This window comes from Moraxella sp. CTOTU47618, from assembly GCF_032017425.1.
Lineage (GTDB): Bacteria > Pseudomonadota > Gammaproteobacteria > Pseudomonadales > Moraxellaceae > Faucicola > Faucicola tetraodonis.
Genome location: NZ_DALZPW010000009.1, coordinates 1 through 57,671, shown reverse-complemented (window position 1 = coordinate 57,671; position 57,671 = coordinate 1). Strand labels below are relative to the sequence as shown.

At 44.8% G+C, this 57,671-nt stretch carries 48 protein-coding genes; 16 read left to right on the top strand and 32 right to left on the bottom strand.

Annotated features, from left to right (window positions below; genetic code table 11):
• Positions 1 to 32: 32 nt before the first annotated feature.
• From RTS09_RS08225 to murG, 3 genes are all read right to left on the bottom strand, one after another.
• Complete coding sequence (locus tag RTS09_RS08225) at positions 33 to 956, bottom strand: D-alanine--D-alanine ligase (protein ID WP_095356141.1); 924 nt, start codon at positions 954 to 956, stop codon at positions 33 to 35.
• Positions 957 to 1,192: 236 nt separating this feature from the next.
• Entirely contained in the window at positions 1,193 to 2,602 is a 1,410-nt protein-coding gene (gene murC / locus RTS09_RS08220) for a UDP-N-acetylmuramate--L-alanine ligase (protein WP_312383975.1), read from the bottom strand.
• Between the two features lie 156 nt (positions 2,603 to 2,758).
• A complete protein-coding gene (gene murG / locus RTS09_RS08215; protein WP_312522344.1) occupies positions 2,759 to 3,877 on the bottom strand; it encodes an undecaprenyldiphospho-muramoylpentapeptide beta-N-acetylglucosaminyltransferase in 1,119 nt (372 codons plus the stop codon).
• 346 nt (positions 3,878 to 4,223) lie between these two features.
• Between murG and RTS09_RS08210 the strand changes: the two genes are divergently transcribed.
• Entirely contained in the window at positions 4,224 to 6,197 is a 1,974-nt protein-coding gene (locus RTS09_RS08210; RefSeq protein WP_312535990.1) for a PhoX family protein, read from the top strand.
• Positions 6,198 to 6,270: 73 nt separating this feature from the next.
• On the opposite strand, the gene gshB is transcribed toward RTS09_RS08210, so the two are convergent.
• The 8 genes from gshB to RTS09_RS08170 form a co-directional block, all read right to left on the bottom strand.
• On the bottom strand, positions 6,271 to 7,233 hold the full coding sequence (gene gshB / locus RTS09_RS08205; protein ID WP_312535987.1) for a glutathione synthase: 963 nt from the start codon (positions 7,231 to 7,233) through the stop codon (positions 6,271 to 6,273).
• 54 nt (positions 7,234 to 7,287) lie between these two features.
• Positions 7,288 to 7,869, bottom strand: a complete 582-nt coding sequence (locus RTS09_RS08200; protein ID WP_312535984.1) for a hypothetical protein — start codon at positions 7,867 to 7,869, stop codon at positions 7,288 to 7,290.
• A 66-nt stretch (positions 7,870 to 7,935) separates the two neighbouring features.
• Positions 7,936 to 8,673: an orotate phosphoribosyltransferase gene (gene pyrE, locus RTS09_RS08195; RefSeq protein WP_312535981.1), complete on the bottom strand. Its 738-nt coding sequence runs from the start codon at positions 8,671 to 8,673 to the stop codon at positions 7,936 to 7,938.
• 36 nt (positions 8,674 to 8,709) lie between these two features.
• Positions 8,710 to 9,645 (bottom strand): hypothetical protein, encoded by a 936-nt coding sequence (locus RTS09_RS08190; RefSeq protein WP_312535979.1) that lies wholly within the window; start codon positions 9,643 to 9,645, stop codon positions 8,710 to 8,712.
• A 70-nt stretch (positions 9,646 to 9,715) separates the two neighbouring features.
• A complete protein-coding gene (locus tag RTS09_RS08185; protein WP_312535976.1) occupies positions 9,716 to 10,627 on the bottom strand; it encodes an NAD-dependent epimerase/dehydratase family protein in 912 nt (303 codons plus the stop codon).
• A gap of 66 nt (positions 10,628 to 10,693) precedes the next feature.
• Positions 10,694 to 11,587, bottom strand: a complete 894-nt coding sequence (gene nadC / locus RTS09_RS08180) for a carboxylating nicotinate-nucleotide diphosphorylase (RefSeq protein WP_239741468.1) — start codon at positions 11,585 to 11,587, stop codon at positions 10,694 to 10,696.
• Between the two features lie 62 nt (positions 11,588 to 11,649).
• Positions 11,650 to 13,326, bottom strand: a complete 1,677-nt coding sequence (locus RTS09_RS08175) for a DUF3999 family protein (protein WP_312535972.1) — start codon at positions 13,324 to 13,326, stop codon at positions 11,650 to 11,652.
• A 564-nt stretch (positions 13,327 to 13,890) separates the two neighbouring features.
• A complete protein-coding gene (locus RTS09_RS08170; RefSeq protein WP_312535969.1) occupies positions 13,891 to 17,001 on the bottom strand; it encodes a DUF2339 domain-containing protein in 3,111 nt (1,036 codons plus the stop codon).
• Positions 17,002 to 17,181: 180 nt separating this feature from the next.
• Here RTS09_RS08170 and ampD point away from each other — a divergent pair, with 180 nt between their 5' ends.
• Positions 17,182 to 17,787: a 1,6-anhydro-N-acetylmuramyl-L-alanine amidase AmpD gene (gene ampD, locus RTS09_RS08165; protein WP_409418384.1), complete on the top strand. Its 606-nt coding sequence runs from the start codon at positions 17,182 to 17,184 to the stop codon at positions 17,785 to 17,787.
• A gap of 161 nt (positions 17,788 to 17,948) precedes the next feature.
• The gene (gene murJ, locus RTS09_RS08160) at positions 17,949 to 19,535 is read left to right on the top strand and encodes a murein biosynthesis integral membrane protein MurJ (protein WP_312535963.1); all 1,587 of its coding nucleotides are present in this window, start codon (positions 17,949 to 17,951) and stop codon (positions 19,533 to 19,535) included.
• Between the two features lie 139 nt (positions 19,536 to 19,674).
• On the opposite strand, the gene fur is transcribed toward murJ, so the two are convergent.
• A complete protein-coding gene (gene fur, locus RTS09_RS08155; RefSeq protein WP_076775118.1) occupies positions 19,675 to 20,112 on the bottom strand; it encodes a ferric iron uptake transcriptional regulator in 438 nt (145 codons plus the stop codon).
• A 321-nt stretch (positions 20,113 to 20,433) separates the two neighbouring features.
• Here fur and RTS09_RS08150 point away from each other — a divergent pair, with 321 nt between their 5' ends.
• Positions 20,434 to 20,817 carry an outer membrane protein assembly factor BamE gene (locus RTS09_RS08150; protein WP_007115778.1) on the top strand — a complete coding sequence of 128 codons (384 nt, stop codon included), beginning with the start codon at positions 20,434 to 20,436 and terminating at the stop codon, positions 20,815 to 20,817.
• Between the two features lie 87 nt (positions 20,818 to 20,904).
• On the opposite strand, the gene RTS09_RS08145 is transcribed toward RTS09_RS08150, so the two are convergent.
• From RTS09_RS08145 to RTS09_RS08120, 6 genes are all read right to left on the bottom strand, one after another.
• On the bottom strand, positions 20,905 to 21,180 hold the full coding sequence (locus RTS09_RS08145) for an RnfH family protein (protein ID WP_065262955.1): 276 nt from the start codon (positions 21,178 to 21,180) through the stop codon (positions 20,905 to 20,907).
• Complete coding sequence (locus RTS09_RS08140; protein WP_312535960.1) at positions 21,177 to 22,268, bottom strand: hypothetical protein; 1,092 nt, start codon at positions 22,266 to 22,268, stop codon at positions 21,177 to 21,179. The genes RTS09_RS08145 and RTS09_RS08140 overlap by 4 nt, the downstream gene beginning before the upstream one ends.
• A gap of 277 nt (positions 22,269 to 22,545) precedes the next feature.
• Positions 22,546 to 23,154 (bottom strand): TerD family protein, encoded by a 609-nt coding sequence (locus RTS09_RS08135; protein ID WP_312535958.1) that lies wholly within the window; start codon positions 23,152 to 23,154, stop codon positions 22,546 to 22,548.
• A gap of 82 nt (positions 23,155 to 23,236) precedes the next feature.
• Positions 23,237 to 23,989 carry a TIGR00266 family protein gene (locus RTS09_RS08130; protein ID WP_060995590.1) on the bottom strand — a complete coding sequence of 251 codons (753 nt, stop codon included), beginning with the start codon at positions 23,987 to 23,989 and terminating at the stop codon, positions 23,237 to 23,239.
• Between the two features lie 192 nt (positions 23,990 to 24,181).
• Positions 24,182 to 24,757, bottom strand: a complete 576-nt coding sequence (locus RTS09_RS08125; protein ID WP_065254149.1) for a TerD family protein — start codon at positions 24,755 to 24,757, stop codon at positions 24,182 to 24,184.
• 354 nt (positions 24,758 to 25,111) lie between these two features.
• Complete coding sequence (locus RTS09_RS08120) at positions 25,112 to 26,185, bottom strand: DUF475 domain-containing protein (protein WP_282841821.1); 1,074 nt, start codon at positions 26,183 to 26,185, stop codon at positions 25,112 to 25,114.
• A gap of 273 nt (positions 26,186 to 26,458) precedes the next feature.
• Between RTS09_RS08120 and RTS09_RS08115 the strand changes: the two genes are divergently transcribed.
• Positions 26,459 to 27,370 carry a LysO family transporter gene (locus RTS09_RS08115; RefSeq protein ID WP_312536093.1) on the top strand — a complete coding sequence of 304 codons (912 nt, stop codon included), beginning with the start codon at positions 26,459 to 26,461 and terminating at the stop codon, positions 27,368 to 27,370.
• 26 nt (positions 27,371 to 27,396) lie between these two features.
• Here RTS09_RS08115 and RTS09_RS08110 read toward each other — a convergent pair whose 3' ends face one another.
• Positions 27,397 to 27,768, bottom strand: a complete 372-nt coding sequence (locus RTS09_RS08110; RefSeq protein WP_312535955.1) for a hypothetical protein — start codon at positions 27,766 to 27,768, stop codon at positions 27,397 to 27,399.
• A gap of 209 nt (positions 27,769 to 27,977) precedes the next feature.
• Complete coding sequence (gene nemA, locus RTS09_RS08105; RefSeq protein WP_312535953.1) at positions 27,978 to 29,102, bottom strand: N-ethylmaleimide reductase; 1,125 nt, start codon at positions 29,100 to 29,102, stop codon at positions 27,978 to 27,980.
• A 408-nt stretch (positions 29,103 to 29,510) separates the two neighbouring features.
• Here nemA and RTS09_RS08100 point away from each other — a divergent pair, with 408 nt between their 5' ends.
• A complete protein-coding gene (locus RTS09_RS08100) occupies positions 29,511 to 30,689 on the top strand; it encodes an iron-containing alcohol dehydrogenase (RefSeq protein WP_050325430.1) in 1,179 nt (392 codons plus the stop codon).
• A 62-nt stretch (positions 30,690 to 30,751) separates the two neighbouring features.
• Here the strand turns inward: RTS09_RS08100 and RTS09_RS08095 are convergent, their stop codons facing one another.
• The 7 genes from RTS09_RS08095 to RTS09_RS08065 all read right to left on the bottom strand — a co-directional run bounded on the left by RTS09_RS08095 (position 30,752) and on the right by RTS09_RS08065 (position 38,439).
• On the bottom strand, positions 30,752 to 32,260 hold the full coding sequence (locus RTS09_RS08095; RefSeq protein WP_312535950.1) for a cation:proton antiporter: 1,509 nt from the start codon (positions 32,258 to 32,260) through the stop codon (positions 30,752 to 30,754).
• A gap of 170 nt (positions 32,261 to 32,430) precedes the next feature.
• Positions 32,431 to 34,098, bottom strand: a complete 1,668-nt coding sequence (locus RTS09_RS08090) for a GAF domain-containing hybrid sensor histidine kinase/response regulator (RefSeq protein WP_312535948.1) — start codon at positions 34,096 to 34,098, stop codon at positions 32,431 to 32,433.
• A gap of 45 nt (positions 34,099 to 34,143) precedes the next feature.
• On the bottom strand, positions 34,144 to 34,944 hold the full coding sequence (locus RTS09_RS08085) for a tRNA threonylcarbamoyladenosine dehydratase (RefSeq protein ID WP_472776884.1): 801 nt from the start codon (positions 34,942 to 34,944) through the stop codon (positions 34,144 to 34,146).
• Positions 34,945 to 34,952: 8 nt separating this feature from the next.
• A complete protein-coding gene (locus RTS09_RS08080; protein WP_312535946.1) occupies positions 34,953 to 35,873 on the bottom strand; it encodes a TatD family hydrolase in 921 nt (306 codons plus the stop codon).
• Between the two features lie 136 nt (positions 35,874 to 36,009).
• Positions 36,010 to 36,195 carry a hypothetical protein gene (locus RTS09_RS08075; protein WP_312535944.1) on the bottom strand — a complete coding sequence of 62 codons (186 nt, stop codon included), beginning with the start codon at positions 36,193 to 36,195 and terminating at the stop codon, positions 36,010 to 36,012.
• A 169-nt stretch (positions 36,196 to 36,364) separates the two neighbouring features.
• Entirely contained in the window at positions 36,365 to 36,616 is a 252-nt protein-coding gene (locus tag RTS09_RS08070) for a hypothetical protein (RefSeq protein WP_284034548.1), read from the bottom strand.
• A 242-nt stretch (positions 36,617 to 36,858) separates the two neighbouring features.
• On the bottom strand, positions 36,859 to 38,439 hold the full coding sequence (locus RTS09_RS08065) for a peptide chain release factor 3 (protein ID WP_007115798.1): 1,581 nt from the start codon (positions 38,437 to 38,439) through the stop codon (positions 36,859 to 36,861).
• Positions 38,440 to 38,726: 287 nt separating this feature from the next.
• Here RTS09_RS08065 and RTS09_RS08060 point away from each other — a divergent pair, with 287 nt between their 5' ends.
• The 3 genes from RTS09_RS08060 (at position 38,727) to RTS09_RS08050 (ending at position 41,170) form a co-directional block, all read left to right on the top strand.
• Complete coding sequence (locus RTS09_RS08060; RefSeq protein ID WP_227522668.1) at positions 38,727 to 39,809, top strand: AI-2E family transporter; 1,083 nt, start codon at positions 38,727 to 38,729, stop codon at positions 39,807 to 39,809.
• A 347-nt stretch (positions 39,810 to 40,156) separates the two neighbouring features.
• Entirely contained in the window at positions 40,157 to 40,645 is a 489-nt protein-coding gene (locus RTS09_RS08055; protein WP_312535937.1) for an FKBP-type peptidyl-prolyl cis-trans isomerase, read from the top strand.
• 315 nt (positions 40,646 to 40,960) lie between these two features.
• Positions 40,961 to 41,170 (top strand): CsbD family protein, encoded by a 210-nt coding sequence (locus RTS09_RS08050; RefSeq protein ID WP_099833435.1) that lies wholly within the window; start codon positions 40,961 to 40,963, stop codon positions 41,168 to 41,170.
• A gap of 333 nt (positions 41,171 to 41,503) precedes the next feature.
• On the opposite strand, the gene RTS09_RS08045 is transcribed toward RTS09_RS08050, so the two are convergent.
• The gene (locus tag RTS09_RS08045) at positions 41,504 to 43,687 is read right to left on the bottom strand and encodes a carboxy terminal-processing peptidase (RefSeq protein WP_312535934.1); all 2,184 of its coding nucleotides are present in this window, start codon (positions 43,685 to 43,687) and stop codon (positions 41,504 to 41,506) included.
• 151 nt (positions 43,688 to 43,838) lie between these two features.
• Positions 43,839 to 45,611 (bottom strand): proline--tRNA ligase, encoded by a 1,773-nt coding sequence (locus RTS09_RS08040; protein ID WP_312535932.1) that lies wholly within the window; start codon positions 45,609 to 45,611, stop codon positions 43,839 to 43,841.
• A gap of 296 nt (positions 45,612 to 45,907) precedes the next feature.
• Here RTS09_RS08040 and RTS09_RS08035 point away from each other — a divergent pair, with 296 nt between their 5' ends.
• The 4 genes from RTS09_RS08035 to RTS09_RS08020 all read left to right on the top strand — a co-directional run bounded on the left by RTS09_RS08035 (position 45,908) and on the right by RTS09_RS08020 (position 51,757).
• On the top strand, positions 45,908 to 46,612 hold the full coding sequence (locus RTS09_RS08035) for a DUF4230 domain-containing protein (RefSeq protein ID WP_312535930.1): 705 nt from the start codon (positions 45,908 to 45,910) through the stop codon (positions 46,610 to 46,612).
• Between the two features lie 326 nt (positions 46,613 to 46,938).
• Positions 46,939 to 47,409, top strand: coding sequence for a hypothetical protein (locus RTS09_RS08030; RefSeq protein ID WP_007115428.1), 471 nt, complete (start codon positions 46,939 to 46,941; stop codon positions 47,407 to 47,409).
• A gap of 873 nt (positions 47,410 to 48,282) precedes the next feature.
• Positions 48,283 to 50,688: a sensor histidine kinase gene (locus RTS09_RS08025; RefSeq protein WP_312535928.1), complete on the top strand. Its 2,406-nt coding sequence runs from the start codon at positions 48,283 to 48,285 to the stop codon at positions 50,686 to 50,688.
• 139 nt (positions 50,689 to 50,827) lie between these two features.
• Positions 50,828 to 51,757, top strand: coding sequence for a response regulator (locus tag RTS09_RS08020; protein WP_312535925.1), 930 nt, complete (start codon positions 50,828 to 50,830; stop codon positions 51,755 to 51,757).
• A gap of 136 nt (positions 51,758 to 51,893) precedes the next feature.
• On the opposite strand, the gene glyA is transcribed toward RTS09_RS08020, so the two are convergent.
• From glyA to RTS09_RS08005, 3 genes are all read right to left on the bottom strand, one after another.
• Positions 51,894 to 53,153 carry a serine hydroxymethyltransferase gene (gene glyA, locus RTS09_RS08015; protein WP_065254133.1) on the bottom strand — a complete coding sequence of 420 codons (1,260 nt, stop codon included), beginning with the start codon at positions 53,151 to 53,153 and terminating at the stop codon, positions 51,894 to 51,896.
• A gap of 279 nt (positions 53,154 to 53,432) precedes the next feature.
• A complete protein-coding gene (locus RTS09_RS08010; RefSeq protein WP_312535920.1) occupies positions 53,433 to 54,008 on the bottom strand; it encodes a chorismate--pyruvate lyase family protein in 576 nt (191 codons plus the stop codon).
• On the bottom strand, positions 54,008 to 55,246 hold the full coding sequence (locus RTS09_RS08005) for a GNAT family N-acetyltransferase (RefSeq protein ID WP_312535918.1): 1,239 nt from the start codon (positions 55,244 to 55,246) through the stop codon (positions 54,008 to 54,010). The genes RTS09_RS08010 and RTS09_RS08005 overlap by 1 nt, the downstream gene beginning before the upstream one ends.
• Before the next feature lie 256 nt (positions 55,247 to 55,502).
• On the opposite strand from RTS09_RS08005, the gene RTS09_RS08000 reads away from it, so the two are divergent.
• The 3 genes from RTS09_RS08000 (at position 55,503) to RTS09_RS07990 (ending at position 57,620) form a co-directional block, all read left to right on the top strand.
• Entirely contained in the window at positions 55,503 to 56,210 is a 708-nt protein-coding gene (locus tag RTS09_RS08000; protein ID WP_312535916.1) for a pseudouridine synthase, read from the top strand.
• Positions 56,211 to 56,220: 10 nt separating this feature from the next.
• Positions 56,221 to 56,928 carry a DUF1345 domain-containing protein gene (locus RTS09_RS07995; RefSeq protein ID WP_312535914.1) on the top strand — a complete coding sequence of 236 codons (708 nt, stop codon included), beginning with the start codon at positions 56,221 to 56,223 and terminating at the stop codon, positions 56,926 to 56,928.
• Positions 56,929 to 57,119: 191 nt separating this feature from the next.
• Entirely contained in the window at positions 57,120 to 57,620 is a 501-nt protein-coding gene (locus RTS09_RS07990; protein ID WP_312535911.1) for a YfbM family protein, read from the top strand.
• The last annotated feature ends 51 nt before the right edge of the window (positions 57,621 to 57,671 follow it).

Below are 57,671 nucleotides of genomic sequence, written 5' to 3'. Positions count from 1 at the left end.
TTTTTTTGTAAACAAATATAAACGAAAACGACTTATTCGCTCAACGTTTGTTCTAAGATACGCACGCATAGCGTCGCAAAATCCATGCCACGTGCTTTGGCTGCCATCGGCACCAGACTATGACTGGTCATACCGGGCACCGTATTGAGTTCAAGCAGATATAGCGTGCCTTCGTCATCTCGTAAAAAATCCACGCGTGACCAACCTTTACCCCCAATGGCGGCAAACGCTTTTCTTGCGATTTGTTGCATGGTTTGTTCTTGCGCCTCGCTCAAATCTGATGGGCATTGGTAGACGGTATCATCACGATTGTATTTGGCTTCGTAGTCATAAAACTCAGTCGTTGGGATGATGCGAATACTGGGCAACACCTCATCACCGAGGATTGAGCAAGCATACTCACCGCCTGTAATGGCTTTTTCTGCCAAAATAGCGCCGTGGTATTGTTTGAGCTGTGGGTAGGTCTTGGCAAGCTCGCCCGCTTCTTTAATTTTAAAGACGCCAACACTACTGCCTTCAGCGGCGGGTTTGACAAACAGCGGCAAACCTAGCTGCTGTTCGATAGCAGTAAAATCAGTATTGTCGTCAAGCACGACATAGGGTACGTTTGGTAAATCTAACGCTTGCCAAACTAAGCGGTTGCGAAACTTATCCATGGCAATCGCAGAGGCTAACACGCCACAACCGGTATACGGAATATTAAAACCGTCTAGCACCCCTTGCAGGCTGCCATCTTCGCCAAAAGTGCCATGCAGCACATTAAATACGCGGTCATAGTCGCGCAGTTTTGAGATATCTGTTTCTTTGGGGTCAAAGTGATGGGCATCCACGCCTTTAGCGAGTAGCGCATCAAGCACAGCTTGACCACTCGTGAGTGACACTTCACGCTCGGCACTCCAGCCCCCACAGACAACCGCCACTTTACCAAATTGTTTGACATCGATAAGCTCTGACATATTGATTCCTAATTTTTTGTTAACCGAATTCATTGCTATAATTATTTCACACAAATTTTTAAACTATCGCTTGGCTATGACTTAGCTATGGTTTAGGTATGGCTTGCAATTTTAGCTCACTCATAAAATAATCGCCTGCTGGCAGTATGGGCAAGCTACAACAGCTTTTCAATACCTTAAGTTTCATAACCGCTTGCCGCGTGGTTTTTCAATCAAGCGGTTGTTCAATCAAGCCGTTATTTTTCAGTTAAAAATAAATTGTTTTTTGCCAAATCTAGACAGAGTTGACCCACGTTACCCGCCCCTTGGGTAATCAGCAAATCATTGCCTTTTAACATACTACCTAGCACCTGACGGATTTGATCCATGTCATTGATGTTTAGCATAATTGGCTCAACTTGTCCGCGGGTGCGGATGGTACGGGCAAGGCTGCGACTATCTGCGCCTTCAATCACCGCTTCACCTGCGCTATACACATCGAGTAGCATCAACACATCGACTTGTGACAATACGTCCACAAAATCATCGAAGCAATCACGGGTACGGGTAAAACGGTGAGGCTGGAAAATCATCACCAAGCGGCGATCGGGATAGCTTTGGCGAGCCGCTTTGATAGTCATTGCCACTTCGGTTGGGTGGTGACCATAGTCGTCAATCAATAGCACATCGCCTGCGCCATCTTTTACAGGGTAGTTACCATTGTTTTCAAAACGTCTGCCCACGCCAGCAAATTTTTTGACCGCTTGGCAAATGGCTTCATCACTGACACCTTCATCGGTGGAGATGGTAATAGCCGCTAAGGCGTTATAGACATTATGAATACCAGGAATGTTCAAAGTAATCGGCAGGGGCTCACGGTCTTTACGCAGTACGGTAAAATGGGTTTTGGTGCCGTCTGCCACCACGTCAATCGCTTGCACATCGTTATGTTTTTCTAACCCATAAGTCAACACAGGGCGCGCGATTTTATCAATCAGTCCGTACAACTCTTTGTCATCACCGCACAATACTGCTAACCCATAAAACGGCATATTTTGTAAAAACTGCACATACGCCGCTTTTAGTTTGTCAAAACTGCCGCCATAGGTTTCCATATGGTCTTGGTCAATATTGGTGACAATCGCTGCCATCGGGCGCAGCGATAAAAACGACGCATCGGACTCATCCGCTTCCGCCACCAAATAACGGCTTTGACCCAATGACGCGTTTTTGCCTGACGCGTTAAGTTTACCACCAATCACATAAGTAGGATCCAAACCCGCTTCGGTTAAAATCATGGTAAGCAGGCTAGTGGTGGTAGTTTTGCCATGCGCACCCGCTACCGCAATACCATGACGGTAACGCATCAGCTCACCTAACATATCGGCGCGGCGCACCACAGGAATACGTCCTGACAAGGCAGCTTGGATTTCTGGGTTGGTACGATCAATCGCTGATGACACCACGACCACATCGGCTTCACTGATGTTTTTGGAATCATGCCCGATAAACACTTGAATGCCCATTTGGGTCAAACGGTCGGTCACTGGGCTTTGTTTGATGTCTGAACCGCTAACCATATAGCCATGATTATGGACGACTTCGGCAATACCGCACATCCCTGCCCCACCAATACCGACAAAATGCACGTGGCGTATACGGCGCATCTCTGGGATTTCGACCACGCGCTTGGCAATTTTTTTGGTGACACGGTTGGTTTTTTCAGGTTTTTCAGGTTTTTCAGTAGATTGGGCAGTGGCAGTTTTGGCTGATTTTGACATAGACAGGCTCAATGATAAATGACTTATAAGTTGTAAAAATAATTAAGGTTTTAACTGGGATAAAATGGCATCGGCAGCCAGCTGTGTGGCATTGGGTTTGGCAAATTCACGTGCTTTTTCTGCCATCGCTAAAATTTGATGACGGTCGAGCTTGGCTAAAATGGCACTTAAACTCTCTGCCGTTAATTCTTTTTGCGGCATTAAAAACGCGGCGCCATGTTCTGATAGGGTTTTGGCATTGGCCGTTTGGTGATCATCGACTGCATGGGGCAGCGGCACAAACACCGCAGGCAATCCAACCGTGGCAACTTCTGTGACCGTCAGCGCCCCAGCACGGCAGACAATCACATCTGCCCAGCTGTATGCTTCTGCCATATCTTTGACAAATGGCAAAATCTCATACTGGGTTGATTGGAGTTGTGCTTCGCTATATACCGCTTGGGTAGCCTCTTGGTTGTTTTTACCACATTGATGCCGCACTTGCCATGGCTTGGCGTCTGGCAGACTTTCTAATTTTTTTAGCGTGGGCGCGATATGATTATTTAGTGCCTGAGCACCCAGAGAACCGCCAATGACCAATAGCTTTAAAGGGCTGGTATCATTGACATCGATACGGGCTTTTGGTGGCGGTACTTGTACGATAGCCTCACGTACGGGGTTGCCAACTGTCATCACTTTATTAGAAGGTAGTTCGGTGAAGGTATTTGGGAAGGCTTCTAACACTTGATTAGCAAGCTTAGATAGATAGTTATTACTCATGCCTGCGATGGCATTTTGTTCATGAATCAAAATGGGTATTTTACAAAATTTGGCAGCCAATCCGCCGGGTGCGGTCACATAACCACCAAACCCTACCACGATGCCGATTTTATTGGTTTTGATGATTTTGATAGCGGCTAATGTTGCTTTGAGTAAGGTTGACGGGGCTTTAAATAAGCGTTTGATACCGTTCCCGCGTAACCCCTGCATATTGATGGCATGGTAGGTAAAGTCGTAATGTTGTAGCAACTCATTTTCCATACCGACTAGGGTGCCGAGCCAATGCACTTGGGCACCTGATTGTTGTAACGCTTGAGCCACTGCAATCGCTGGAAACACATGCCCACCCGTGCCTGCTGCCATCATCAGCACGCGCGGTTTTTGCATCGTTGGCTCACTCATCTTATTATCCTTGACCAATCCAATCTAGGTGAGGTGGGGATTAAAAAACCCCGTATGACTGACCGTTTATCGGGAAAAACAATCACCATAAAAATGGCAAAATCATAGCATTATTTCACCCAATAATAAAGTAAATCACTTGAATTGCTAAGTAGCGCCAAGATTTTGCAACCATCGTATCGCTTTATATTCAAAGCGGCTGATTAGTTGTAACCGTTCTGTCATGAATCAGTCAAGCCACTGTCACATATCCCCTTTACCATACTCAGCATAATTGTTTCTGCATTATTTCAAAAAAATTTATTTCGTAGCCAACTGCTAACTGCTATCAGCAAGGAATTCACTCATGACTGAAGTTAACCAATTAAACCAAACCATTAGCCGCCGTAATGTCATTCGTTTTTTGGCAGGGGTGCCTGCGTTGCCACTTGCCACAGGCTCTGTTGCCACCTTATTAACAGGTTGTGATAGTGATAGTGATAGTAATAGCACAGCAGGCATACTCAATAATACACGAAAAACCATCAAATCCACTGAGTTTGTTGGTATGGCTGCACCAAATTTATCAAATCCCGCCAATATGGCAACGGTGTATGTCGATTCAAAGCTAAAAGCAACCTTTGATGACAATACCACGACTGAATATAAGCTACAGTATCAACCGTTTTTTAAAACAGGCGATAAATTAAAAGACTTAAAGGGTAACGACATCATTGCAGGCGGCTATTTTGATATCTATAACAAGCCTATCATGGATAGCTCAGTGCTAGCCTCTACGCGCCAGTTTTTCTCTGATTGCCCAGATGGCTCTTCATTATTGACAGTTAAAGGCGCACGTGTTGCGGGTGTAACAGGTAATACCGTATTTGCGGTGGTGCAATTTGAATATACCAGTAAAGACCAAGCCGGCAGCAATACTTACGGTACACTACCTTCACCCATTGCGGTAGTGACACTTGACCAAAACCCACAAACAGGCGAACTCAAAGTCGTCAAATACCACAATGTGGATATGTCAAAAGTGTATGGGTTATGGATTACTTGTGGTGCATCTCTCTCACCGTGGAATACGCATTTGTCATCAGAAGAGTATGAACCAGACGCTTTCATGGCTAAAAATAGCGCCCAATTTAAAGCATTTAGTAAAAACTTATACGGTGATGAAACCAAAGCAAACCCATACCATTATGGTCATTTACCAGAAATCGTAGTCAATGCGGATGGGTCTGGTATCGCGAAAAAACATTTCAATCTAGGTCGTATCTCTCACGAACTGATTCAAGTGATGCCTGACCAACGTACTGCGTTGATGGGCGATGACTTCACTAACAGTGGTTTATTTATGTTTGTTGCCGATAAAGCAGCTGACCTATCTGCAGGTAACCTCTATGTTGCCAAAATCAGCCAAACGTCAGCCAAAGGTGGCCCTGCGGCTGCCAGTGATTTTAGCATCAAATGGATTCATCTAGGACATGCGACCAGCGCTGAAATCGAAGCCTTAGCCAATACGGTAGTACCAACCGATATCATGGATGTCAAATACACTGATCCCAATGATGCCTCTTACAAAAAAATCGGCTATGACGGGGCAAGTAACTGGGTAAAACTTGCACCAAATAGCAAATTACCGGCAGACAAACTCGCCCAAGCGGCGGCATTTTTAGAGACCCACCGCTATGCAGCGCTGCAAGGTGCGTCAATGGCGTTTACCAAAATGGAAGGCACCACGGTCAATATCAAAGATAAAATCGCTTACTCTGCCATGTCGCGCATTGAAAAATCCATGACCACGGACGAGTACGATGTCAAAGTGGCTCAGTTAAAATCAGGCGCCGTGTATGCCCATGAGCTTAAAGGCGGTCAGGTTGATAACAATGGTAAAGCGATTAACTCTGAATGGGTCTCTACCCGTATGTATGTACCTGAAGGCTTAGCAGGGGAAGACATTACCAAAGATGCGCTCGGCAACACGTCACACATTGACAAAATCTCTTGCCCGGACAACCTAAAATTCTCTGAAAAAATGCGTACCTTATTTATCGGTGAAGACTCTGGCTACCATGTTAACAACTATCTTTGGGCATACAATGTTGATACCAAAAAATTAGCGCGCATCCTGTCAACACCAGCGGGCGCTGAGTCAACGGGTCTACACGCGGTCGATGAAGTCAATGGCTATACCTATATCATGTCAAACTTCCAACACCCAGGTGATATGACATTTGTCCCCGCCGTTGAGACAGCAGTTCGCCCGCTCATTAACCAAAACTTCAAAGATGGCTACAGTGCTGCGGTGGGTTATTTGGCGTTTAAAGCTTAATACCCTGCCAAGCGATAATATAAAAAACCCAGTCAATGACTGGGTTTTTTATATTATCGCTTGGCAATGACAGCTAGCGAATTTGCGTTTCAATATGCGATTCAATAAACGCAATAAAATCCTCTGCGATATGCGTGCCGCATTGGTCGTCAATCTCACGCACGCAGGTGGGACTAGTCACGTTAATCTCTGTCACTTTGCCACCAATCACATCAAGTCCGACAAAGTACAAGCCTTTTTGTAGTAGCACAGGCGCCACTTGCTCAGCAACTTGGCGCTCTTGCGCTGACAGTGGCATGGCGACCCCACGACCACCTGCGGCTAGATTACCGCGCGTTTCGCCTTGGCTTGGGATACGCGCCAAGCAATAATCCACGGGCTTACCACCGACAATTAAAATGCGTTTATCGCCGTCCTTGATTTCGGGCAAGTATTTTTGCGCCATCACAGGCAAGCTTTCAAGCTGGGTTAGCATCTCAAGGGTTGAGCCGATATTAGGGCTATCGGCAGTCAGACGAAAAATACCCATTCCCCCCATACCATCAAGTGGTTTGACGATGACATCTTGGTGGGTTTTGATAAAATCACGGATATGGGTTTGTTTGTTGGTCACAATCGTCGGTGTCATCAGCTCAGGAAATTGCGTCGCAAACAGTTTTTCGTTACAGTCACGTACGCTTTCTGGGTTGTTGACCACCAATACACCTGCTCGCTGAGCGTATTCTAGCAAGTACAGGCTATACAAAAACTGCATGTCAAACGGCGGGTCTTTACGCATCAAGATGACGTCAAACGCCGTAGCAGGCTGCGTGGTTTTTTCACCCAGCTCATAAAAATGTGCAGGGTCTTTAAACGTTTTGAGCGATTGGCTATCAATTTGCAGTGCGCCATTATTCAGCCACAAATCGTGAATTTGGCAATAATACGCCGTGTGACCACGATCTGCAATCGCCCACAGCATCGCAAGCGTGGTATCTTTTTTGTAGTTGATGGTGTGGATATCGTCCATGACGATCAGAAAATTCAATGGTTTCATTTAGTATCCTTGTTAGTATGCTTGTTCAATTTTTATCAATTGTTCATTTTGCTATTAAAACATCGATTCGACCGCATTGCCATTACTATCGTAGCGCATACCGCTGGTCGGTTGTTCATTGGTAAACCAAAAATGGTATTCAGGATTTCCCGCTTGGTTGTAAACAATCGCTTCTTGTACCCCACCCTGACGGAACAACACTTTTTGTTTGATACGGCTATCGGACAATCGATACGTCACCCAACCATCATATAAACCGTTAACCAAATCGGTGCGAAGCTGGGTCACAAAGTTTGGGTAGTAGACCACCAAAAATTCATCAAAATAACCATTTTTCACAAAGGTGGTAAATTGCTCCCCTTCTGGCATCACGCCATTATAAGGACCATCGGCAATGCCTTGTGGCGCAGCTTGCGGTGATTTTGGCGGCAAGATAAGGCTATTTAACGCATCATAAAACGGCTGTTGGTCAGTTGCCACATTGACAATCGCAGGCGGTTTGCTACCCTCCGCCATCATTTCATTGATACTACTACAACCTGCAAGCGCAAATAATATTGCCGATAAGGTAAGTGCAGTGCCAACACGTAAAAGGTGTGCCGTTATTAGTGTGGTGGGCAAGGCTTTTGTCAACATAGCCGTCCTCTTCAATGGTTAATTAAAAACAATCTATCGTTAGCGGGGTTGGGTGATAGCAGCCGCTTATTGAACGCCGTATTGCTCGCGGTAAGCTTGCATTTTGGCAAGTTCCTCCTGCGTGCCATTTTTGGCGACATACTCAGTAATGTCATCCATCGTGACCAAGGCAAGTACCGGTACATTGAGGCTTTGCGCCAATTCTTGAATGGCAGATTGTTCGCTTTGACCTTTTTCTTTACGATCCAGCGCAACGATAATCCCTGCGACTTTGGCCTCTGATTTTTCTAGGAGTGCAACGACTTCGCGCATCGCCGTACCTGCGGTCATCACATCATCAATCACCCAAACTGATTTGCCTTTGAGATCGGCGCCAACCAGCATACCGCCTTCCCCGTGGTCTTTGGCTTCTTTACGGTTGTAGCCCCAATCGGCATTGATTTGGTGATTGTTCCACAGTGCTTGCGCGGTCGCCGCCACAAACGGAATACCCTTGTATGCTGCCCCAAAAATTACCAAATCCTTACTGTCGCTAGATTGTAGCTGCTTGGCAAGGGCATCAGCATACCCATTTGCTAACACCGACAATAGCTCACCTGTTGATAACAAACCTGCATTAAAAAAATACGGACTTATACGACCTGATTTTAGGGTAAATTCGCCAAATTTTAATACGTTGTTTTTGAGTGCCACTTCAATAAAATGCTGAGGAATAAACTGCGGTGCGTGAGCGGCTTGGGTTTGAGAGGATGGGGTTTGAGATGATTGGGTTTGAGATGCTTGGGTTTGAGATAATTGCGACATACGCGACTCCAAAAAAGAACAAGTTAAAAAATACCGTTAGCCGCCTGTTATGGGGTTTTGCGAGCTAATGGTGACAGTACGTTTGCTGATGGCTGTTTGCTTACCCACTTGCCAATCCATGGCAAGCGCAGCGAGTGCAACATGCGTCGGCTCGATATATAAATCGTTATGCCGGGTCAAAAAATGCAACTGGGTGCGATGCGCCTCGATGTATTGATTGATAGCATCAGCCAAGTCTTGCAAGGTGATTTGTGGGTTGAGTGATTTGCGTGATTTGCATTGGCATAGCAAAAACACACAAAGCATAATATGGTACATTTGTCCCATCAGATACAGTTTGGTTTCGATATTGAGTAGCGCTTGGTTATAGGTGGCGTCAGACTGTGTGCTGGGGGCATCGTTGGCTTGATGTGCGCAGGAATTTTGCAATGTCTGCTGTGACAAGGATGTGGTAAGCGTATTCATAATCGCTAAATGCGGGTATTGACCCATCACCTCTTTCATCAGTGAAATACTGCTGTCATTGACGAGCTGCGGCAACAACGACAGCGGTAAATGCAACGACGGGTGTTTGCTTTGGCTGCTATTGGCCTGCTGTTGTTGCTGCTTGATAAAGTGCCGCATCTCAATGCTTTGCTCAGATAGTAACTGCTCTAGCATGTCAGATTGATGACTTTGCGGATTTTTTTTAGCGATTTTTGTTGTGTTATCCCTCATTGGGTATGGTTTGGCAACGTCTTTTACACTAGCGGTGAGGTTGTTGTTAGTATCCGCCACTGGCAATGAAAGCGGTTTTTGCATATAGACGTCAATGGTATGACGCGCGGGTACGACGCGCTTATCAATCGGGCGACAAGGATCGGGCAAAGCCAATCTTTCTGCCTCAGTCATCACATTGGGATGGCGTAGCTGGTCTCTGTCTTTAACCACTTGGCTTTTTGCGGCTTGGCGCTCGGTGTTGGAATACGTCATGGCATACACGGCTATAAAATCACTGATAGATAAATGATTAAAAATTTTTGTTGAAACCCACCACCCATCACTAATCGCCTAAACTCGACAAAATATGCTGATAACCTGACTGCCAATCTGGGTAGTTGAACCAAGTAGCTGGCAAGTTAGTGATAATGCGTTTGCCCGTTGTTGGCTCCATACAGGGCAGCGATAAGTTCAAGCCCTGTGCAGTCGCCAAATAGTTTAGCACAGTATAGAGCGGGACTGGCGCGTTATCTGTCGCCAAGTAAACTGGCACGGTTTCACCTGCATTGATGACAGTGACAATGATGCTGACTAAATCTGTATCCATAATACGATTAGTCCATGTGTTACTCGGATAATCACTCGCCATATTTGTCGACTGCGCTGCTAACTGTCTTGCCATGGTCAGTAGACGTAGCCGTGACTGCCCATAAATCCCACTTGGGCGAATGATGACGCTCTTATCTTCAAAGTGCTGCTGCAACAACTGCTCAGTTTGCAAAATCACTTGAGAAGTGGCGCTCGCTGGCGCGAACACAGGGGTATCGATATCAATAACTTCGCCCGCGTTTTGTCCGTAAACGCCTGTCGAAGAAATAAATACCACACGTTTGAGGTTTGGCAGATGGTCACCCAATCGCACCACATGCTCGGCAATCGCATAATAACTGTCACGGTAGCCTTGTAGCGACAGGGTATCTGGACTGACAATGATACAGATTTGGCTAATTTGGCTGGTCCATTGACTTAGCTGCGCAACGTCTAACGTGCGCGCATCACTGGCAACAAAATGTAGATTTTCCTGATATAGATGGTCATTATCGGGCGGTAGCTTGGGTGTTCTGGGGCTGCAGAAAACCAAATCTGTCGGCGTGGAGCGGCTAACACCAATCACGCAATGCCCCTGCAGCGCTAATTGCTTAGCAACTGGTAAACCAATTTTGCCCAGTCCAATCATTAAAATGGTTTGCATCATGCTATGACCTATCGAGAATGGCATTAAAAAAGCCGACTATTTTTAATCGATGTATTTTTAACCGATTTATTGTTGAAAACGCATCGATAAATCAATGGCTTTGATATGCTTCGTCAACGCACCCATTGAGATAAAATCCACCCCTGTTTCTGCCACTTGGCGTAGATTGGTAAGGCTAATATCACCTGAAGCTTCAAGCTGGCAAGGCTTGCCAAGACTAGCAACCAGCTCGACCGCTTTTTGGGTATCTTCAATGGTAAAATTATCGAGCATCACGATATCAGCATTGGCAGCGATGGCTTGATGCAACTCATCAAAATTTTCCACTTCAACTTCCACTGGCTTATTGGCAATCTGACGCGCCTGACTGACTGCTTGGGCGATACCGCCACACGCCATGATGTGGTTTTCTTTTATTAAAAAGGCATCGTATAGCCCGATACGGTGATTATTGCCGCCGCCACACAGCATGGCGTATTTTTGCGCATGGCGTAGCATTGGGAGGGTTTTACGGGTGTCTAACAATTTGGTCGGTAGTTCTGCGATGACCGCCACATGGTTGGCAACCACAGTGGCAGTAGATGATAAAGTTTGTAAAAAATTGAGCGCGGTACGCTCACCCGTCAGTAGCGCCCGGGTGTTACCGATGAGCGTCACCAAAACTTGATTGGCTGCCACAGCGTCACCATCTTTGACTGCCCAATCAAGCTGCATATTGGGGTCAAGCTGGCGAAATACTTCATCCACCCATGCCTTGCCCGCGACTACCATCGGTTCACGACAAATAATCGTTGCCGTATCGCGCTGTGTGTCAGGTATTAACTGGGCATTAATATCCCCAGTCGCGATGTCTTCTTGCAGCGCAAGTGCGACTTGTTTGGCGATTTCAATACGTAGTAGTGAGCTAATGTGCGGCGCGGTGGTCGAGGTGTCACTAATGGTTTGGCTAGCAGCAGGCATGCAAATAATCCCTTATTTTTGATGGGGTATTTTCGATGAAGTATGTTTGATTGTATTATCGCTTATTCTTTGGGGGCTTGGGTAGTAGTTTGTTGATATAAACGCAGGGCAATCAACGCCAAAGCGGCTACAATTGCAGCGAGTACACCCCACAGTGCCCATGTTTTGTAGCGTTCAAACGACGCGTTGGGATTGTTCAATGCCTCGATATTTTGCATTTGTCCTTCAACGGTATTGCCAAGGCTGGCGAGTTGTTGGTTGGATAGCGTGATATTGGATTGTTGTAATACGCCTGGCTCGTTAATCACCAGTCTATAAGGCGCTGTGCCTTGTGCTAAAAAGTACATCTCATACATGGGCGTTAACAGATTGACCGGTAAATCGTCTTGCTGCATTTGACCACCCAATTGCAGCGACTTGGTCAATGTGGGTTGCCAACTGACCGTGGTATGGTTTTTATCAATTTGTGAATTGGCTAAAGTTTTATCATTACTTACATTGACGGTTTTGTTGATTTTAGCCAATTGATTGGCTTCTTGCTCAGGTACGTTGATGCTCACTTGCCACAGCTGATTTTCGGGGACAAAAAAACTCACCCCTGTGGTCAACATGGGTTGAGCAAGGCTAAGCCGCCATTGGTTGGCGTCATCTTTGGTTTTTGAAAAATTGGCGCGGGTCAAGAAGAAACTTGCCTCACTCACCATGCGATTTAAGCTTGCTGCCTCAAGATTGATAGGCTGATTTGCCACCACTTGCCAATACCGATAATTGGTTTGCTGCGGCTCGATGGCAATAGCATTGCCTGTCGCTATCGGCTGATTGGTACCGTCAGCTTGCGGCGCTACCATTTGGCTATGTTGAGTAGCCTGGCTAGGTTGACCACGTTGGCTAGAGTCAAAAGGGCTGACCACCGTTTGGCTGACCATCTGCCAGCTTTGCAAGTCATCACTGCCATAAATTTGCAGTTGTAGTGGGCGCTTGCTGGGCTGGGCTGAATTCACGGGTAAAAATTTTAGCCAAAGATTGACTGCTTGCGCGGTTGATAAAGTAGATTGATTTTTGGCAAAGTTGGGATTGGTTAACCACCAAGTTCTGACTGGGCTATTGGTAACAGCGGCGACTTGGTTTGAAGGTAAATTGCTAAGGTCAATGTTAATCGATTGTTGATTGTCTGGGTTATCAAGCTGTACGGTCAACGCATGGCGTAATTTTTCCACCGCATTGGGGTTATCTGTCTCCACGCTAACTATTTGCAATACTTGATTGACAGATGATTGTTTACTGACAGGGCGAATCGCCATCGGCATAATATGACCTTTGGCATCAATCAAGCGGTAATTTTGTTTATCGCTAATAGTTGCCCCATTTTGCTGCATGATTAAAGCTAACAAACTGGGCGTTAACGACGAAAATTTTACCAGTTGGGCGCTGTTGGGGTTGTCCTCTTGATTTTCTCCCGGTAAATCAATGTCGATTGCAAAGCTATTTTGCAATGCCTCAAAGCCATAGCTGAGACTGTCAGTGTCATGCTCTTGCTCTGAATTGTCAACGATGGCAGGCGCTACCGTGGTGGTGGTTTTTTGCGAGGCGACAGTGACGGATGCCGTTTGCGTAGGGTTTTGGGCATCTGCCTGCGTGTAAATGATAGCTACTAACAATAACGGCGAAACTAAAGTTGCCGACAAGATACAGGCGCGGTGTTTGGCTAATCTCACGTGACAGTGCTTATTTTTTTTCATTTTTACTTCATTTTTAATTTATAGTTACTATATAATTCATAGCTCCTATATAATTAATATGACTTTACAAGCTAACCCATTGCGATGGACATTAACAAAAACCCAGCCTAATTAGACTTAACCAAAAAAACAGCGTAGCGTGTGTTTGGGTTATCGACATAAAGCCGTCAGTCATAGTTAATTTAAATAATTTGAAAACCTTAGCATCGCATGGTTAGCATCAGCAGGCAGTATCAACCTTAATTTGTTATGTTAGAAAAATGGTAAATAGCATTCTAACTCATTGATAGTAATTAGATTTATAATTTGGTTGATATAAAGCTTTGCCCTATAAAGATATTAACAATACCCATTCAAAACTTCTATACCGTGCTACAAACCACTAACAAGAGAACCGATATTTTGGATAAATTCTAGCCAGATGTTACAATTTAAAGACAATTAGCCAGCAAGTCTTTGTGCATTTAGCTAAGCCCGCCTGCCGTAAATACGAAAAATAACCCACGTTACTCACGAGCTTTAGCAGGGGTCTACTTAGCTTTTTTTGGCTGCATTGGGTTTGTCTTACTTAAGTTTATCTGACTTGAGTTTACCTGCCTTAGGTTTACTTGACTTAGGCGGTAAGGGTGCAAGATAACCAATGACGAGCATCAATAAGCCTGCCCCGATAAAAGACACCACACGTAATACCGCACTGGTATTCGACATATCAATCAATACCAACTTGGCAACCACAATGGTCAATAATGCGATACCGGCAAACCATACCAAGCGAATGGCTTTTTTGTTTGCCAAGAACATCAATACCATCGCAATGACGGTCCATAAGATAGTCAGCCCCGTCTGTACCATACTGACTGACCAAGCACCATGTTCCCACGTCGGCGTGCCCCAAACGCTGGCAAACCCACGCACCAACATACTGCTGACTGTCACAAATGCCCCTAGACCGCAAGCCACCGAAACGATAGTACGATAGTTGCTATCAACTTTGAGTGCCACATAAGATTGGTACAGTAAAATGCTGATTAAGGTCAAATCCAGCGGATTGAGCAGCGGCAGATAAACGCCCAATAGCTGACCGTCTAACGAGAAATTGGCAGATAAACTCCAAATAAAGGTTATCGGCACCAAAATATAAGCGCTATTTTTAAGCAGCGTATCAACCTCTAACCAACCAAGCAAACGACCACCAAGCGCCTGCAATCTTGGCAACAACAACAAACTCATCAAACCAAGCACAGCCAACACGGTCGGTAAAATAGTGATAATGGCTCGAAGCTCTTGGGCATGCTGCCAATAGTTAAATGGCACTTGTTGCAGCATCCAAGTTAGCATGGCAATCAGTGTCAAAAACCAAACGAGCGCGTCAACGCTTGTATCCAGTCGGTCGCGGTGCCAGCGACTAAGCAGCCACGCGCCTAGCAATTTTGCGATGGCTAAACAGCCAAGCATGGCGAGCAAATAACGCCCCAACCCGCTAAATGCTTTGATGTGATAATCGTTTAGGTCTACAACCGTCTCGACCTTAACATGGGTGAGACAGACTAGCACCCAGCTCATCATCGCAAACGGTAAAATAAAGCGACTCACCTTACGCATACTGCGCCAAACAAAACGCTGATGTATCAGTTGTCCCACAATTAAAAATACCGCCATACCCACGGCAAGTTTGATAGTGGTGGTTTTGCCACCGTTGTTCCAAAAGGGGTCAGCGGATAAAATCGCCGACAGATACAGCACAAACCCGACAACCACAAGCGCGGTGGCAACAAAGCTGTGACTGGCATTATCAGCGATTTGTTGAACCCGTTTATGCGTCGTTTTGACTGCCGCAGGTTGAAGTTGAGTTTGAGGCTGACCTTTAGCTTGGGATGTGGCTGCCGCGATATTGGCTCTACCGTGACGCAAAATAAAAGCAGACAGCAGCATACACGCTGTCAATACGGTCAGTGGCAAAGTGGATGAAGCCGTCACTATAGACGTTTGGTGCGGAATAGATAATTGATCCAGTAGCCCATACCAATGCCGCATGAGGGTATCAAAGCCCACCAATAACAGGATACTAAAGCCTTGCAATGCCAACCCAAAATATACCGTCCAGCGTCTTTGGGTACGCGCACCGAGCCACACCAATGCAGCACCCTGCACTGCCCAACCGATACTAATCCATTTGGCTGATAGCGCCAGTGGTATCACCAAAGCCAAAAACCCACAGCCGAGCGCAAGGCTGGCTTCAATGAGCAGCTCAAAGCTGTTATCAAATTGGTTGTTGGCTTGTGGGTCACCTGCGATGCTACGGCGATGATGTTTGAGCAGCCACAACCCTAGACTCAAATAAATAGCTGATAACGCACTGCTAGCAAAGGCCAGATGATAAGGCAAATCATTGAGCAAGCTTGCCATCAGCCCAAACCCCAGTAATGCGGTGCCAAACAACAAGCCTGAATCTATTGATATAATCGGGCGTCTGGCTACCCTCGTGTTCATTTGTAGCAGCATTTGGTTATAACTTACGACCTGCTGAGAATATCTAACCGCAATAAACAGATACAGTGCCATGTGCCCAACCAATAACCCTAACAGTTGCCAGCGTAATGACAGCCAGCCTGCACCTGCACTATTGCCACTAAATGCACGAAATCCCCACACATACGCAAGCCCAAAAGTCACCGCTAGGCTTAGTGCATTGAGCAATTTCCAAGTGCGATAATGGGCAATCACCGCAACCGCTATATTGAGTAGTAAATAATAACTAAATAGCATCACCACACTACCGTCAGGTCGGCTGACCAGTATCGGCGCAAAAAACGCCCCACCGAATGCCAAGACCGCAAGCAGTAGCGCATTTTGCCACACCGAAAACATCACTGTTAACCCTGCTAGTAACGCAAGCACGCCGAAGGTTAAGGTTGATGGTAGTAGTCCATACAATTTAAAACTCGCAAACACCGTCAAATAAATCACCGCAAAGCCGACACCTTGCAAAGTCAACCCATAACTGCGTTTTTTGGCAGTGGTGCGATAGCCGATTGCCGTTATCACCAAGCCGCCCAACGCTACCAGCGCCATGCGCACGGGCATCGATACCTCAATATATTGGCTGGCAAGTTTGAGTAATAACACCACGCCCACTAGCAACACCAGTGCACCCACACGCACCACCAAGTTTTCCCCAAAAAACCATTGGGTGGCACTTGCCCAAAGCGATGTCACAATATTGGTAGCGCTTTCATCATCTCTTAAAGAAGGAGATGATGGCTGTGACAAAGTGGGTTTATGCGGTGGGGCTGCGTCACTCACTGGCGGCTGTGTTGCCGTTGGAGAGGTTGAATTAACCGAAGCGTCAAGCGTATTCGCCATTGGCAAAGAGTCTAAGTCTGGGAGGGGCACTAGGAGGGGCGCTGAGACAGGGGCTTGACTGATGGGCTGCGTGATGGGGTCAGTAACAGGTTCAGTGACAGGCTGATTTTGGCGAATATCGCTTGCCGATTGCTGGGTAGACGATGGCTTTGCCTCGCTGCTTAAGATATACACGGTTGCCATGACGTCAGCGAGTTGTTTTTGCAGGTTGTCGAGCTTGGATTCAAGCCGGGTGATTGCTTTTTGTTGGGCAAAAATTTTATAAAGCGCCCCCACCACTGCCAGTATCAATGCCGCTATAATCGTATCCATCAGATGCCCTACCCTTGTTGTCAGCTTAGCGATAGCATACCATTTTTTTGGAAAATTGCTTTTTTTTAACTGTGTCTTTCGGTTAAGGTGATGATAAGCCCATTTTATGCTAAATTAGCCACAGCATTGAGTAGCGTTTTACCAACTATTTTAAACACCATTTTGATGATTGGGCAGGGTATGGTTATGTCGGGATTTAGCATTGAGCAGGGTTTATTAAGCCCATGCGAGTTTGTGGCGTCACCCAATTTTGGTGAGCGACCCGACCCTAACGATATTCACCTGATTGTGATTCATAACATCAGCTTGCCGCCCAGTGAATTTGGTCTAAAAGATGACCAAGGCGAGCATTTTGTTCGTGCATTTTTTCAAAATCAGTTAGACCCCAAAGCCCATCCGTATTTTGCAACCATCTATCAGCAGCAGGTCTCCGCGCATTTGTTTATTGAGCGCGATGGTAGGGTCACGCAGTTTGTGAGCTTTGATGCGCGTGCTTGGCATGCTGGCAAATCTAGTTATTTGGGCGTGCCAAACTGCAATGACTATTCGATTGGGATTGAGCTAGAAGGTGATGATTATAGCGAGTTTGATGACAAGCAATACCAAGCGTTAAGTGGCGTGATTGCCGCGATTTATCAAGCTTATCCCAAAACCATCAATCATCTAGCCGGTCACAGCGATATCGCGCGCGGCCGCAAATCCGACCCGGGGCTCTATTTTGATTGGGTGAAATTAAGAAGCATGGTCAATAGAAACATGGTCAATAAAAATGACATCAGCCATTAGATGATTTTCAAAAATTTATTGTATGGCAATTTTTTAGGATAACGATTTTGTAAGATGACAATTTTGCAAAATAACGATTTTGCAAGATAATAGTGCCCAAATCAAGCTATAAAATCCAATTAGCACACCCACTTCTCGGCAGAACTTGCAGCGATTCTTTCATGTCAAAACTTATCAAATCCACCGCTATTGTTAGTTTTTTTACCTTATTTTCACGTATCTTGGGCATGATTCGCGACATGGTATTGATGAGCGTATTTGGCACAGGTGGCATGATGGATGCGTTTTTGGTAGCCTTCAAATTGCCCAATTTTTTGCGGCGGCTGTTCGCTGAAGGCGCTTTTGCCCAAGCTTTTGTCCCTGTACTATCCGATTATCAGCACCAAGCCCAAAATAACGACATGACCGATAGCAAAAAAGCCTTGCTTGGCATTCAAATTCTTATCAGTCGGGTGGCAGGTACGTTATTGTTGATTTTATCAGGTCTTACCGCCGCGATAGTCATCTTCGCGCCCGCCGTGATTGCTGTGTTTGCGGTCGGTTATCTGCATGAGCCTAACAAATTTTTAACGGCAGTTGAGCTGCTTCGTATCACTTTTCCTTATTTGTTATTTATCGCCATGACTGCGTTTGCTAGTAGTATTTTACAAAGCGTAGGGCGGTTTGCCTTGCCTGCCTTTGCACCGGTGATTTTAAATGTGTGTATGATTGTGGGTGCGATTTGGGTAGCGCCGCTGCTTGCCAAGCCAATTTTGGCGGTCGGTTATGCAGTTGCAGTGGCAGGTTTGCTGCAGCTATTGATTCAATTACCGCAATTGCACAGCCATCAGCTGCTCGTGATGCCCAAGGTTAGCTTTCGTCATCCTGGCGTGCGACGGATTTTAAAACTCATGCTGCCTGCGCTTTTTGGGGTATCGGTCACCCAAATCAATATGCTGGTCAACACGGTACTGGCTTCAACCATGGTCGATGGCTCGGTCTCTTGGCTGTATACCGCAGAGCGGATGAGTGAGCTGCCGCTAGGGCTGATTGGGGTGGCGATTGGCACGGTGATTTTGCCCAGTCTATCCAAAAGTATCGCAAGCGACGACCATCAACAATTTGGACATACGCTTGATTGGGCGACGCGGCTGACGGTGTTGGTCGGCGTACCTGCATCCATCGCGCTTGGCATGATTAGTAATGTGCTTATGATATCCCTGTTTGAACATGGCGAATTTGTACGGCAAGATGCCCTGATGAGTGGGCTTGCGCTACAGTGCTTATCGGGTGGGATTTTGGCATTTATGCTGATTAAAATATTTGCCCCAGCTTTTTTTGCCCGTCATGACAGTCGCACCCCTGTCAAAATCGGTGTGATTAGCGTGATTGCCAATGTCGTGCTAAGCCTAATACTGGCTGAGTTATTTAAAAAGTGGCAAGTCGCACCCCACGCTGGGCTAGGACTTGCCAATACACTGGCGTCTTTTATCAATGCGGCGCTGTTATATTTTTATTTACATACCCAAGGTATTTATCGATTTGGTGCGGCTTGGCGACGATTAGCGGTTATCTTTGCCATCGCAAATGGGGCAATGGGGTTGGCACTTGCCGCTGGTATTCATTTTTTCCCGGTTACTGCGCATCAAGGTATTCGTATTGTTGCATTATTGGCGCTGTGTGTGGTGGGCGCTGTGGTGTATGGCGCAGCGCTATTAGTCGCTGGCTTTAAACTATCAGAACTAAAACCGCATCATAGCGTTCAATAAATAATAGACAACGCACGAAAAAAGCGGCTAAATAAAATTTATCTAGCCGCTTTTTTTAACTGAAGTTTATAATTGAGTTTTGTGACTAATCTTTGCACGTGAGTTTTTTAAATGACTCAGGCATTAGCCTACCAAGGCATTAGCGTTTTACTGAATTTTGGCAGTCTTTATTATCACAAATTCCATACAGCACCAGCGAGTGCCCTGCTAGGGTAAAGCCAAAGTCTTTGGCGACTTTTTCTTGCAACGCTTCGATTTCTTCATTGTGAAATTCAATGATTTTGCCGCATTGGTCACATACCAAGTGGTCATGGTGCTCATCTTTGGCGATTTCAAACACTGACAAGTTGTTTTCAAAATTGTGACGCTCGACAATTCCCGCTTGTTCAAACTGGGTTAGCACACGGTAAACAGTCGCAAGCCCCACGTCTTCGCCGTGCTCCATCAAGGCTTTATACACATCTTCTGCGCTCATATGATGGGATTCGGCTTTTTCTAGCAATTCTAAAATTTTCAAACGCGGTAACGTGACTTTCAAACCGGCACGACGCAAATCTTGGTTGGTAAAAGACGACATAAAAATCCTCGCACCTATCAGGTGTCGCTTATAAACTAAAAATTATAACTATAATAACAAATTCGATAAAATCCCACAGTAAAAAAACGTGACATCACTGGCAAAAGCGCCCGTTGACAAATAAAGGGCGAATGCAGGCTAAAGACAAAGTACGCCAACCACCAGAACGCCAAATACCAAACCACCGCGGCGTTTTACACCCAAACATTAACTGTATGTAAAATAATTTAAATTTTGGGGTCAATAGGTAGGCAAAAAAACCCAAATCACGTATGATAAGTCGTAAATTTTATCGTTCACCATCTCAAAGCGGTTTGACAAATGACATCTATCACAACACTATCAAAAAAACTGGCAGTCCTGCCTTTGGTTGCCGTAATTAGCAGCGTCAGCGTATTACCAGGTTGCTCATGGTTTAGCGTGTACAAAATCGATATCCCACAAGGCAAGCCGATTCATGAAGACAAATTAAGCCAAGTGCAAGTGGGTATGAATGCCAATCAAGTGCTGTATATACTAGGTAGCCCAACCTTTAGAGACACTCTAAATCCGGTACGTTGGGATTACCTGTATGATTTTACCCCAGGTACTAACGCCAAACGCGCCAACAAGCCCGCGATTCACAACGCCCAACAATACGCCAAAATTTATTTTGACCAAAATGGTATTGTCACCAGCATTGAACGCCCAGCGGTGACTCAGTAAGTTTTTCTGATTAAAAAAGCCAATCATTGCCGTGATGCTGTGATTGGCTTTTTTTTGTGAGATACACAAGAATACTGGGTCACGCCCTCATCGGTTGGATTTTTTGGACAGTAATTTGCGTTTGTTTTGCGGGTCGATGGTCAAAGGGCGATAGATTTCGATTCTATCACCTGTGTTGATAGCACTTTGCCAGTCTAGTTTATGGGAAAACACACCGACACTATAGCTAAAAATCTGCGGATACTGCTGTTGCCAGCCTGTTGCATTGACTGCATCAATCACGCGGCTATCATCAGCAAGTTGCAGGGTTAACCGCAACTGTGTTTGGCTATCAGGCGCAAAGGCTATATCAACAGTAATCATTTTGCCAATCCTAGCACCCACCCCACCATCGCCAAAATCACCGCCAATGGCACAATAATACGCACCGCAATGCGCCAAAGGTTATATAAGCCTTCCGAGCTAAAATTCAATGATTTGCGCAAATGGCTGATTTTCATTTGCCACCCTGCAAATACGGCTAGCCATACCGCCGTGACTAAACTTATTACAATAATCAGCTGATTGAGCCAAGCAGTTGGTAGCATGGCTAGCGCAAGACTAAGCACTGCCAATACCACCAATGCCAAAAAATTAAATTGCTGTTGTTGCAAGCGTAGTGACACTTGATGGGTCAAGATATGCAGTAAATAAGCCGCCCCTGCCAGCATTGCCAATGCATTCAGCACTGCCGCCATCGTGCTGTTTGGCGATAAAGTCATGGCAATCAGCGCACCCACTAATAACTGAAAACTCCACACAGGTAACACATAACGACTCGCGGATTCGCGTGCTTGATCTGTCGCCGTATTGCTCATCGTGAGCATTTGGTGGGTGCGCGCATGCCAGTATAATCCCGTACCTGCGCCCACACAGACTAGCGCTAACACTACCGCCCCTGCCCACTCCGTCAAGGACGTCGCTGTCACCTGCCACGCCACAAACCCACCCTGCATGACATTGACAACCAACGCGGCAACGGCAAAACCGACCGCCAACCAACCTGCCAAATGCTTGATAAAACTCAAACCAATCACTATCAGCACCATGATGGCTAACAAGGCAGGCAGAGCAATATTGCTCACCAGCGGATGGATAATCTCGCCACTACTCGCCAGTAAATGCCCCACAACCGCCAGCAACAGCACAATAGTCAACCAACCAAACCCGCGCCAAACCGTTGACACGTCAGCTTCACGGGTCAGCATGGGCAAACCGACCAGCGGCGACGTACCACTACGATGCGCCAAACCAATTTCTGCAAACACCAATGGCAACCCGACCAAGGTCATCGCCACCAGCCACAACAACCAAAAATCAATCTGCCCAATGTAGTCACGGCTAAACCAAGTAAAAACCAGCAGCGGCAGCAAGCTTGCTATCAAAATCGGCTGTAAACGATTAAATGGCATGGTGTTGGATTCCTTTGTAGCGGTGGTTTATTGTCACAAAATTATTTGATTCGCTTCGCTAAAGTGATTTTAAGAAAGTGATTTTAAAAAAATGACTGTAAAATTTAACAGTGCAAAACTAAATCGCCGCTATTTTAGCAAACCCACACCGTATGCAAAACCCACCAACGCAAAATCCACACAAACTTATCAAAAATAGTGGTCAAAATAAAAAACCCTGCTTGTCACAGGGCTTACTTTATGGCTTCACATTATTGCTTCACATCAAAAAGCGCGGTCACACATGCGGTAAAATCGCAGGCATCAAATCATGAAAGGTACGACCTGACGCGGTTTCACCAATGGCATGCATTTTCCACTCACCGTTATGGCGATAAATTTTTGCCAAAATTAGCGCGGTATGACTGCCTTGGGCTGACAAATCATAACGGGCAACTTCACTGTTATTGCTGGCATTCACCAAACGACAAAACGCATTATTGACCGTGGCAAAAGTTTGACCCGTAAAGCTATTGACAGTAAAAACCAAGGCTTGCACATGGTCAGGGATACGAGATAAGTTGACATTAATCACTTCGTCATCGCCATCGCCAGCGCCGGTGCGGTTGTCGCCTGTGTGTTGTATGCTACTGTCTTTTGACTGCAATTGTCCAAACCAAATCGCATCCACCATTTGTTTGTTGGCATCAAGCATGATACACGACGCATCCAAGTCAATGCTGCCGCCTGCGCTGCCACCACCGCCGAACAAGCTACCCAAAAATCCACCTGATTTTTGCGGCGCAGCACCGACATCCCAACCCAAACCCATTTTGATTTGGCTGAGTGCGCCACCTGCTTCTTTTTCTAACGAGATTTTTTGACCTTTCGATAAATTCACTGACATGTTGGTTTCCTTATTTGTTACTATATTTTTTACTATTCTATCTAGCTATGTTTTAACAGGTTAATAACTTAGCACAAACTGACTATAACAAACCGCCTAAAATACCTTCATTGCCGCCGCGTCCGCCTGAGTTTGACCCCAGTAAACTTTGAATCCAGCCTTGGTAAGTATCGCGGTTACGCGAGCAAATCACTACTTTGCCTTGACCTGAGAACTTGAGCACCATGCCTTCGCCGCTCGTGACTGAATTGATGATATTGCCCAAAAAGCCTTTTTTCTGGCTGGTTGCCATTGACAGGCTATATTGCAATCGGCTGTCCCAGCATACCACGTGACCATTATCAATAATCACATCTTTATCAGGCGTGACATCAATCTCAAACAAAGAGCCAAACCCCGATACCACAAGCTGACCTTGGCCTTGCGTTTGCATGACCATAAAGCCACCCGTATCCCCAAATACAGCGCCGCCTAAATTGCGCTGGATATTGGCACGCAAATCAACACCATTGGTTGCTGCCACAAAGGCACCGTCACTAAGCGTATACTGATTGGCGCCGACGTCTAAAATTTGCATATCACCATCAAGTGTGGGCGCCAGTAAGCAGTCACCCTCACCATTGACCGCTTCAATTTGCTGTTGAAAAATCGACTCGTCATTGGCAAATCGGCGCATCAAAGCTTGCATGATGCCGCCACGCATCTGACCTTTAAGCTCAAGATTTGACTCCATCATGACCATGGCATTGGATTCGCAATAAATCGAATCGCCTTTTTTGAGATTACAATGTAAAAATGGCTCAATCGTCCCAATCATACTAAACGTCGCTGCCATAGGTTAATGTATCCTTATAAACTAGGTGGCAAAATGATAATAAAAGTAGCTGCACTTAAAAAAGCATTTAGGCTGAAAAAAGTGCTCAAGCTTAAAAAGTGCTCAGGCTAAAAAAATGATTATGCTAAAAAAAAGGGGCAAGCCGATGCCACCCCATTGTTAAAAAAATGTTAAAAATTTTTAGCCAAAAAACTAAACAGCAACGCCATATGACGCAGCCAATGGTCCTAGACCGCCAGCAAAACCTTGTCCAACCGCGCGGAATTTCCACTCGCCATTGTTCTTATAAAGCTCACCAAAAATCATCGCCGTCTCGGTGCTGCTGTCTTCTGACAAATCATAACGAGCCACTTCAGCGCCGCCTTGGGTATTCACGATGCGAATATAAGCGTTTGCTACTTGACCAAAGTTTTGGTTACGCGCTTGACCATCATAAATCACCGCACAAAATACCACTTTGCTTACATCGGCTGGGACTTTAGTTAAATCTACTTTGATGACTTCATCATCGCCATCGCCTTCACCGGTGCGGTTATCACCCGTATGTTCTACCGAGCCATCAGATGATTTTAGGTTGTTAAAGAAAATAAAATCTGCATCTGCCCGTACTTTACCCGATTCATTGACCAAAAACGCGACCGCGTCTAAGTCGAAGGCTTGCCCGTCAGTGGCACGTGGGTTCCAGCCAAGACCAACGGCCATGTTGGTTAAATTCGGTGCTTCCTTTGATAAATTAACATTACCACCTTTGGTTAAGCTAATTGCCATTGTTTTATCCTTTGTAATAAATTTTTGAAGTCAAATAAGAAAATCGATGTCCTTTATAATGCCCTACGCCTTTCACGCTGAGACTACAAGTGCCTAGACCAAAAGCGCGCCCAGACTAAAAACGCCCAGACAAAAGCATTAGACACCGTTAAAAATCGCCTAAAAAAACAAAACGTGAGCCGAAACCCACGTTTTAACTATACCTTTGGTGATAGAATTTGTCCACCATTCGGCCCCATTAAGCTGTTATATTTATGTGTCAAAAGCTTAAGGGATATTAAGCTCAAGCCAGCATCTTAAATACCGCTACTGTTAGGCATTAGCCTCAGTCTTTTTAGCGTATTTTAGCGTCTTTCAGTGTTTCGCCAAAGCTGCTTGGCGCTTACGGTAGCTGATAGAGTTAATCACTGCCCATACGATAAAGGCGATCCCAATCAAACCCGTCACAATTTCTGGCACTTCGATATGCACGGTTGCCAATAGCATGATGACCGCCAACGCACCAATCGCATAATGCGCGCCATGTTCTAGATAAACAAACTCATCAAGCGTGCCTTTTTCTACCAAGAAAATGGTCATGGATCGCACAAACATCGCACCAATGGCAAGGCCTAGCATGATGATAATCACGTCATTGGTAATGGCAAACGCACCAATCACCCCATCAAAACTAAACGATGCATCGAGTACTTCTAGATACAAGAAACCTGCGATACCGCCTTTGGCAATCGCGCCCGCTACTTCTTTGCCTTCAATCACATTGGGGGTTGATTCATCATCATCGTCCGCCCCTTCTAACAGGCTTGATAACACATTGGTGGCTAGATAAATCAAAATACCAAATACCCCTGCGGTTAACACCACCGATTTTTTGGCGTCTTCCACCCAATATAAGGCGGTCATTAATAGTACCAATGCGACAAACACGCTCATGGCATCGACCTTGCCAAATCGTGCCAATTTACGCTCTAGCCATTCAAACCACATCACTTCTTTTTCATCAAAGATGAAGTTTAAAAAGACGAGCAACAAGAACATCCCACCAAATGCGGCAATCTCTGCATGATGCTCCATCAGTTTGGCAGAGTATTCTTTCGGGTTGTTGAGCGCCATGTTGATGACATCCATCATGCCCATATCGGCAGTCACTGCGACGATGACAATCGGGAATACCAGACGCATACCAAATACCGCGATGAGTATACCCACAGTCAAGAAAATCATTTTCCAAAACTTATCCCAGGTTTTGAGTACCGAGGCATTGACCACCGCATTATCAAACGACAGTGAAATCTCCATCACTGCCAAAATCAGCGTGACAAACAGCGCCGACATCATAGTGCCAACACCACCATGTGAAAAACCCCACCACGCGGCTATGGCTAGCGCAATCGTGGTAAAGACAATATCAAAATAAAAATGTCTCATAATAATCCTACAAATTGAAAAAATTAACGGCTAATAAAGTCATCTAACGCATAAGATGATTGGATGTGCTTATCTTACACAACTATTTGTTCAATCATACTACAAATGTGTTACCAAACAATTGATTGCACGCTTAAACCACGCATTATGGCAAATATTCGCCAACTTGGTGCATTTATGGGTACAATAGCCACTTTTAATTTTTTAAACCAATTGCTAACTGCAAAATATTGCGATTAGCCTGTGTTTAAACCTGTCTGGAAGCGTCGCGGTATGTTAGAAAACTTTATCACCCTTGTTCTGATTCTTACTCCCTTGGTGGTCGGGTTTTTACTGCCATTACCGCAACGATTCATGCCGCTGGTAGACAAGCTACTGACCAACTTGGTGTTTGTGATTTTAACCTTTATTGGTCTTTCGTTATCGCAGATTCCTGACTTGGGCGCGCAGATTGGGTTTATTGGCATCAATGTGGCGGTATTGGCGATTTGTACCCTAGGGACAGGTTTTATCAGTTTGCTGATGTTTGACAAGCTGCATCCTTGGCAGCGTGCGCTTCCCCATGAGCATAGCCAAGCAGGTTTTAGCATCACAGGAAGCCTGGTTCAGTTGTGCTGTGTGGCGTTGGGTTTTGTACTGGGCAAATTGCTGCCAATAACGGATTTGCCGATTGATGGCATCATTAAGGGGTTGTTGATTTTGCTGATTTTGTTGGTGGGTTTTCAGTTGTCGCATTCGGGGATGACGTTACGTCAGGTATTGGTCAACAAACGCGGCGTACAAGCCTGTGTGATTTTTTGTCTCAGTGTGGCAGTCGGTGGTTTACTGTACGCACTGATAATGCCTGATGTGACCTTCACCCAAGGCTTAGCGCTATCTTCTGGCTATGGCTGGTATTCGTTGTCGGGGATTATCATGACTGATGCGTATGGCGCAGTTTGGGGGAGTGTTGCATTACTCAATGATTTGTTACGTGAGTTCACGGCGCTACTGTTTATCCCTATGCTGATTCGCAAATACCCAACCACGGCGGTGGGTTTGGGCGGGGTGACCACCATGGATTTTACTTTGCCGGTCATCCAAAGCTCAGGGGGAAATGAAGTGGTACCGCTTGCCATGAGCTTTGGATTTTTGGTCAATATCATCTCACCGGTGTTAATGGTGGTATTTTCAAGTTTTGGCTAATAGCAAAACCCCCAAACCTTACTAAATCAATACGCGCAAAACTCAACTTGTTGGTCGCCATACGGACTGCGTACGGTCACATAATGCAAACCTTTCATGCGCGTATGAATACGATAGGTATTGTCGTCAATCCATTCACCTCGCAGCACACCCCGTGCATCTCTGATGTGGATACCATCTTCCATATTGGCGGCTTTCACTTCAAAATCTTGGTTTTTTAGCAGATACAGGCTATAAGTTTTAGTTTTACTAAAATCACCTGAATAACTGGCGCAGTAGCTACCCTTTGGAAAAATAATTTTAGTAGCTGTCGCGGCAGTGGCAGTTTGGGTGGTTGCCGCTACCGATAATATGGCTATAGCTGCGCTAAATAATGGGGCTGTAAAACGTCTTTTCATTTCGTTCTCCTTGTCTTTGTTTGACTATTTTTTAATATGACAATTTCCTATTGCCGCTTGATTATTATTAGCAGATTTTCTAGTCACTTTCATGATAAGTTTAGTAAAAAACATTTGTTTGTGTTATTAGCCCAATAAAAAACCCCGCTCATGTCGTCACACAATCGGGGTTTTCATATTCGCTAATACGATTATTTTTGCTAGTACAATTATTGGGCTAACGCAGGATAATCCGTATAGCCCTCTTGATCGCCACCATAAAAAGTGGCTGGGTTTGGTTGATTAAGCGGCGCATTCTGGTGAAAACGCTCAACCAAATCTGGATTTGCGATATAACTGCGACCAAAAGCTACCGCATCAATTAAGCCATCACGAATTAGCGCGTCTGCTTTTTCTGCGGTATAGCCACCAGCACCGATAAGCACGCCGTGATAAGCATCACGAATTTGGCGACGGAATTCTGCGGTAAAGGGTTTTCCACCTGCCCAGTCTGGCTCAGAGATATGTAAATAGGCTAAATTAAAGCTATCAATCAGCTTGATGATTGCTAACGCATCGTCTTCGCTACCGGCATCCACGCCATTGAATTGACCCAGTGGCGAGATACGGATACCCACTTTGTCACTGCCAATCGCGCTAGTGACTGCGGTTAAAATTTCTGTCAAAAAGCGCATACGGTTCTCTAAGCTACCACCGTATTCATCGCTGCGTTGGTTGACGCTATCATACAAGAATTGATGAATCAAATACCCGTGTGCACCGTGGATTTCAATCGCGTCCATGCCTGCTTCAATCGCATTACGCGCGGCGCTGGCAAAATCATCGACGGTTTGTTTGATTTCTGCGGTGGTCATCTCACGGGCTGGCGTGGCAGTCACACGGTATACTTTGCCTTCGTCATCTTTCAACGAGGTGCGTACCGCATCACCCAAATCCACGGTTGATGCTGATACAGGCGGCTGACCTTGTGGGCGCAAGCTATAATGCGATACTACCCCTGTGTGCCATAGCTGCATAGCGATATGACCGCCTGCTTGGTGTACGCTATCAGCAATCATTTTCCAGCCTGCAATTTGTGCGTCACTAAAAACACCGGGAGCGCCTGCGTAGCCTTTGGCATCGGCTGAGATATCCGTGGCTTCTGTGATAATCAAACCACTGCTAGCGCGCTGGGTATAATAGGTTGCCATGAGTGGCGTTGGCAAGCCACCAATATTTTTTGTTCCATTTGGCAAATCAGCACTACGCAGACGGGTCAATGGCGCCATAAAGACGCGGTTTGGCAAGCGCATCGCGCCCACGTTAATCGGTGATAGAAGAGCGGAGTAAGACATACATTCCTCGTGATTGTTGATTCATCTTTCGTTGAGTTATTGGACGCTGCTAGCTTCAAGTTATAACAAAAAGTCATAACAAACTTGATAAAAAAATTGTTGCAGCATCCTTGTTTATAAGGATTTTAGACTTATATACGTTGCTATCAAACTTCGTCACAGCATAATTTTCACAGGTTAATCTGCTGTTAGAAGCTTGAGCAAAGACTACGTTTTAGCAAGCATCTGTTTCTAAAACACATTTGTTTTTAAAAAGCTTTTGCGAGTTTTAGACAAATTATTGCAATTGCTTTCACTATTTTATTCTATGATAGCGCTGTGTTTGAGCGTAACGTTTACTTAATAAGTGCCATGGTGCATTTTTACAAGTGGCAATGTTTTAACAATAACAATTTCTTAAGGATCGGCATGAATAATTTCCAATATTACAACCCTGTGCGTATCGTATTTGGCGAAGGTCAAATCAAAGAACTCGCCAATCTTGTCCCTGATAATGCCCGTGTACTTATCACCTATGGCGGCAGCTCTGCCAAAAAAACCGGCACACTCGATGAGGTCAAAACCGCGCTACAAGGTAAACAGCGTGAAATCTTTGAATTTGGCGGCATTGAGCCAAATCCAGAATTTAATACTTTGATGAAAGCCGTCGATATGGTACATGCCAACAACATTGACTTTTTGCTCGCTGTCGGCGGTGGCTCAGTACTCGATGGCACCAAATTTGTTGCCTTGACTGCCACCTTAGATGACGACAAAGACCATGAAAAAGCGTGGGAAGCGTTAAAAGGATATACCCGTGATATTCAAAATGCGCTACCGCTCGGTACTGTACTCACCATTCCTGCAACAGGTTCAGAGATGAATTCAGGCGGCGTTATCAATCATAGTGAGCGTCATGCCAAATTGCCTTTTGGTAACCCGCTGGTATTCCCACAGTTTTCGATTCTTGACCCTGCCAAAACCTTAACGCTACCTGAGCGTCAAGTGATGAATGGTGTAGGCGATGCGTTTGTGCATGTGATGGAGCAGTATCTGACTTACCCAGTCAATGCCAAAGTCCAAGATAGTTTCTCTGAAAGTCTGCTCAAAATCTTGATTGAAGAAGGCCGTGCCGTCAAAGCCAATCCTAATGACATGGAAACGCGTAAGAACATCATGTGGACAGCGACAATGGCACTCAATGGTCTCATTGGCACGGGCGTACCACAAGACTGGACCACCCATATGATTGGGCATGAATTAACCTCCCTACACGGCATTGACCACGCCCGCACCTTGACCATTGTGTTGCCTGGGGTGATGCGTGAGCTCAAAGATAGCAAAAAAGACAAGCTGCTACAGTACGCCAAAAACGTTTGGCATATCACTGAAGGTAGCGATGAGGATAAAATCGAGCAAGCGATTGTTAACACCGAAAACTTTTTCCGCGAGCTTGGCTTACCAGTGAGATTGTCAGATGCCGACCTTGATGCGTCTGCAATTGCGCCAATTTTGAGCCAATTAGAAGAACATAATATGGTCAAACTTGGTGAACATCGTAGCAATGATTTGGCAGTATCTGAGCGGATTTTGCGCGCAGCCATTTAATCATATAATGGTATAAAAAAAGACCTAGCCATTTGCTAGGTCTTTTTTTGTGGTAGTAACAGTTAAAAACCATTGGGATGGGCCAATTCATCATGCCCATCTTTATCAATCACTTTTGGCAGTGGCAATGCCATACCGACACTACTAGGCGTCTCTTGAATCACCACAGGCGGCGGCTGGTAACGGGTAATGACTTCATTGCCCTGCTCATCCTCGCTGAGCACATATTGGTAGCCTTTGCGATTAAAGCGTTTAACTAGCCTTTGATACCACCCTGCAAAACCTGTCGTGCGTTCGTTCGGGTTATAATAAAACGCATTCATCACCGCAGGTAGCCCAAGACCACATACCACGCCCGACATCAATACCACGATAAAGGTATAACCCACCAAAAAGCTGCTATAAGGCTGCAATTCAGGGACGTTAGAAACCGATAAAATCAACGCCAAAGAAATCGCCCCGCGTACCCCGCCCCACGATAAAATCGTCAAACTGCCGTTATAACTGGTTTTTCGGACATCAGACAACAGGCTAAAAGACGCAAAATTTGCCAAAAAACGGGATAAATGCAGACAAATAAATGCCACCACACCGCCCAAAATCAACGAGGTATTCAGCTCTAAAATAAATAGCTCCAGACCGATAAGGGTGAACAAAAATGAATTGATAATCCCCTCAATGGCGTGCCAAAAGTGATTCACATAGGTGATTTCACCTTCGTCTAAAATCTGGTGCCAACGGTTACCGACAATCAAACCACCGACCACACAAGCAATGGGCGCAGAAGCATGCGCATACAATGCCACCAAATACGATCCACACGCCAAAAATGCTGTGGTCAAAATCAGTGACTCCATCTCGTGTTTACCGCTTAAAATCCGCAGCGTCATCTGCCCAAAAAACCAACCAATAACCCCGGCGACCACGATTTCATACAACAACACTTCTACTGTCTTAACGATGCTAAAACCATCACCTTGCAGGCCATGCAAAATAGTCATAAATAGCGCAATACACACTGCATCATTGAACAGCGACTCACCTTCTAGCTTAATCATCAAATGGCGCGGCGCTTTGATAGAGCTAAGCACGCCTTTGATGCCAATCGGGTCAGTCGCGCCCAGTGCCGCACCCAGTAACAGCAATACCGCGAACGGAATACTTGCTCCTATAAGCCACTGAAAGCCAAACATAAGGCTTGCAAAAAACAGCGCACACAGTGCCAATGCGATACTTGCCAAAATCCCAATCGGTTTCCAATAGTTTTTGAGATCGGACACCTTAAACGTCAGCGCCGATGCCGTCAAAATAAAACAAATCACCCCATTGATTAAAAAATCGTAAAAATCAATATCACGCACCGCATTTTGGATACTGGTGATATTGATGGTAATAAACTCGTTGCCATTGAGCAGGCTTGCACTCCACTGCAAAATAAAAACCAGTACCGCGGACACAATGGGCACCCCAATGGCTTGTGGAAAGTCCAAAATCCGCTTGTTAAATAGCGTGGTAATGATGGACAAGGCACAAACCGCTGCCAAAATTTGTAAAAAAATAAAATTTCCCATAGGCGTTTTTTTAGCTCTTAATTCTATAAAACACTGTCACCAAAGCCATTTTTAGCCGTGACAAAGCAAAAATACTTCAACAAAAATAAAACCCTACCACAAACTGTGGTAGGGTTTTACCGTAAGCAATTGTTTGCGCAAATGCAAGCAAATTTTGTGATTAATATCTCTTAAACCGTGTTGGCGACATGATGCAGCCAGCGCTGAATCATCACATCAAGCACTTCAGGCTTATAGGGCTTGGTACAGTAATCTTGCATACCCGCATTAAGATATACTTCTTTGTCCCCATGCATGGCGTGTGCCGTCACTGCAATAATAGGCGGCAACTGATTGTACGACTGTTTGAGCATCTTGGTGGCTTCCACCCCATCCATGATGGGCATTTGATGATCCATCAAAATGATGTGATATTTGCTAGGGTCAGCTTTATAAAAATTGACGGCCTCTAACCCATCTTTGGCTCGGGTGACTTCATAGCCATATTTTTTTAGGCTTTTGACCGCGACCATAGCATTTAGCTCATTGTCTTCTGCTAGCAGAACATGGGCAGGTAGATGTTCTCGCGGTTGTATTGCGGTTTCATCATGACGTTGGTGCCACTGCTGATAGCTGATTTCATCGGTTGCTATCATTGGTAAAGTTAGGGTAAAGGTTGCGCCTTTATTTTTTTCACTGGTTACCTTAATCGTACCACCCATCCCTTCTGCCAGCGCTTTGCACACAGATAGCCCTAGCCCTGTACCACCATATACACGATGGGTAAACTTATCGGCTTGATTATACGCATCAAAAATCACCGCCAATGATTCAGGCTTGATGCCAACACCTGTATCAATCACATTGAATTTGATTTGGTGCTTATCACAGCCATTCATAGCTTGAATGGTCACTTTACCTTGTTTTGGGGTAAATTTGATGGCGTTATTGACTAGATTGATTAAAATCTGTCGCACCCGCACCGGATCGGTGTTGACATATTTGGGCAAGTTATCAGGGTAATCGAAGGTTAGTTCCACGCTGTTGTCTTTTGCAGTGGCTAAAAAGCATTGATACACGTCTTGGCATAGCTGTGCTAAATCAACGGGGATACTCTCAAAACGTATTTTACCTGATTCTACTTTGGATAAATCCAAAATGTCGTTGACGATGGTAAGCAGATGCTCATTCGATGTTTTAATCGATTTGATATAGTGTTGCTGCTGCGTATCAAGCGGTGTCTGCTCAAGCAATTCAAGTATGCCCATGATACCATTCATCGGCGTGCGAATTTCATGGCTCATATTAGCCAAAAATGCGGTCTTTACCTCATCAGCGCGCTCAGCTTGGTAACGCTGCTGCCGTAATTTTAAGGTATCACTCACCATCGCCGCCAAATCCGCTAGCACACGTTGTTGATTGGCATCAAAATCTTGATGCGGCTGGTCGTCAATCACACACAGCGCACCCAAAGCAAATTCCCTACCTTGACTATCGTGAACTACGATGGGGGCACCGGCATAAAACCGAATATAAGGGTAACCGGTGACCAAAGGATTGTTTTTAAATCGCGCATCTTGGTGAGTATCGAGCGTGACAAAGGTGTCATTTTGTGTAATGGTGTAATTGCAAAAAGCAACATCACGGCTGGTTGAGATTTCATTTATCCCAATTCTTGACTTAAAAAACTGGATATCAGCATCCAAAAAAGTAATAGCGACAATCTTAGTACCAAAAAATGCCTTGGCCAATGCGCTAATACGCTCAAATTCGGCTTCTGTATTTGTTTGGATAATATGGTACTCATCCAATACCGCTAGACGCTGTTTTTCATTGCTTGCTATAGGATATGATATCATCTCATTAACACCGTCCTACTACGTGATAAAAATTAAACGCTGAGGTTATTTTAACGCTTCAGCCACCAACATCATCCCCACCACTGAGGTCACTGCAACGGCCGATCCATAGCCGCCACAATGCAAACCACCTGCTTGACAGGACTTATCAACAATCGGCGGCTGTGATGAAAAAACACAACGAATGCCGAATTTCTCTTTCATCGCACGATTGATGCCATAATCTTGACGAAGTCGCTGTCTGACTTTAGCCAGTAGCGGATCTTGGTAAGTATCCTTAAGATCTGCCACTTGAATTTGGGTCGGATCCGTCTTGCCACCTGCCCCGCCCGCCATAATTAACTTTAATTTATTAAATCGGCAATGCAGGGCAAGCGCAAGCTTGGCATTCATATCATCAACACAGTCTAACACCACAAGCTGTTTACCTGACTGTTTAAGCTGTGATTGCAAAGCACGATTAGGCATTAACAATTGTACGTTATCTTTGCTCAAAAAATCGTCAATCAAATGTAATTTGATATGGGGATTGATTTCTTTGATACGTGCTGCCATGGCTTCAATTTTGCTTTTACCAAAATTGCTATCGGTAGCGGGTAATTGTCGATTGACATTGGAAGCTACTAGCACATCCATGTCAATTAATGTCATCTCGCCTACCCCAGTACGAGCCAGTCCCTCAGCTGCCCATGAGCCCACCCCGCCCACGCCCACCACATACGCATGCAGATTCTCAAACTTACTAAATTGCGCGGCGCCATACAGTTTTTGGGTGCCCGCAAAACGGCGTTCGTATTGGGCATCAGTTAATGTCATATCAGGCGTCATTTCGGCTGTCATTGTCATGGTTTATCTTAATCTTGGTCAAAGTTTATATTCAATTTGTTTGGGATAGGATACTCCCAGGTAACTTGTAGTGCAGCGCAGCTATTTTGCCACAACTGTTCGGCGAGTTGGGATTTGTGTTTGTTTAATAGGTCTGATAACGCTGTCAACACGTAAGGCAGATTGGCAGGTACATTGCGCCTACCGTGCGTCTCATGACAGGGTAGCGGCGTAAAGTCTGGGCAGTCCGTCTCAATCACAATAGCGTCAAGTCCGACGGTTTTGACAAGTTCTGTAAGGGTATGGCGCAGTTTTTTGGCATTCGGATTGGTCACTTGCCCGGTGATACCAATTTTAAAGCCCAGATTGACCAGCGCTTTGGCTTCTTGGATACCGCCACTAAAACTATGCGCAATCCCCCCCTGGGTGAATTTTTGTGCTTTTAACATCTTAATCACATCGCCATGCGCGCGGCGAATATGTAGCAGCGCTGGCAGTTGGTATTGTTTTGCCAATTCAAGTTGCTGACCAAAAAACTCTTGCTGGCGAGTATAGTTCTCCGCAGTTTTCATCGGCGCGGTAAAAGTATCAAGCCCGATTTCGCCAATCGCGATGGGTGAATGTTGCTGAATAAACTGCTCTAGCCGCTGCAAATCGCTGTCTTTATGCTCAGTGATATAAAAAGGATGCAACCCAAAGGCTAAATATGCCAAAGGTGTGGCTTTGCCTTGCTGCCCATAGCCTTGCATTTGCTGTTGGCACGCCACCATTTGTGCAAAATACTTTGCTAAAAAGCCTATCAAAACCAGATGACGAACGCCATTATCCCATGCCAATTGTGATTGCATTTCGCGGTCATGATCGAAGCTATCCACATCAAAATGGGTATGCGTATCAATTAATGGTAATGGTAATGGCAAATCAAACGAGCAAGTCGGATCATTTATCATAGTCATATCATTTCAAATACTGTGGTTTGACATTGCCGTTTAGCTCGCTGTAAGGCACCGTCAATTGCGGTGCAGCCCACGCACGTCATCTATTTATCCTTTATTTGTTATCTGCCCATAGCTTTACATAAAAACTTTAGCCATTGTTTAAGTTATGGTTATCCTGCTCAGTATTTTTATTGATAGGCGGCTCAAGTGTATGTTTGGCGGATAGACTTTTACGGCAATCGGCTACTTTATCAGCCTGTGGACTACTGCGTCTAGGTAGCAACAATAAAGCTGTCGCAGCAACCCCTAGTTTAATCACCCTCGATATGCTCATACCTTTCCTTCCCCTGCCTTAGTTTTTAAACCTTAGCTTTTAACAGTATTGCCATAAAAAAACCCATCAGTCGATACCCGTTTAATGGTGGACTAATGGGCTGTTTTCAAATGCCGTTATGTATATCGCTGTTATATAACAACGTAATTTGATAAGTATTCGATAATTATTAGAATTTTTTACCCAATACTTTAGCCGCTAGCTCTTTACCCATGGTAAAAGCTGTAGTCTTGGCAGGTTTCGTGCCATTTGAATTTGCCGCAGCACTGTCAGCAGGCTCATTGTCAACCGGTGCTGGATTATTTGCTTTGTTTTCAATGGTTGGCTGGGTTTTGTTACGACCTTTTAACATATAGTAAGCGGCACCAAGTACGCCAAGTTTAATTAAGTTTGATTTGTTTACACCATTAGGAAATTGCATAGTATCCTCACTTTTGTTGTAGTTGTTAAAATTTTAAATTATTTAAATTAGTAGTTATCGCTAATGCGTTTATTGTAGCCAAAATTTAAGCGGTTTACTAAAGTAATTAGGTTACCAATATTTATTGTTTGCCATCATTAGGTTATCGTTTGGTAAATTGGGTAAAATCCTTTTAAGGTTAAAAAAAAGCTGACAGGGTTTGTCAGCTTTTCTGCAGTTATCACGATGAATGTCTCAATGTATCAATGCTCACGGGTAGCGCTAAAGGTAATTTCTGGATAACGTTCTTCCATCAATTTAAGATTGACCCGGCTTGGGGCAAGATAGGTCAAATACCCACCACCGTCGACCGATAACTGGTCGTGGGCTTTTTTCTTAAACTTCTCAAACGCCACTTTATCATCACAATGCACCCAGCGCACCGTCGCAATCGACACAGGCTCAAAGGTACATTGCACTTTATATTCCTCAAGCAGGCGATGCGCGACCACTTCAAATTGTAGCACCCCTACCGCGCCCAAAATCAAATCATTGTTGATTTGCGGCATAAATACTTGGGTGGCGCCTTCTTCTGATAGCTGCTGTAGGCCTTTTTGCAGTTGTTTGGATTTTAGTGGGTCTTTGAGTACCACACGGCGAAACAATTCTGGCGCAAAGTGGGGAATGCCTGTGAAGTTTAAAGTTTCGCCTTCGGTAAAGCTATCGCCAATTTGGATGGTGCCGTGATTATGTAAGCCAATGATATCGCCCGAATACGCTTCTTCCAGCGCTTCGCGGTCACCTGCCAAAAATGTCAAGGCATCTGAAATGCGTACTTCTTTGCCCAAGCGCACATGTTTCATTTTCATGCCTTTTTCGTACTTGCCTGAACACACCCGCATAAAGGCAATACGGTCACGGTGTTTTGGGTCCATGTTGGCTTGGATTTTAAAGACAAAGCCGGAGAATTTTTCTTCATCGGCTTTGACGGTGCGTTCAACGGTGTCATGGTCTTTAGGGGCTGGGGCGTATTGGGTCAGTACATCAAGCACCATGTTAATCCCAAAGTTACCCAACGCAGTGCCGAACAGCACAGGCGTTTGTTTACCGGTCAAAAATTCATCGACATCCCAATCTTCATGTGCCATTTTTGCAAGCTCTAGGCTTTCTTCAAATTCACGGAAGGCAATTTCACCGATTCTCTCGCGGACATCTGGATAGTCATAGCCATCACGGCTCTCAATCTCGACAATCTCAGTACCATGACCTTTTTGATAAAAGTAAGTTTTATCTTCGCTGATGTTATACACCCCAACAAAATGCTGACCTGTACCAATCGGCCACGTCATCGGCACACATTGGATTTTGAGGACGTTTTCAATTTCATCAAGCAGTGATAACGGGTCACGGATTTCGCGGTCAAGCTTGTTGACAAATGAGATAATCGGCGTGTCACGCATCCGACATACTTCCATCAGCTTGATGGTTCGCTCTTCAACCCCTTTTGCCCCATCAATCACCATCAGTGCGCTGTCCACCGCGGTTAAGGTACGATAGGTATCTTCTGAAAAGTCGGCGTGACCTGGGGTGTCTAGCAGATTGACCATGTTGTCGGCATAGGGAAACTGCATCACAGAAGTGGTAATCGAGATACCACGCTCTTGCTCCATGCTCATCCAGTCAGATGTCGCGTGTTTGTCGGTTTTGCGTGATTTGACTTCACCTGCGCGCTGAATTGCTTGCCCCCACAGCAGTAATTTTTCGGTCATGGTGGTTTTACCGGCATCGGGGTGCGAGATAATAGCAAAAGTGCGGCGTTTGGCGATTTCAGAATGTAGTGACATAGTATTTGACTTAAAAGTAGCGAGGCTTGATAACCGATAAAAGAAAGAATAAAAAAGATGGCTTATTGTAGCCGATTTTACGTTTGATTGCGATTTTCACCGGTTATTATTGCGCATCACGCGCGCGATTTTGACAAAATTTTGTCATAAATCTAATACTTTAATCAGTAAAATTGTGTTAGTTTTATCTCATCTTTTTTTACCGACTTATGATATCCGCTATGACCCTTGAATCAGCTTCAACAAAACCCTTACGACCTAGCTCACCTCAACTTATCGAGCCTGTAATGACGGATTCTGTTGTACCGACGATGCCAACCTCTCGGTCAAATTTACCTGATTTAAAAACCTTCTTTTTTGCCATCAGTAGTGTGATTATTGTTTGGCTGCCTGTACTGGTTTTAAAGCTTGGCATGGTGATGTTCTCGGGGCTGATTGTCTATGCGCTGACACGCGGCATCGCCAATTGGATACGGCGTCATGTGGTGGCACCCAAGCCGCAATTTTCAGAACGTATCAAGCTAGACCAACGCGCCGAAGGGATTGCTATCTTCTTGTTGGTATTACTCACCAGTATCGGTATTTATTTGTTTGGTGATTGGGTGGCAGAAAAAGCCAGCGTCGAGCGATTTAACAGCCTGCTTGCTCAGGTTATGCTGGTGATTGACCAACTGCATCGTTTATTGCCCGATTCTGTGTCACAGCATTTGCCTGAATCGGTCAGTTCCATCAAACGTATTTTTGCCCAAACTATCAAAGACTATGCGCCACAGTTGCAGGTTGCAGGTATTCACACGCTCAAAGGGTTTGGCTATGCTATCATTGGTGCGGTGATTGGTGGCATTATTGCCATACAAGTCCCTGCCCATGCGCATTTACATACTAAACCCCTAACGCGTCACTTTCGTCAAAAATTTGATGAGCTGATGGCAGGTTTTACCGATGTATTTTTTGCCCAAGTCAAAATCTCATCAATTAACACGATTCTCACCGCTATTTATTTATTGGGTATTTTACCTTTGGTAGGTCATCCCCTGCCCATGGCATGGACTGTGGTGCTTATTACTTTTATCGCAGGTTTGCTGCCTGTGATTGGGAATTTAATCTCAAATACCATTATTGTGTCACTCAGTCTGACCCATGGACTCATCGTTAGTATTTCATCATTACTGTGGCTAGTGACCATTCACAAACTTGAGTATTTTTTAAATGCGCAGATTATTGGTAGCAAAATCCGATCGACCGCCTGGGAGCTTTTGCTATTTATGTTGGTATTAGAAGCCACCTTTGGACTGGCAGGCTTGTTAGCTGCGCCGATTATTTACGCCCAAATCAAACGCATTTTGGCAGATAGGGGCTGGATTATATAAACGCCCCTACTGGCTACAGGACTCATTAATAAATAATTTGCCCAATAAATTGAATTTTTAAATCTTATCGCCATTAATAACAGAACACGGCTTTATTGTTACAGTGTTGTATGGTTGAATGATTAAAAATGTGTTTTAAAGTCTATAACTGCCAAACTTTTAATGATTGATGTTACAATTTACATTAATATTTTTTGGCGTATTTTGAGGTTTAACCAAAAATTGAAAGATTTTCACGGATATTGTAGTGAAAAATCCTAGCAATTTTAATTTCTAGCAATTTTTAATTTATTGTGCCAAAAAAGCGATTTGCCAATCCATTCATTGATTCATAAGGAATTTTAGCGATGTCTACTATCAATAATAACAACGTTGTACATTTTCATTACACTTTAAAAGACGACGAAGGTAACGTCATTGACCAATCACCAGAAGGTCAACCTTTAGCGTATTTACATGGCTACCAAAACATTATTCCAGGTCTTGAATCACAATTAGCGGGCAAATCAGTGGGTGACAAATTTACTGCAAGCATTGAACCTGTAGACGCTTATGGCGAATTCGATGACGCGGCAGTACAAGAAGTTCCACGCGAAAATTTCCAAGGTGTCGAAGATATCCAACCAGGTATGCAGTTCCAATCACAAACTGAAGACGGTCATGTGATGTTAGTCACTGTAAAAGATGTACAAGATGACAAAGTGATTGTTGATGCTAACCATCCCTTAGCAGGCAAAAAACTTCATTTTGATGTGGAAGTGGCAAGCATTCGTGATGCATCAGATGAAGAATTGCAACACGGTCATGTACACGGTGCAGGCGGTCATCACCACTAAGTTATCATTAAAGCTTAGAAAGATTAAATGGAAGGCTATATTTATAGCCTTCTTTTTTTGTGCAAAATTCTAGGTTGTCTATGCTGTAAAGTTATTGTCTGCCGTGTAAGAAAAGCTTGATATTATTTACAAAATCATTGATTTAGTTACGTTTTTTGATGCTTTACTATAGTTTCTACCACATACTGTGCGCTAGATTTTGGCATACTAGTCATATACCCAATAGCCAATAACGAATAAGCAATAACGATTTATCATTGGGTATATATTTTTAATGATAAATAATCAAACTAAGTACAACAAAGGATACTACTCATGAATGAGAATACAATTAAAGGTCAATGGGAACAAGTTAAAGGCGCTGTGAAAGAAACTTGGGGTGACTTAACTGATGATGAAATCACCCAAGTCGCAGGTAGCCGCCAAAAGCTATCAGGTAAAATTCAAGAGCGTTATGGTCGTACCCAAGACGTTGTAGAAAAAGAAATCGACGATTGGTCAACTCGTCACGACTATCGCTTTTAGTCTAAACTAGACTAACACTCCCTCCAAAGTAAAAAAGCCATATCCTCTGATATGGCTTTTTTACCTGCTATCCTAGCATCACTGACCTCATCCTTAAGGTCCTTACTAACTGGTAGTGAATTTCTTGACTCATCCTAAGTCTCACTCCACGTGTTTATCAAGCATCATTTCTTAATACTACGATAAACCATTCCCTTATTGGCAATTCTGTCCTTATCTCAATCCTTGAGAATCATCCCTGTGCCGTTGAATGTATTATTACAAAATTTACCATTCGGTAACAGTCGTACAAACGTCAATGCATGTAAGCTTTTGCTTACACGCATTTTGGCATTAGGGGCGCTGGTTGTTGGCTGCCTGTGCATCAAGCATGACATTAGCCGCTTCAATCACAAATGCTTCACTTTCAGGCAGCTTTGGACGTTCGGCTTGTTTTAGACGGCTACGGACTTCTAACTCTGCATCTTGTGCAGCTTGGTACGCTGTCCACGTGCTATAGGGGCTCTCCCCATTGGCTTGGCGTCTCGCATTTTCTGCCGCCAACATTTTTGCCTCAATGTTTTTGCGGAAAGTACGGCGGTCATTGATGTCTAATTTGACAGGTTTCTTATCATCTTCCTCATTACGGATTCTGTTGAGTTGGCTTAGATAAGCAAACTGGGCATTGGCTGCTTGACGCTGCTGTGACAAGGCATTGAGCGATTGCAAGGTCTCACGGGAATAGTTACCCGCAGGTTGGTACGGCGCGGCACGAATGGTATCCCACGCTAGTGGGTTTTTCATGCTACGTTCACCAAACTCCATGCCTTCATAGATATTGACTAAGCGCACATCGGGCACCACGCCTTTATTTTGGGTACTGCCGCCAGTGATACGGTAGAACTTGCGCTGGGTTAACGTTGCTGACCCTAAGGCAAGGTTATCAAGCTGAATTTGCGCTGAGCCTTTACCTGTGGTCGTGCTACCGACAATCAGACCGCGACCATAATCTTGAATCGCTGCCGCAAAAATCTCGCTAGCTGACGCTGAGCCTTGGTTAATGAGTACGGTCATCGGGCCTGTATACAGCTGCTTACCTTTGTCTTCGTCTTCATACACTTGGATGTTGCCGCGGTTATCACGAATTTGTACCAGCGGACCTGACTTGACAAACAAGCCAATCATTTTGGCGACTTCATCGAGTGAGCCACCGGGGTCATCACGCAGGTCCACCACTAAGCCATCGATATTTTGCTGGTTTAAGGCTTTTAACGCGTTTTCCGTATCAATGCTGACACTACGATAGTCTTCTCCCGCACGGCGGGCTTTATAGTTGAGATAAAAACTTGGGATTTCTAGCACACCGATTTTTTTGGCTTGTCCGTTTTTATCTTTGATACTAATCACCCGATGATTGACGCCCGATTCTTCTTGCTGAATCACATCACGTATGAGGGTGACATTACGCGCGCTACTGTCTGGGGTGTTAGGCGCTTTGACGCGCACAGTGACGGATGAACCTTTTTTACCGCGAATGAGGTTCACCACTTCACGTGTCGAATAACCCACGGTATCGACCATGCCTTTATCTTCAGTGGATACGCCGATGATTAAGTCATTGGGTTTGATTTGACCCGAACGAGCGGCAGGCCCGCCATCAACTAGGCTGATGATACGGGTGTAGTCAGGATTCTTGCGATCGGGCTGAATCGAGACACCGATACCGACCAATTCAAGGGTCGATTGGATTTGCATCTCATTAGCTTGCACGGGGGCAAAATAATTACTGTGCGGGTCATAGGCTGCCATCGCTGCATTTAACAGGGTTTCAACGATTTGGTCGCTATCGATACGCTGTAGCTGCGCATATTGGCGCTTTAAACGCTGGTCTAGCACTTGGCTTGGTGAGCGCGTTTCGTTTTTGACTAAATCACTGGCGTTGTATTTATCAGCATTTTCTTGCAAAAACTTGTCTTTGTTTTTGTCTTCATCTTGATTGATGGTCATACCAATCAGCTGGTAGGTCAGCTGTTTGCGCCAAAAATCGCGTTGCTCGGCAACGGTTTTAAAACGTGGCAATTTTTCACGGTTCATAATGACCGTTTCATTGCTCTGTAAGTTCACAGGGGATTTTAACAAGCTATCGGCAAAGGTGTAATACGCTTTTGAGCGTTCAATAAAACGCTGATAAATTTCAAAACCCGCTTTTAAATCACCGCGTTTGAGATAATCGGCGAAACTATTGCCATATTTTTGGGTAAATTCATCAATATCCGACTGCAAAAACACGCTATGGTTGGGGTCAAGCGCATCAAAATAGTCGCCTAAAATTTGCCTGCCCGTTGCAGCATCCATTTTTTTATCTAGATAATGGCTACGATCCAACAACGCTGCGACTTGCCGAGTCACCTGCCGCTGCTCGTTATTGATCTGTCCGACGCTCGTCGATGCTGCAATGGCGGTTTGGTAACTTTGTCCCAGGATCGCCCCACCCATCAACAGGGCAAATACACTGGCGGTAAGTTGTTTGTATTGCATGACTTTCCTTACTCTATTTAATGAAGCGATAAACAGAAAAAACTGACAGCCCATCTTAGCACTGTCAGTTTTTCCACACCATACAAAACGTGTAAATGTTCGACTCAAATCATCCATCAAACCTAATCGTTTGTAGCGGTAAGTTGCTCTGTTAGCCAATCAATTGATTGTCTTTAAACAGTTGGTTTAATTGCGCAGCAGTGAGCAATTGTTTTTCACCATCTTGGCGATTGACATATTCGTATTTCACCTCGCCTGTTTCACTGATATTTTTCTCTGAGATAACAATACGATGAGGAATGCCGATGAGCTCTAAATCGGCGAATTTTACCCCCGCACGCTCGTCTCGGTCATCAAGCAGCACATCAACACCTTGGGCTTTTAGCTCTGTGTAAAGCGCTTCGGCAAGTAGCATTGCTTTGTCCCCTTTCGCTGGGTCTAGAGCATCTTTCATTTTGCCTTTAATCATCGGCACAATCGCCACAGTGAATGGCGCAAGGCTCTCACCTGTGCTACTGGTTTTCCAAATGATACCATTGTCATCGTGATTTTGTTCAATTGCGGCGGCGACGATACGGGTAACCCCGATACCATAACAGCCCATCATAGTAATGACAGGTTTGCCCTGCTCGCCCATCACCGCACAGTTTAATGCTTTGGCGTACTTGTCACCCAATTGGAAGATATGACCAACTTCGATACCGCGGCGGATTTGTAAAGTACCTTGTCCATCTGGGCTTGGGTCGCCTTCTACCACGTTGCGAATATCGGCAATTTCGGTAATGGACGCATCACGCTCCCAGTTGACGCCCGTGGTATGAAAATCTGGCTTGTTGGCACCGCTAACAAAATCTGATAACACCGCAGCAGCACGATCTACAATCACTGGCATGTTCAAATCAAATACCCCGATAAACCCTTTGTGCAGGCCCGCCGCTTGCATCGCCTCTTCGCTCGCCATGGTGAGTGGGGCTTTGACTTGCGCCAATTTTTCGGCTTTGATTTCATTTAGGGTATGATCGCCCCGTAACACTAACGCGACTAAGGTGCTTTTACCTTCTGCGGTAGGTTCGCCTTCGACGATTAAAGTTTTGACCGTCTGTGACAATGGCAAGCCTAAATGCTGAGCCACTTGCTCACAGGTTGGCATATTGGGCGTGCTGACATCGGCTTTGTCCTGCGTTGGGGTAGCACGTTCACCGACCGCCACCGCTTCAGCAAGCTCGATATTGGCCGCATAATCTGAGCTATCTGAAAATACGATATCGTCTTCACCACTGCCAGCGAGGACTTGAAACTCATGCGACGCAAATCCACCAATCGAGCCAGTATCGGCTTGCACCGCACGAAAGTCTAACCCAAGACGGGTAAAGATATTATGATAAGCGCGGTACATATCATCATAGGTGCGCTGTAGTGAGGGCTGGTCGATATGAAATGAATAGGCATCTTTCATGATAAATTCACGCGAACGCATGACCCCAAAGCGTGGGCGAATTTCATCACGAAATTTGGTTTGTACTTGGTAGTAGCTCACAGGGAGCTGTTTATAGCTTTTTAGCAAGTTACGCGCGATATCGGTTATCACTTCTTCATGCGTTGGGCCTAACACAAAGTCGCGTTGGTGACGGTCTTTAAACCGCAGCAGTTCAGGGCCATAAGCTTCCCAACGACCTGATTCTTGCCAAAGCTCGGCAGATTGCACCACAGGCATGAGCAGCTCTTGGCAGTTGATGGCATCCATCTCTTCACGGATGATTTTTTTAACTTTTTGTAAGGTTTTTAGACCCATCGGTAGCCACGTGTAGAGACCCGACGCAGATTTACGAATCATCCCTGCACGGAGCATTAATTGGCTGGAGATGATATCGGCATCACTTGGGGTTTCTTTTAACGTTGCAAAAGTAAATTGACTGGCTCGCATGGCACACCTTGTTTGTACGGCTTGAAATAAGAAAAAAACGAGAATGGATAGACTATTTGGTAAACCGATTATCTTATTTTATGCCACTGGGTGGTGCAATAGTTTTTTTAATTTTTGCCAAGTCGATGCCGTATTTTTGGACTTAGCTTTTTTAATTTTAGCATTTTTGGACATTATGACAATAATTATGACAATTTGGTCATACCCATTGGCTATTTAAACCCGACACATTGAAATTATGGCAAGTCATAACCATACAAAATAGTATCCACTATTAAACGATTAGGAATGGATACATGACCCAACTCCCCACTTCATCTTCCACGCCATCGTCTCAGGCAAAACCGACTACAAACTTGCCAGAACCGCCCGCATCGGGCAACAAAAAGCCGGTTTCTTTTTGGGTGAGTTTATTTTTACTGGCTGTGATTGCGGTGGCAGGTTGGCTATTTTTGCAATGGCAACAAGCAAATACGCCTAAAAAAGTTGAGGTATTAACCCGCGAAGGCGTGGTCACTAAGATTCAAAGTCTCAATCGACTACAAACTGTGGCCTATAATGTCGATACCGTTATCACCAGCCAAAAAGAAGGCAATTGGTACGCCCTGTGGCAAGATGAGCAAAAGGGGCTGTTTGTCGCTCATGGACGGGTGACCGCGGGCATTGACTTAAATCAATTAAAACCCACTGATGTACAAGTGACCCCAGATGGTAGCCATGTCAGTATCACCTTGCCCGCTGCGCAGATTTTGGATAGTTATTTAGATAACATTGAAGTGTATGATATTCAAACAGGGGTATTTGGCATGGTGCAAGCCGACCCACAAATATTTAACCAAGCCCAAGTGGCTGGCAAAGACCAAGTGCTGACTTCCGCTTGCCGCTCTGGCATTCTACAAACTGCCAACGATAATGCCCAAAAGCAAGTGCAATCGCTATTTGCACTGGCAAATGTACAAGTCACTGTGAAAGTCACCGCGCCCACTAACAGTTGCCGTTAAACCAATTTTTTGCGCCTAAATAAGATTAATTTAAGGATAAAACCGATTTTGAGTTTTGTATTGTTTTTTTGCCCTGTCAGAATTGGTATGAAAGGCATAAATAATAGATATGTAACCTACCTTAATCATAGGAATGTTGCTAAAATCTCAACTTTATAGCCCGCTAGTTTTAGACGACATGTATTTGCTACATCATCAAAAATTGTAATCATCATAGCCAGTTAACGTATCCCTAACCCAGGTTTACGATAATTTATTGCAGGGATGCTTGATGGCGTTTTAGTCGTGTAAAAGATCAATTCGCTAGCTGTTGGAGAGTTTACTGGATGAATGTCACGTCTGCCTCAGATCGTCTAAAAAAAGTGATGCGGATTGCTTTGGTTGGTATCAAGCCTGGCGACCAAGTGATGCTAAAAGGCTATCTACGCCTCTTGCTTAGACTCGAAGCAGACCTTGAATGGGTATCAGCGAACAATCAGCAAATTGATTTATTCATGGTCAATCATGATTTGCGTCATGCTGAAAGTGTTCAAAAGTTAATTAGTAGCAAACACAATACGGCAACTATTTATACCGCTCGTAGTGAGACGGAAAGCGGCTATTTATCGCAAGATTTATTGGTGTTACCCATCAAAGATTTAGCGCCATTGAGCGAGTGGTTGTTTTCACAATTGCCGTTCTTGTCTGGTATACCTGTTGACAATATGCCATCCGCTGCCGCTAAACTCACCGCTGATGCCGTTGACGCTTATCAATCAGCGACAGACAATACATTAACACTAGCGCTTAGTCTTTAATGCGCCTGCTCGAGTTGGCAATCCATCATCTGGTGTTGCCCAGTCTACGCAATTTTTAGCTGTTACCATCAGTGATACCCCAATGCCCCTAACCCACTTGCCAAATCTAGTCAGTCGGTGAATTGGCGCTAGAGGGCGGCATTAATATTGGCTATATGGCACACCTGGGCAGGAACGCTTTAGCTTTATTTGGCCGATGTTATCGCAAAGCGATGGGCATTTTTAAAACTGTTACGCTAGTAACTATTTGGATACAAATATGAATGATTAGTTGTTTCAAATGGACAGCCGTATTAAGCCCAGTGAGCTATTTATTGTGCTATCCAATGAAGAATTGCACGAATTAATCCATACCATAAGTGGCTATGAATAAAGCAGCTAATCGTTTGACAGAGCACGATAAAGCATCTCATTAATGTAGCGTTAGTTTACACGGTAACCATTCACCATTAACTATTAGCCATGGAAAAGCGCTCAACAGCATTCAGGGCTTTTTTCATGTCCATCCTATCACACCATCCTATCACACAATGAATTCGTAACATTTTCTGCATTTCATCCGACTTTTTATACAACTTAAGTTTAATAATTTAGCAAAATGTGATTTAAAAATTGCTATGGATTGCCCCATTACCTTTCATCGGTATAATTCATCATTTTGTCATATAACCTGACTACACTACCGTCACCGACGGACGATGGTGCAATCGATTTTCTCAACAGGATAACGCAATTTGAGAAATTAAGATAAACCATCGTTTTTATTTTGCGTTAACGGCGGCTTTAAGAGTTTGTAAGCTTTTTTACTTGGGCTAAGCGATGCAACGGGTCATTTAATTAGCCAATCAATTTGCCAACAGATAAGTGACAATGATGAATTTTTCCAACCTTACCACACGCTTGTTATGCGTATTATTGCTGGTTTTTTTGGTGTTTTTGGCGATGGTGTATTGGATCATTGACCAGCAAGCCAAGCCTGAAGTCGCCAAACTGACCTCTCAGACTATCATTGAAACTGGCAATGAGGCGGTGAATGGTATTTTGTCGCGTGTGAGTCAAATTGATGGCATGGCAGTGACAGCCAGTCGTATGACTGGCAGTTTGCCCAAAAATGCCGATATCATCAACACCAGTGTTGGCAATTTAATGGCAAATATGGATAAAGGCATTGTCGGCGGCGGTATATGGTATGACCCTTTGATGTACAAACCTAACGTCGATGAAGCCGCGTTTGTTTGGCAACGGGATATGCAAGGTGTCATGCAGTCTGCGAGCCACTATCAAACCATCAATCCTGGCTATCAAGCACCAGCCAAACTTACCACAAATCGGGTGGACAGCCAGAAAACCCAACCACAGCTTGCCATGCCCTATTACCGTGACTGGTGGTATGTGCCTGCTGTGTATGCCAATCATGACCACTGTGTGTGGAGCCGTGCTTATATTCACCCGACCACCAAACAGCCCGTCATGACCTGCGCCAAGGCGATTTTTAATGCGCAAAACAATGGCTTTGAAGGGGTGGTGAGTTTTGATGTGCTGCTCGGCCGTATGCAGTCTATGGTCAAAGAATGGCAGCGCAAAACAGGCGGTTATGTGTTTTTGGTCGATATGAACAACAACTTTTTGACTTTCCCCAATGAAGCCCAAGTCAAACAAGTGACTGCTAGTAACCCGCAAGGCGAGATGATTGATGTCAATAGTTTTGCCAAGAAAAACCCTGATTTTGCCCCCATTGCCAAAAGCTTAGACAACATCAATGACAACATCATCAAGCAAGCGCAAAAAATAGACGGTGGTAAATTTGATTTTACCGCCAATACGCTAGTGAGTAGTACCAACCTACAAAAAATCTCTCCCTCAGAGGCACGCATCATTTCAGCCATGCTAATGACCCAAAGCGGGCAAAATGAAAATCTCAACGCCACCCATTTTGTCGAACAAGTCAGCTTAGACAACGATTTATTGCTCAAAACCCCTTCCACAGCGTTTATTTTTGCCATGCCGATGACCAATTGGAAAATGGTCATCGTCAAACCCAATCAAGAACTGATGTTATTTGCCAATCAGCTAGGTAAACAGTTGCAATGGTATATGCTATTGGGTTTCTTACCGGTACTGCTATTAAGTGGTTATATTTTCCACCGTATTTTGGCGGTACCGCTGCACCAAGTCGCTCGTAACGTCCGTGAAATCGGTCAGTTGATTGCACAAAAAAAATATCTGTCACTGCGTGAGCACAAATTGCCACCGGCAAACATTCAAGAAATTGGCGTGATTACTGACTCGATGAACCAGCTGGTTGATCGGGTGGTCGAGAACGAAGGCGCATTAGCAAAAGTCAATGAACGCTTAGAGCAGCAAGTGGTGGAGCGTACCGAAAACTTACACCAAGCATTAAAAGATTTAAAAGCCTCTCAAGTGCAGTTAGTACAATCAGAGAAAATGGCAACCATCGGTCAAATGGTCGCAGGTGTTGCCCATGAAGTGAACACGCCATTGGGCTATGTGGGTAGTAATTTAGAGTTGATTGATGAAAATATCGTACGTTATGACGAACTGATTGACCATACCCAGCAGCTCAAACAACTGATGCAAGCGTCGCCGACTGATACAGCAACCATCAATCAAACGATTGAACAAACCATTGCTTGCAGTGATGAATTGGTCGCCGATGCGGTGAGTGATGATTTGCATGGATTGGTGGATGATGCCAAATTTGGGGTTAGCCAAATCTCAGAATTGGTCGTCAATTTACGTGATTTTTCTCGCATCGACCAAGCCAAAATCAAAGCCGTCGATATCAACGACTGTATCAAAAACTCCCTAGTTATTGCCCGTAACAATATCAAGCATTTAGAGGTGATAACTGAGTTAAATGCTATCGAACCGGTTAGTTGTAACCCATCCCAGATTAACCAAGTGCTGCTAAATCTATTTAATAACGCAGCACAAGCGATGGGGCAAACTCAGCACCCTACATTACACATTACTAGCACAGAAGATGCCGCTAATGTGTATATCAGCGTGGCGGACAACGGTACTGGGATGAGCGCTGAGACCCAAGCCAAGATTTTTGAACCCTTCTTTACCACCAAAGCGGCAGGCGAAGGTACGGGACTGGGTCTTGCCATTTCGACCCAAATCATGCAGCAGCATAACGGCGATATTCATGTGCAATCACAACTTGGCGAAGGCACGACATTTACCATCAGATTGCCCAAAACAGCGATTAGCAGCGAGCAATCACCCAAGCTTTTAATCGCAGAAGAAAGCTAATACTAATGCTAATGTTAGATAACCAATAACCGATGGCTGACAGGCAATCTGCTCAGCCATACACGAGCCACACTTGATTGTGGTCAACCTTAATTGTAGTCAACCTTGATTTTAGTCAACATACCTAAGTGACATGACCATGATAACGACCGTTACCAAACCTAAAATTGCCTTTATCGATGATGAAGACCGCATTCTACGCAGCCTAAAAATGCATTTTCGCGCCACCCATGATGTGTTTACCACTACCGAGCCCGATGAGCTACTAAGCTATGTGCAAAATAACGAGGTCCAAGTGGTGATTAGCGACCAACGCATGCCAAAAAAACTGGGTGTCGAAGTACTAAAAGAGGTCAAAGACGTATCACCCCATACTATCCGCATCTTATTGACCGGCTATGCAGACTTAACTGCAGTAATTGATTCCATCAACGAAGGGGAGATTTTTCGCTATATCACCAAACCTTGGCAGACGGATGAACTTAAAAGTATCGTCAATCAAGCCACCCAAATCGCTCTGCAAACCAAAGATGTATTCAAAGATAATCTGCATGTCGCTCAGCCAACCATCGCCAAACGCAAAGTGTTGGTGATCGATGACAGTGAGATGGTATATTTACAGATGCAGCAAAAATTCACCCAGTTTGAAACGCACTGGGCAAATTCATTAGAAAAAGCGATTGAGCTACTAGAAAACGACCGTTTTGGCGTGGCAATCACCGATGTGTCCTTGGGTGGCGAGAATATTTCACCCGTAATCTATGCATTAAAACAAAGCTTTCCAGATTTAGCGGTATTGGTACTCACCTCACTCAACGATAGCCACACCTTAATCGACTTGATCAATAAAGGGCAAGTGTATCGCTACCTACCGCGCCCCAGTAATTTGTTGTTACTCGAAATCAGTATTCAGCGCGCTTATGATTATCACCAAACCTTAGTCAATCAACCAAAATTACAAGCGCGACATGTCGTTGATGCGGTCACTGATGTTGAAACGCGTAGTTTTGGTAATAAAGTCAAAAAATTCTTATCACGCTTTGGTATTGGTAAATCGCGCTTTGCCTAGCTTAAAATCTAGTGCATAAGATAACAGGTTCAAAGCGTCGCATTTGAGCCGTCTCAATCAATAAATGTTAGCCATAAAAAAACCGCCTAGAGTCACGACTTAGGCGGTTTTTTGAGCGGTTTTTAATAGCCGATGATTAAGCTGTTTGCTCGTACACTGGGTGTTTGGCGCAAATTGCTTGGACTTTTTCACGCACTTCGCCGATAACTTTTTCATCACCGCGGCTATCGAGCACATCACAAATCCAGCCAGCCAATTCTCTTACTTCCGCTTCACCAAACCCACGGGTAGTGACTGCGGGCGTACCAATACGCACCCCAGACGTTACAAACGGTGATTTAGGGTCATTTGGTACCGCGTTTTTGTTGACGGTGATGTGGGCATCGCCCAACCATTTATCCGCTTCTTTACCGGTGATTTCTTGTTTGATTAAGCTAATCAGCATTAAGTGATTTTCTGTGCCGCCCGAGACGATATCATAACCACGCGACATGATGACATCTGCCATGGCTTTGGCGTTTTTAACCACTTGTTGTTGGTAGGCTTTGAAATCTTCGCTTAACGCTTCTTTAAAACACACAGCTTTACCCGCAATCGCGTGCATTAATGGACCACCTTGGTTTCCAGGGAACACGGCAGAGTTGAGTTTTTTCTCAATCTCTGGGTTGGCTTTTGCCAAGATTAAGCCTGAACGTGGACCGCGTAGGGTTTTGTGGGTAGTGGTGGTAGTAACGTCAGCGATTTGCACAGGGCTTGGATAAACACCTGCAGCAACCAGTCCTGCTACATGTGCCATGTCGACCATCAAGTATGCGCCAACGCTGTCTGCGATGTCACGGAATTTTTGCCAATCAACCACTTGGCTATAAGCAGAAAAACCCGCGATAATCATTTTGGGTTGGTGCTCTTTGGCTAGGCGTTCGACTTCATCATAGTCGATGATGCCCGTTTCTTTATTTAAGCCATATTGTACGGCTTTATAGTTGATACCAGAGAAGTTCACATGTGCACCATGCGTCAAGTGACCGCCATCGGCAAGGCTCATGCCAAGTACCGTGTCACCCGCTTTTAATAAGGCTAAAAATACCGCGCTGTTGGCTTGGCTACCCGCGTGTGGCTGAACGTTGGCATAGTCTGCGCCAAACAATTCTTTGGCACGGTCAATCGCTAATTGCTCAACCACGTCAACATACTCACAGCCACCGTAATAACGTTTGCCTGGATAACCTTCGGCATATTTATTGGTCAATTGGCTACCTTGCGCTTCCATCACCGCTGGTGAACAGTAGTTTTCTGAAGCAATCAGTTCAATATGGTCTTCTTGACGTTTGGCTTCATTGTCCATCGCTTGGGCAAGTTCAGCGTCAAACTGGTGAATAGTGACATTTTTAAACATGGCAATTTCCTTTTAAGTGAGTCAAAAAATGGGCGGATAAAACCGAAAATATGGCTTAGTTTAGCATGGTTTGGTTTTTTTTAGTGAATAATCCAGCCATTTGACTGAATTTGTCCTATTACTTGTCTTCGGCTACTGACCTGACTGATATTGGTTTGAAAAACTCATTAATACAACGCGCCATCCAAAAAATTTTCATAAAAAAAGACAGTTACCCTAACTGTCTTTTTTTGGCTAACTATTTAAATACTAGCGCACAGCAACCAGTGGTTTTTGTACTTATCCTTCTCCTTTGTCAGTGCTGACATGAATCATGCCGTTTTCTTCTTCACCCATAAGGCTATTTTCAAACGCAGGTAAAAAGGTTTCACTAATCAAAAAATTTCTGCCCTGCCATTGGTAAAGGGTGGTGCGTCGCCAGCCTTGCGCTGTCACATCAATCCAGCGATTGGTCATCACTGCGCCATGCCGACGAAACAGTATATAGCCAATCGGTGTTGTGCCCAGATTCGCCAGTTTTCGCGCATTACCAATGAGACTGGCAAACGGAAATACGGACCGCGCCATCACCCACGCATCTTGATTAGGCTTGCCAAATAATAAGGCTTCGCGCACCCATGCCGATTGGCTCACACCAAGCGGTAACTGCAATTGGCGCTTTTCGCTCAGGGACAAGGTTTGCCGTCCTTCAAACGTCGGCTGTACGATGAGTCTATGCTGAGATAAGGCTTCAAATTTGGCGGTAAGCGACCCTGTTGACGTCAGCCAAGGGATAAGTTTCGGCGGTATCTGCTGTTTGTGTGCCACGCTCAAATGCGCGCCAGCCAGGTTTAGGTTTAGACCAATATTTATCATTATTTTTTCAAAAACTCATTATCGGTTATTGTGCCTTGCGCGGCACCGTCACCAAAAAATTGGCTTTTATAGGTGTCATTAAAAGGTAACGCGGTCATCGCATCGGCTTGGTACGCCAATATAGCGTGCTGTTCGTCTTGGCAAAATTGGGCAATGGCAGGGGCAAACACCTTGTCGTAGACACGGTGTAGCGAATGGGTCAACACTGGATAAAAGCCGCGAATCAACTTGTGCTCCCCTTGGGTACCAGGGTCAAAGTAGTGAAGGCCATGCTTGATAGCAAACTCAATGCCTTGGTAATAACACAGCTCAAAATGTAAACAATCATACTCTTCTAGGCAGCCCCAATAGCGACCATATAACGTGCTGATAGTGGCATCGTCATCGAAAAAAAACAAACTACAAGCCACGATATCACCGTGCGCGTTATGCGCTTGAGCGAGCATCAGCTTGTCTGCCATAGTCTGCCCAAGCTGCTTAAAAAATGCTAAATTCAAATACGGCTGCCGCCCTCTGACCAGATAGGTCATGGCATAGCATTGATAAAAAACTGCCCAATCCGCCTCGGTGATATCGTCACCGATTTTAACCTGACAACTTAGATTTTGTTTGAGCACCTTTTGGCGTTCCACTTTAATTGATTTGCGTTTTTTGGCAGTTAATGTTGCCAAAAACTCATCAAAATTGGCGAATTTTTTATCCTGTAGATTGCGATTTTGCCATAAAAACTGACAGCTTAGCCGCTCGCAAATATTGGGCATATTGTGCAACGCTTGGACATCTTTTGGGGAGAAAAACAGTCCGTGCCAAGTGGATGCTTGATAGCGGCTTGCCAATTCATCAATCGCTTGTAGTAAGGTCTGATACAGTGGCGCGGTTAATGACTTGCCTTGTGCCACCCAAATCCGCTCGCCGGTGACGGGGGTAAAGGGGACGCTTGTCACCAATCTTGGATAATAATTTCTACCATAGCGCTCAAAGGCTTCTGCCCAGCTAAAATCAAACACATATTCGCCTTGGTGATGCTTTTTGATAAACACGGGCATCACGGCAATCAGTTGAGCACTGTCATCTACAATCTGCACATACTGCACCCACCAATCGCTGCGCTCACCAATCAGCTTTGCATCTATCAGCGCTTGCCAAAAATCAAAGTGCATAAAGGGCGTATCAGGCGTCTGCCACTGTGTCTGTGAGCGCCAGTCAAACTCAGTGGTAAATTGATAGTGATAGGACATATGTTAGTATTATTGTAGTTTTATGAATGGATTATTATACCTTGTTTTTAGCCAAAAATACGGGCTTATCCTTTTACGCAATCTGGCACAATTTGGCACAATTTTGCAAAATATGTATGGCGTTGGGCGGTATGGTTTATAACGGTGACTTTGTTGCAATAGCCAATTTGCAATAGCCAAGATTAGCGTTTACACTGGGTAACTTATCTGCTTGATGCGCTTTAAGCTTTTTTTCACTCACTTGTCACCCTCTACCATGCCGACACTGATTTTATTTAACAAACCTTATGGCGTACTCAGCCAATTTCGCAGCGATGATAATAACAACTTTGCGACGCTCAGCGATTATTTTAGCGACAAAAGCCTACGCGTGGCGGGGCGATTAGATGCCACTTCCGAAGGATTGCTACTGCTAACCGCTGATGGACAAGTCAATAAAGCCTTGACCCATCCACCCAAAGCCAATGCAGGCAAACAACAAGGCAAAACCTACTGGATACAGGTGGAAGGCGATGCAAGCGATGCCCAGTTACAACAACTACAAACAGGGGTGCCACTCAAAGACGGTATCACCTTACCTGCCGAAGTTGTACGGCTAAGCGAAACACAAATTGCCGAGCATATTTGGCAAGCGCCGGACAAGATTGCCAAACGCAAAGTCACCACGTGGCTCGCCATTACTATTTTTGAAGGTAAAAATCGTCAAGTACGTCGCATGGCGGCCCATGTGGGACTGCCTTGTCTTCGGCTGATTCGCATGGCATCGAGTGGCTTTAGCTTGGGAAATTTAGAGGTTGGCGCATCCACACAAATACCGCTATCACCTGCCGATTTAAAGCGACTGGGTGTCCAACCTTTATCCGCGGCAACGACAACGCCACAATCGCGCAAAAAACCTCGCCTGTTAACGCCTAAATCGCCACAATCAAAGCACCCCACAAGCCGACGACGTAGGCAGCCATAAGGAAACAGCCATGATTGGTTACATCTATCGTTTTTTTCAAAGCCGCCCTCGTCTACTGTTAGGATTTGCCACGATGTTGGTGGTGTATTTTGGACTATCAGCGCTAGTTGGTCTATTACCCAAAGATTGGACGTTGGCGGTAGCCTACGATAAATTAAAGTTTGTGACGCAATTTTTGCTGGCTTGGAATATCGGGCTTTGGGTGTATTTACTGGCTATTTTTCGGATGATGTATAAAGCCGATCAACATGCAATTTTGGATAAAGCCCATGCTGAAGACGAAGGCACGGTGTTAATGCTGATTTTGGTTTTTGTCACAGCCATTGTCAGTATGCTCGCGATTGTCGTAGAGTTGGGCGCGAGCAAGGACGCCAAAGGCGCTTTGATGCTGTTTCATATCGCGCTCACCGCCATGACGATTTTGACGGCCTGGCTGTTTATTCATACCATGTTTGCTATTCATTACACCCACGAGTATTTCTTGCTTAAAGAAGAAAAAAACGCAGAAATGCTAGATTTTCCTAACGATGATGACCCTGCCTACTGGGATTTTTTATATTTTTCCTACATCATTGGTACATCTGGTCAAACAGCGGATGTCGCCTTCAACACCCAGCAAAGTCGGATCATCGGTACCATCCATTGTGTGTTATCATTTTTCTTTAATACCGCAATTTTAGCCTCATTAATCAATATGTCAGCGGGTCTAATCGGTTAAATAAGTCTGCTAAATAAATCAGTCCAATAAGTCAGCTAAATGAGTCGGTCAATTCAAGTGAATACATCGTCAAAATCGCTTGCTGTATGAGGTATACTATCTTCGCTTGTGGTCCTCGTCTTAACATAAAGTGATAGGACTGTCATATCCCACTACGCTAATATCTCGCTACTTTATAACTAGGAAATTGTATGATCGCACAATATTTGATGGTCGATAACGCCCTGCTCGAGCAACTGCAAAATGCCACTGATACAGCGCGAACGGCGTTACTTGAAAGTATGAGTGAGCAGCCTCAAGCACAATTGGTAGATTTGGGCAAACTGTGGGACATCATCCATTTTGTGTTAACCAAACACAGCGCCACCCAACCTGTACCCGATGAGCCTGTCAGCGAGTTTGTGGTGGGTGTAGAAACCTTTAGCGACAATGAAGATGCCGATTTCATTGCTTTTATCCCGTGGGCACATATTGTCGAAATCGTTGATGCACTAGAACCAATTAACTTTAAAAAACGCTTAGAAAAAGTCTCGATGAAGTCACTACGTGAGCAGGCTATTTTTCCACCCAATATTTGGCAAGATAAAAAGGAAAACTTGGATAAAGAATTGCTGGCTTCATATAATGAGTTATTGGGGTTTTATAATGACGCCTTAGACAATGGCAATAACATTGTGGTGAGTATTTTTTGACTTCCTCCCCTCCCTAAAGTGAGGGGATTCCTTCTACAAGACGGTTAAGCC

What these genes read in the sequence shown, in the direction of transcription:
- RTS09_RS08050 (WP_099833435.1), top strand. Translation starts at nt 40,961, where the DNA reads ATGAATGAGAATACAATTAAAGGTCAATGGGAACAAGTTAAAGGCGCT.
- RTS09_RS08200 (WP_312535984.1), bottom strand. Translation starts at nt 7,869, where the DNA reads ATGTTGACAAAAGCCTTGCCCACCACACTAATAACGGCACACCTTTTA.
- fur (WP_076775118.1), bottom strand. Translation starts at nt 20,112, where the DNA reads ATGTCGTCTTTTACCAACCAAGATTTGCGTCGTGCCGGTTTGAAAGTC.
- RTS09_RS08140 (WP_312535960.1), bottom strand. Translation starts at nt 22,268, where the DNA reads ATGCCATTTAATCGTTTACAGCCGATTTTGATAGCAAGCTTGCTGCCG.
- RTS09_RS08100 (WP_050325430.1), top strand. Translation starts at nt 29,511, where the DNA reads ATGAATAATTTCCAATATTACAACCCTGTGCGTATCGTATTTGGCGAA.
- RTS09_RS08185 (WP_312535976.1), bottom strand. Translation starts at nt 10,627, where the DNA reads ATGATGCAAACCATTTTAATGATTGGACTGGGCAAAATTGGTTTACCA.
- RTS09_RS08110 (WP_312535955.1), bottom strand. Translation starts at nt 27,768, where the DNA reads ATGAAAAGACGTTTTACAGCCCCATTATTTAGCGCAGCTATAGCCATA.
- RTS09_RS08000 (WP_312535916.1), top strand. Translation starts at nt 55,503, where the DNA reads ATGCCGACACTGATTTTATTTAACAAACCTTATGGCGTACTCAGCCAA.
- gshB (WP_312535987.1), bottom strand. Translation starts at nt 7,233, where the DNA reads ATGAAACCATTGAATTTTCTGATCGTCATGGACGATATCCACACCATC.
- RTS09_RS08055 (WP_312535937.1), top strand. Translation starts at nt 40,157, where the DNA reads ATGTCTACTATCAATAATAACAACGTTGTACATTTTCATTACACTTTA.
- RTS09_RS08150 (WP_007115778.1), top strand. Translation starts at nt 20,434, where the DNA reads ATGACATCTATCACAACACTATCAAAAAAACTGGCAGTCCTGCCTTTG.
- RTS09_RS08095 (WP_312535950.1), bottom strand. Translation starts at nt 32,260, where the DNA reads ATGGGAAATTTTATTTTTTTACAAATTTTGGCAGCGGTTTGTGCCTTG.
- pyrE (WP_312535981.1), bottom strand. Translation starts at nt 8,673, where the DNA reads ATGTCGCAATTATCTCAAACCCAAGCATCTCAAACCCAATCATCTCAA.
- murG (WP_312522344.1), bottom strand. Translation starts at nt 3,877, where the DNA reads ATGAGTGAGCCAACGATGCAAAAACCGCGCGTGCTGATGATGGCAGCA.
- RTS09_RS08125 (WP_065254149.1), bottom strand. Translation starts at nt 24,757, where the DNA reads ATGGCAATTAGCTTAACCAAAGGTGGTAATGTTAATTTATCAAAGGAA.
- RTS09_RS08130 (WP_060995590.1), bottom strand. Translation starts at nt 23,989, where the DNA reads ATGGCAGCGACGTTTAGTATGATTGGGACGATTGAGCCATTTTTACAT.
- nadC (WP_239741468.1), bottom strand. Translation starts at nt 11,587, where the DNA reads ATGCCTGCTGCTAGCCAAACCATTAGTGACACCTCGACCACCGCGCCG.
- RTS09_RS08135 (WP_312535958.1), bottom strand. Translation starts at nt 23,154, where the DNA reads ATGTCAGTGAATTTATCGAAAGGTCAAAAAATCTCGTTAGAAAAAGAA.
- RTS09_RS08030 (WP_007115428.1), top strand. Translation starts at nt 46,939, where the DNA reads ATGAATGTCACGTCTGCCTCAGATCGTCTAAAAAAAGTGATGCGGATT.
- RTS09_RS07995 (WP_312535914.1), top strand. Translation starts at nt 56,221, where the DNA reads ATGATTGGTTACATCTATCGTTTTTTTCAAAGCCGCCCTCGTCTACTG.
- RTS09_RS08025 (WP_312535928.1), top strand. Translation starts at nt 48,283, where the DNA reads ATGAATTTTTCCAACCTTACCACACGCTTGTTATGCGTATTATTGCTG.
- RTS09_RS08090 (WP_312535948.1), bottom strand. Translation starts at nt 34,098, where the DNA reads ATGATATCATATCCTATAGCAAGCAATGAAAAACAGCGTCTAGCGGTA.
- RTS09_RS08060 (WP_227522668.1), top strand. Translation starts at nt 38,727, where the DNA reads ATGACGGATTCTGTTGTACCGACGATGCCAACCTCTCGGTCAAATTTA.
- RTS09_RS08210 (WP_312535990.1), top strand. Translation starts at nt 4,224, where the DNA reads ATGACTGAAGTTAACCAATTAAACCAAACCATTAGCCGCCGTAATGTC.
- murC (WP_312383975.1), bottom strand. Translation starts at nt 2,602, where the DNA reads ATGCGCCGTATACGCCACGTGCATTTTGTCGGTATTGGTGGGGCAGGG.
- RTS09_RS08020 (WP_312535925.1), top strand. Translation starts at nt 50,828, where the DNA reads ATGATAACGACCGTTACCAAACCTAAAATTGCCTTTATCGATGATGAA.
- RTS09_RS08005 (WP_312535918.1), bottom strand. Translation starts at nt 55,246, where the DNA reads ATGTCCTATCACTATCAATTTACCACTGAGTTTGACTGGCGCTCACAG.
- RTS09_RS08080 (WP_312535946.1), bottom strand. Translation starts at nt 35,873, where the DNA reads ATGATAAATGATCCGACTTGCTCGTTTGATTTGCCATTACCATTACCA.
- RTS09_RS08170 (WP_312535969.1), bottom strand. Translation starts at nt 17,001, where the DNA reads ATGGATACGATTATAGCGGCATTGATACTGGCAGTGGTGGGGGCGCTT.
- RTS09_RS08035 (WP_312535930.1), top strand. Translation starts at nt 45,908, where the DNA reads ATGACCCAACTCCCCACTTCATCTTCCACGCCATCGTCTCAGGCAAAA.
- RTS09_RS08085 (WP_472776884.1), bottom strand. Translation starts at nt 34,944, where the DNA reads ATGACAATGACAGCCGAAATGACGCCTGATATGACATTAACTGATGCC.
- murJ (WP_312535963.1), top strand. Translation starts at nt 17,949, where the DNA reads ATGTCAAAACTTATCAAATCCACCGCTATTGTTAGTTTTTTTACCTTA.
- RTS09_RS08045 (WP_312535934.1), bottom strand. Translation starts at nt 43,687, where the DNA reads ATGCAATACAAACAACTTACCGCCAGTGTATTTGCCCTGTTGATGGGT.
- RTS09_RS07990 (WP_312535911.1), top strand. Translation starts at nt 57,120, where the DNA reads ATGATCGCACAATATTTGATGGTCGATAACGCCCTGCTCGAGCAACTG.
- RTS09_RS08120 (WP_282841821.1), bottom strand. Translation starts at nt 26,185, where the DNA reads ATGAGACATTTTTATTTTGATATTGTCTTTACCACGATTGCGCTAGCC.
- ampD (WP_409418384.1), top strand. Translation starts at nt 17,182, where the DNA reads ATGGTTATGTCGGGATTTAGCATTGAGCAGGGTTTATTAAGCCCATGC.
- nemA (WP_312535953.1), bottom strand. Translation starts at nt 29,102, where the DNA reads ATGTCTTACTCCGCTCTTCTATCACCGATTAACGTGGGCGCGATGCGC.
- RTS09_RS08075 (WP_312535944.1), bottom strand. Translation starts at nt 36,195, where the DNA reads ATGAGCATATCGAGGGTGATTAAACTAGGGGTTGCTGCGACAGCTTTA.
- glyA (WP_065254133.1), bottom strand. Translation starts at nt 53,153, where the DNA reads ATGTTTAAAAATGTCACTATTCACCAGTTTGACGCTGAACTTGCCCAA.
- RTS09_RS08070 (WP_284034548.1), bottom strand. Translation starts at nt 36,616, where the DNA reads ATGCAATTTCCTAATGGTGTAAACAAATCAAACTTAATTAAACTTGGC.
- RTS09_RS08145 (WP_065262955.1), bottom strand. Translation starts at nt 21,180, where the DNA reads ATGATTACTGTTGATATAGCCTTTGCGCCTGATAGCCAAACACAGTTG.
- RTS09_RS08175 (WP_312535972.1), bottom strand. Translation starts at nt 13,326, where the DNA reads ATGAAAAAAAATAAGCACTGTCACGTGAGATTAGCCAAACACCGCGCC.
- RTS09_RS08040 (WP_312535932.1), bottom strand. Translation starts at nt 45,611, where the DNA reads ATGCGAGCCAGTCAATTTACTTTTGCAACGTTAAAAGAAACCCCAAGT.
- RTS09_RS08115 (WP_312536093.1), top strand. Translation starts at nt 26,459, where the DNA reads ATGTTAGAAAACTTTATCACCCTTGTTCTGATTCTTACTCCCTTGGTG.
- RTS09_RS08065 (WP_007115798.1), bottom strand. Translation starts at nt 38,439, where the DNA reads ATGTCACTACATTCTGAAATCGCCAAACGCCGCACTTTTGCTATTATC.
- RTS09_RS08010 (WP_312535920.1), bottom strand. Translation starts at nt 54,008, where the DNA reads ATGATAAATATTGGTCTAAACCTAAACCTGGCTGGCGCGCATTTGAGC.
- RTS09_RS08190 (WP_312535979.1), bottom strand. Translation starts at nt 9,645, where the DNA reads ATGACGTATTCCAACACCGAGCGCCAAGCCGCAAAAAGCCAAGTGGTT.
- RTS09_RS08225 (WP_095356141.1), bottom strand. Translation starts at nt 956, where the DNA reads ATGTCAGAGCTTATCGATGTCAAACAATTTGGTAAAGTGGCGGTTGTC.